Annotated in this window: 49 protein-coding genes, 3 pseudogenes and 1 riboswitch (2 of these 53 running past the window's edge); of the genes and pseudogenes, 29 read left to right on the top strand and 23 right to left on the bottom strand. The window is 46.9% G+C overall.

Annotated features, from left to right (window positions below; genetic code table 11):
* From MHB78_RS23285 to MHB78_RS23275, 3 genes are all read left to right on the top strand, one after another.
* Positions 1-1,259, top strand: partial view of a DUF4179 domain-containing protein gene (locus MHB78_RS23285; RefSeq protein ID WP_046130061.1) — the 3' portion only. 133 nt of this gene lie to the left of the window's left edge; the window shows 1,259 of its 1,392 coding nt (coding positions 134-1,392); its start codon lies off the left edge, out of view; the stop codon is at positions 1,257-1,259.
* A 169-nt stretch (positions 1,260-1,428) separates the two neighbouring features.
* Positions 1,429-2,739, top strand: a complete 1,311-nt coding sequence (locus MHB78_RS23280) for a PTS transporter subunit EIIC (protein ID WP_164918186.1) — start codon at positions 1,429-1,431, stop codon at positions 2,737-2,739.
* Positions 2,740-2,762: 23 nt separating this feature from the next.
* Positions 2,763-4,199, top strand: a complete 1,437-nt coding sequence (locus tag MHB78_RS23275; RefSeq protein WP_046130063.1) for a glycoside hydrolase family 1 protein — start codon at positions 2,763-2,765, stop codon at positions 4,197-4,199.
* A gap of 23 nt (positions 4,200-4,222) precedes the next feature.
* Here the strand turns inward: MHB78_RS23275 and MHB78_RS23270 are convergent, their stop codons facing one another.
* Together MHB78_RS23270 and MHB78_RS23265 are read right to left on the bottom strand one after the other, a co-directional pair.
* Complete coding sequence (locus MHB78_RS23270) at positions 4,223-5,644, bottom strand: HAMP domain-containing sensor histidine kinase (protein WP_046130064.1); 1,422 nt, start codon at positions 5,642-5,644, stop codon at positions 4,223-4,225.
* On the bottom strand, positions 5,641-6,363 hold the full coding sequence (locus tag MHB78_RS23265; protein WP_046130065.1) for a response regulator transcription factor: 723 nt from the start codon (positions 6,361-6,363) through the stop codon (positions 5,641-5,643). The genes MHB78_RS23270 and MHB78_RS23265 overlap by 4 nt, the downstream gene beginning before the upstream one ends.
* Before the next feature lie 283 nt (positions 6,364-6,646).
* On the opposite strand from MHB78_RS23265, the pseudogene MHB78_RS23260 reads away from it, so the two are divergent.
* From MHB78_RS23260 to MHB78_RS23250, 3 genes and pseudogenes are all read left to right on the top strand, one after another.
* Positions 6,647-7,562 (top strand): annotated as a pseudogene (locus tag MHB78_RS23260) (ABC transporter ATP-binding protein).
* Positions 7,559-8,317 carry an ABC transporter permease gene (locus MHB78_RS23255; RefSeq protein WP_046130066.1) on the top strand — a complete coding sequence of 253 codons (759 nt, stop codon included), beginning with the start codon at positions 7,559-7,561 and terminating at the stop codon, positions 8,315-8,317. Before MHB78_RS23260 ends, MHB78_RS23255 begins: the two are co-directional and overlap by 4 nt.
* An 11-nt stretch (positions 8,318-8,328) precedes the next feature.
* Positions 8,329-9,066: an ABC transporter permease gene (locus tag MHB78_RS23250; protein WP_046130067.1), complete on the top strand. Its 738-nt coding sequence runs from the start codon at positions 8,329-8,331 to the stop codon at positions 9,064-9,066.
* Between the two features lie 147 nt (positions 9,067-9,213).
* On the opposite strand, the gene MHB78_RS23245 is transcribed toward MHB78_RS23250, so the two are convergent.
* From MHB78_RS23245 to argR, 6 genes are all read right to left on the bottom strand, one after another.
* Positions 9,214-9,891: a Crp/Fnr family transcriptional regulator gene (locus MHB78_RS23245; RefSeq protein WP_046130068.1), complete on the bottom strand. Its 678-nt coding sequence runs from the start codon at positions 9,889-9,891 to the stop codon at positions 9,214-9,216.
* 116 nt (positions 9,892-10,007) lie between these two features.
* The gene (gene arcC, locus MHB78_RS23240) at positions 10,008-10,958 is read right to left on the bottom strand and encodes a carbamate kinase (protein ID WP_046130069.1); all 951 of its coding nucleotides are present in this window, start codon (positions 10,956-10,958) and stop codon (positions 10,008-10,010) included.
* Between the two features lie 31 nt (positions 10,959-10,989).
* On the bottom strand, positions 10,990-12,396 hold the full coding sequence (gene arcD / locus MHB78_RS23235) for an arginine-ornithine antiporter (protein WP_046130070.1): 1,407 nt from the start codon (positions 12,394-12,396) through the stop codon (positions 10,990-10,992).
* 53 nt (positions 12,397-12,449) lie between these two features.
* Positions 12,450-13,457 carry an ornithine carbamoyltransferase gene (argF, locus tag MHB78_RS23230; protein ID WP_046130071.1) on the bottom strand — a complete coding sequence of 336 codons (1,008 nt, stop codon included), beginning with the start codon at positions 13,455-13,457 and terminating at the stop codon, positions 12,450-12,452.
* 28 nt (positions 13,458-13,485) lie between these two features.
* A complete protein-coding gene (arcA, locus tag MHB78_RS23225; protein WP_046130076.1) occupies positions 13,486-14,724 on the bottom strand; it encodes an arginine deiminase in 1,239 nt (412 codons plus the stop codon).
* A gap of 281 nt (positions 14,725-15,005) precedes the next feature.
* Positions 15,006-15,446, bottom strand: coding sequence for an arginine repressor (gene argR, locus MHB78_RS23220; protein WP_046130072.1), 441 nt, complete (start codon positions 15,444-15,446; stop codon positions 15,006-15,008).
* Positions 15,447-15,623: 177 nt separating this feature from the next.
* Positions 15,624-15,729: riboswitch (guanidine-I (ykkC/yxkD leader) on the top strand.
* A 71-nt stretch (positions 15,730-15,800) separates the two neighbouring features.
* Here argR and MHB78_RS23215 point away from each other — a divergent pair.
* On the top strand, positions 15,801-16,637 hold the full coding sequence (locus MHB78_RS23215) for a YitT family protein (RefSeq protein WP_046130073.1): 837 nt from the start codon (positions 15,801-15,803) through the stop codon (positions 16,635-16,637).
* A gap of 49 nt (positions 16,638-16,686) precedes the next feature.
* On the opposite strand, the gene MHB78_RS23210 is transcribed toward MHB78_RS23215, so the two are convergent.
* Positions 16,687-18,047, bottom strand: a protein-coding gene (locus MHB78_RS23210) for an IS3 family transposase (RefSeq protein ID WP_099047013.1) whose coding sequence is annotated in 2 segments (ribosomal slippage) — positions 16,687-17,576 and positions 17,576-18,047 — 1,362 coding nt in all. Because the reading frame shifts where the segments join, the coding sequence is not laid out codon by codon here.
* Between the two features lie 272 nt (positions 18,048-18,319).
* Here MHB78_RS23210 and MHB78_RS23205 point away from each other — a divergent pair.
* A pseudogene (locus MHB78_RS23205) lies at positions 18,320-18,834 on the top strand (YfjD family protein).
* Positions 18,835-18,883: 49 nt separating this feature from the next.
* Here the strand turns inward: MHB78_RS23205 and MHB78_RS23200 are convergent.
* Positions 18,884-19,471, bottom strand: coding sequence for a DUF4352 domain-containing protein (locus tag MHB78_RS23200; RefSeq protein ID WP_046129345.1), 588 nt, complete (start codon positions 19,469-19,471; stop codon positions 18,884-18,886).
* 333 nt (positions 19,472-19,804) lie between these two features.
* Between MHB78_RS23200 and MHB78_RS23195 the strand changes: the two genes are divergently transcribed.
* The 7 genes from MHB78_RS23195 (at position 19,805) to MHB78_RS23165 (ending at position 27,190) form a co-directional block, all read left to right on the top strand.
* Positions 19,805-21,724 (top strand): LTA synthase family protein, encoded by a 1,920-nt coding sequence (locus tag MHB78_RS23195; RefSeq protein WP_046129346.1) that lies wholly within the window; start codon positions 19,805-19,807, stop codon positions 21,722-21,724.
* 198 nt (positions 21,725-21,922) lie between these two features.
* Entirely contained in the window at positions 21,923-22,351 is a 429-nt protein-coding gene (locus MHB78_RS23190; protein ID WP_046129347.1) for a DUF5082 family protein, read from the top strand.
* Between the two features lie 51 nt (positions 22,352-22,402).
* Complete coding sequence (locus MHB78_RS23185; protein WP_046129348.1) at positions 22,403-24,259, top strand: T7SS effector LXG polymorphic toxin; 1,857 nt, start codon at positions 22,403-22,405, stop codon at positions 24,257-24,259.
* 21 nt (positions 24,260-24,280) lie between these two features.
* Positions 24,281-25,066: a hypothetical protein gene (locus MHB78_RS23180; RefSeq protein WP_046129349.1), complete on the top strand. Its 786-nt coding sequence runs from the start codon at positions 24,281-24,283 to the stop codon at positions 25,064-25,066.
* Positions 25,067-25,163: 97 nt separating this feature from the next.
* Positions 25,164-25,793 (top strand): hypothetical protein, encoded by a 630-nt coding sequence (locus MHB78_RS23175; protein ID WP_046129350.1) that lies wholly within the window; start codon positions 25,164-25,166, stop codon positions 25,791-25,793.
* 149 nt (positions 25,794-25,942) lie between these two features.
* The gene (locus tag MHB78_RS23170; protein WP_046129351.1) at positions 25,943-26,212 is read left to right on the top strand and encodes an excalibur calcium-binding domain-containing protein; all 270 of its coding nucleotides are present in this window, start codon (positions 25,943-25,945) and stop codon (positions 26,210-26,212) included.
* A 129-nt stretch (positions 26,213-26,341) separates the two neighbouring features.
* Positions 26,342-27,190 carry a glycerophosphodiester phosphodiesterase family protein gene (locus MHB78_RS23165; RefSeq protein ID WP_046129352.1) on the top strand — a complete coding sequence of 283 codons (849 nt, stop codon included), beginning with the start codon at positions 26,342-26,344 and terminating at the stop codon, positions 27,188-27,190.
* A 40-nt stretch (positions 27,191-27,230) separates the two neighbouring features.
* Here MHB78_RS23165 and MHB78_RS23160 read toward each other — a convergent pair whose 3' ends face one another.
* Complete coding sequence (locus tag MHB78_RS23160; protein ID WP_046129353.1) at positions 27,231-28,583, bottom strand: 2-hydroxycarboxylate transporter family protein; 1,353 nt, start codon at positions 28,581-28,583, stop codon at positions 27,231-27,233.
* Positions 28,584-29,135: 552 nt separating this feature from the next.
* Between MHB78_RS23160 and MHB78_RS23155 the strand changes: the two are divergent.
* Positions 29,136-30,974 (top strand): annotated as a pseudogene (locus MHB78_RS23155) (glycosyltransferase); the annotation flags it as partial.
* Positions 30,975-31,214: 240 nt separating this feature from the next.
* A complete protein-coding gene (locus MHB78_RS23150) occupies positions 31,215-32,036 on the top strand; it encodes a polysaccharide deacetylase family protein (RefSeq protein WP_082094029.1) in 822 nt (273 codons plus the stop codon).
* Positions 32,037-32,073: 37 nt separating this feature from the next.
* Here the strand turns inward: MHB78_RS23150 and MHB78_RS23145 are convergent, their stop codons facing one another.
* The 7 genes from MHB78_RS23145 to MHB78_RS23115 all read right to left on the bottom strand — a co-directional run bounded on the left by MHB78_RS23145 (position 32,074) and on the right by MHB78_RS23115 (position 37,751).
* Entirely contained in the window at positions 32,074-32,322 is a 249-nt protein-coding gene (locus tag MHB78_RS23145) for a hypothetical protein (protein WP_046129354.1), read from the bottom strand.
* A 298-nt stretch (positions 32,323-32,620) separates the two neighbouring features.
* On the bottom strand, positions 32,621-32,854 hold the full coding sequence (locus MHB78_RS23140; RefSeq protein WP_052948494.1) for a hypothetical protein: 234 nt from the start codon (positions 32,852-32,854) through the stop codon (positions 32,621-32,623).
* A 119-nt stretch (positions 32,855-32,973) separates the two neighbouring features.
* Positions 32,974-33,327: a YxeA family protein gene (locus MHB78_RS23135; protein WP_046129355.1), complete on the bottom strand. Its 354-nt coding sequence runs from the start codon at positions 33,325-33,327 to the stop codon at positions 32,974-32,976.
* Positions 33,328-33,333: 6 nt separating this feature from the next.
* Complete coding sequence (locus tag MHB78_RS23130) at positions 33,334-35,211, bottom strand: ABC transporter permease (RefSeq protein WP_046129356.1); 1,878 nt, start codon at positions 35,209-35,211, stop codon at positions 33,334-33,336.
* Positions 35,186-35,959: an ABC transporter ATP-binding protein gene (locus tag MHB78_RS23125; protein ID WP_046129357.1), complete on the bottom strand. Its 774-nt coding sequence runs from the start codon at positions 35,957-35,959 to the stop codon at positions 35,186-35,188. Before MHB78_RS23125 ends, MHB78_RS23130 begins: the two co-directional genes overlap by 26 nt.
* 125 nt (positions 35,960-36,084) lie before the next feature.
* Positions 36,085-37,065 carry a HAMP domain-containing histidine kinase gene (locus MHB78_RS23120; RefSeq protein ID WP_046129358.1) on the bottom strand — a complete coding sequence of 327 codons (981 nt, stop codon included), beginning with the start codon at positions 37,063-37,065 and terminating at the stop codon, positions 36,085-36,087.
* The gene (locus MHB78_RS23115) at positions 37,062-37,751 is read right to left on the bottom strand and encodes a response regulator transcription factor (RefSeq protein ID WP_046129359.1); all 690 of its coding nucleotides are present in this window, start codon (positions 37,749-37,751) and stop codon (positions 37,062-37,064) included. Before MHB78_RS23115 ends, MHB78_RS23120 begins: the two co-directional genes overlap by 4 nt.
* A 181-nt stretch (positions 37,752-37,932) precedes the next feature.
* Between MHB78_RS23115 and MHB78_RS23110 the strand changes: the two genes are divergently transcribed.
* On the top strand, positions 37,933-38,985 hold the full coding sequence (locus tag MHB78_RS23110) for a lactonase family protein (protein WP_046129360.1): 1,053 nt from the start codon (positions 37,933-37,935) through the stop codon (positions 38,983-38,985).
* A gap of 62 nt (positions 38,986-39,047) precedes the next feature.
* Here the strand turns inward: MHB78_RS23110 and MHB78_RS23105 are convergent, their stop codons facing one another.
* Entirely contained in the window at positions 39,048-39,395 is a 348-nt protein-coding gene (locus MHB78_RS23105; protein WP_046129361.1) for a helix-turn-helix transcriptional regulator, read from the bottom strand.
* A 211-nt stretch (positions 39,396-39,606) separates the two neighbouring features.
* Here MHB78_RS23105 and MHB78_RS23100 point away from each other — a divergent pair, with 211 nt between their 5' ends.
* The 4 genes from MHB78_RS23100 to MHB78_RS23085 all read left to right on the top strand — a co-directional run bounded on the left by MHB78_RS23100 (position 39,607) and on the right by MHB78_RS23085 (position 45,032).
* Positions 39,607-40,596: an asparaginase gene (locus MHB78_RS23100; RefSeq protein ID WP_065894701.1), complete on the top strand. Its 990-nt coding sequence runs from the start codon at positions 39,607-39,609 to the stop codon at positions 40,594-40,596.
* A 20-nt stretch (positions 40,597-40,616) separates the two neighbouring features.
* A complete protein-coding gene (gene aspA / locus MHB78_RS23095; protein ID WP_046129363.1) occupies positions 40,617-42,041 on the top strand; it encodes an aspartate ammonia-lyase in 1,425 nt (474 codons plus the stop codon).
* Positions 42,042-42,281: 240 nt separating this feature from the next.
* Positions 42,282-43,679, top strand: coding sequence for a Na+/H+ antiporter NhaC (gene nhaC, locus MHB78_RS23090; protein ID WP_046129364.1), 1,398 nt, complete (start codon positions 42,282-42,284; stop codon positions 43,677-43,679).
* A 33-nt stretch (positions 43,680-43,712) separates the two neighbouring features.
* The gene (locus MHB78_RS23085) at positions 43,713-45,032 is read left to right on the top strand and encodes a malic enzyme-like NAD(P)-binding protein (protein WP_046129365.1); all 1,320 of its coding nucleotides are present in this window, start codon (positions 43,713-43,715) and stop codon (positions 45,030-45,032) included.
* 17 nt (positions 45,033-45,049) lie between these two features.
* Here MHB78_RS23085 and MHB78_RS23080 read toward each other — a convergent pair whose 3' ends face one another.
* Both MHB78_RS23080 and MHB78_RS23075 read right to left on the bottom strand, forming a co-directional pair.
* A complete protein-coding gene (locus MHB78_RS23080; protein WP_046129366.1) occupies positions 45,050-45,439 on the bottom strand; it encodes a DUF1259 domain-containing protein in 390 nt (129 codons plus the stop codon).
* Positions 45,440-45,527: 88 nt separating this feature from the next.
* Entirely contained in the window at positions 45,528-46,316 is a 789-nt protein-coding gene (locus tag MHB78_RS23075; RefSeq protein ID WP_046129367.1) for a formate/nitrite transporter family protein, read from the bottom strand.
* Positions 46,317-46,513: 197 nt separating this feature from the next.
* On the opposite strand from MHB78_RS23075, the gene MHB78_RS23070 reads away from it, so the two are divergent.
* The 7 genes from MHB78_RS23070 (at position 46,514) to MHB78_RS23040 (ending at position 55,835) form a co-directional block, all read left to right on the top strand.
* Positions 46,514-47,383, top strand: coding sequence for a fructosamine kinase family protein (locus MHB78_RS23070; RefSeq protein WP_046129368.1), 870 nt, complete (start codon positions 46,514-46,516; stop codon positions 47,381-47,383).
* A gap of 358 nt (positions 47,384-47,741) precedes the next feature.
* On the top strand, positions 47,742-49,145 hold the full coding sequence (locus MHB78_RS23065) for a cytochrome ubiquinol oxidase subunit I (RefSeq protein WP_046129369.1): 1,404 nt from the start codon (positions 47,742-47,744) through the stop codon (positions 49,143-49,145).
* On the top strand, positions 49,132-50,148 hold the full coding sequence (gene cydB, locus MHB78_RS23060; protein ID WP_046129370.1) for a cytochrome d ubiquinol oxidase subunit II: 1,017 nt from the start codon (positions 49,132-49,134) through the stop codon (positions 50,146-50,148). The genes MHB78_RS23065 and cydB overlap by 14 nt, the downstream gene beginning before the upstream one ends.
* Positions 50,148-51,872, top strand: a complete 1,725-nt coding sequence (cydD, locus tag MHB78_RS23055; RefSeq protein ID WP_046129371.1) for a thiol reductant ABC exporter subunit CydD — start codon at positions 50,148-50,150, stop codon at positions 51,870-51,872. Before cydB ends, cydD begins: the two co-directional genes overlap by 1 nt.
* The gene (cydC, locus tag MHB78_RS23050) at positions 51,869-53,608 is read left to right on the top strand and encodes a thiol reductant ABC exporter subunit CydC (RefSeq protein ID WP_046129372.1); all 1,740 of its coding nucleotides are present in this window, start codon (positions 51,869-51,871) and stop codon (positions 53,606-53,608) included. Before cydD ends, cydC begins: the two co-directional genes overlap by 4 nt.
* Positions 53,609-53,729: 121 nt before the next feature.
* The gene (locus tag MHB78_RS23045; RefSeq protein ID WP_052948495.1) at positions 53,730-54,947 is read left to right on the top strand and encodes a DUF418 domain-containing protein; all 1,218 of its coding nucleotides are present in this window, start codon (positions 53,730-53,732) and stop codon (positions 54,945-54,947) included.
* A 45-nt stretch (positions 54,948-54,992) separates the two neighbouring features.
* On the top strand, positions 54,993-55,835 hold the full coding sequence (locus tag MHB78_RS23040) for an NAD(P)H-hydrate dehydratase (protein ID WP_046129373.1): 843 nt from the start codon (positions 54,993-54,995) through the stop codon (positions 55,833-55,835).
* A 43-nt stretch (positions 55,836-55,878) separates the two neighbouring features.
* Here the strand turns inward: MHB78_RS23040 and MHB78_RS23035 are convergent, their stop codons facing one another.
* Positions 55,879-56,889: a pectate lyase gene (locus MHB78_RS23035; RefSeq protein ID WP_046129374.1), complete on the bottom strand. Its 1,011-nt coding sequence runs from the start codon at positions 56,887-56,889 to the stop codon at positions 55,879-55,881.
* 437 nt (positions 56,890-57,326) lie between these two features.
* Positions 57,327-57,671, bottom strand: the 3' portion of a protein-coding gene (gene hemH, locus MHB78_RS23030; RefSeq protein WP_099047081.1) for a ferrochelatase. The gene runs 561 nt beyond the window's last position; only the last 345 of its 906 coding nucleotides appear in the window; the start codon falls outside the window, past its right edge — the gene reads right to left on this strand; the stop codon is at positions 57,327-57,329.

The raw sequence follows: 57,671 nt of genomic DNA, 5'->3' as shown, positions 1-57,671 counted from the left end.
GGATTGTTTTTGCTTCAGGGGCGGCCGCCGTGCTCCTTCTCGGAAGCGGCTTCGTTTCCCCGGCGATGCAAAGCGTATTGGCGGACGTCCCGCTGTTTGGGAAAGCGTATCAACAATTCCATGACTTTGTCGGTCAAAACTTGGTGGCGGGCCAGCTTGTCACTGAACTGAATGAGAAAGCGTCCAGCAACAACATAGACGTGACGGCGACAAGCGTTTATTTTGACGGCGGAATCATCGGCATGACGTTTAAGGTGAAAAGCGATACAAGAAAAGATTTAGACGATGGAGCGAAAATAATTGATTTTACCTTATTTAACGGTGAGCGGAAATGGGTTATCGCTTCTCAAGGTGGTTTGAAGAAAACAAATGACGGCTATACCGGCTACATTCAAATTGACTATCCCGACAAACGTATACCCGATGAGCTGACACTCCCGGTTACGATCACAAGCATCAATGGCATCAGAGGAAAATGGAGGTTCGACATTCCGGTTGCAAAGCTGCCGTATAAAACGCTTCACATAACCAAAAACAACGCACAATCGTCTCAAGGTCATAAGCTCGCCGTAAAAACGGTAATTCTCGGAAAAGAATCGACTGTCATCGACTATGAAGTATCCAATTCACAGGAACATCCAAACGATCGTACATCGATTATGAAAGTGACGGATGACAAAGGAAACGAAATCCCTCGTATAAGCGGAGGGCAGTGGACGACAGACAGCAAAAAAACCGGAAGCAGAGTTCATCACGAAGAGAGGCTCATCCTGGAGAAAGTGAATAAAGGAACAAAATACCTTACGATTGAGGCTGGCTACAGCATGGCAGATTCCGAAAAAACGCTCCCTCTCACAAAAGCGCCCGCCGTGTTAAGCGCTGACCGTCATGACTTCCAGATTGCCGTTGATCAGGTGAAGAAAAACGGCAGCAAACTGTCTGTCGACTATCATCTGAAACATGTCGATCTGTCTAAGATCGACATTGACAGCATGCAAAATTTTTTAGAAACGATGTCGCTGGTTGATTCGGATTACGAAGGTTTTGACGAAGCGCCGAGGGGACACAGCGTAAAAGGCAATTTTACAAAAGTGCTTGACCCGGAAAAGCTCCGTTTCCGCTCAGACTTTACGTTAGATGGTGAATTTGGAGCGAAAAACTTCAGTCTTGACAAATATTCCCTGGATGTCGAATTTGCTTATTTAAGCACATTTTATTCTACGCCGTTTAAGCCGATAAAAGTGCAATTGCCGCAGTAAATGGTAAGATCCGCTGTTTTCCTTAAAAACAGCGGATTGTCTGCTGTTGATGGTCCCCCAACCTGAAAAATTTCCTCTCCCAAAGGAAAAAATGTGCATCAAAAAGAAAGCGTTTTCAATGTAAAGTAAAAGCAAACAACCAAAAAAAGGGGGAGGTCATGTGAGCAGGATGGCGAAGGTGACCGAGACGTTTGAACGGGTCGCTTTTAAAATAACAAGCTTCAAATATATCATGGCCATTAAATCGGCGTTTGTCACGCTGATGCCGGTTATCATTGCCGGGGCGTTTGCGGTTTTGATGCAGAATATGGTGATGAGTCCCGAGACGGGGCTGGCGGTTTTCGGGCCTTTTCGCTTTTTGTCTGCGCTTGAGCCGATTATGGCATCGATCAATTATGCGACGCTGAACTTTATCACGATCGGCGCGGTGTTTTTGATCGGGATTGAGCTCGGGAAGCTGAATGGGCATGAATCGTTTTTCCCGGGCTTGATGGCGTTGATGTCTTATATCTCCGTCATTCCATCGACAGTGCTGCTGGAAGTGAACGGTTCAATGCAGGAAGTGATGAACGTGCTGGCTAAGGAATTTACGGACCCGAAGTCGCTGTTTTTAGGCATGTTTATTTCGATTTTGTCCGTTGAAATCTTCAGCAAGCTTGCAAGCATGGACCGGCTCAGGATTAAAATGCCGGACAGCGTGCCGGCCAATGTCTCTGTATCGTTCGGGACTTTATTTCCTTCCATTATTACCGTCACGATCATCGCCAGCTTCGGATTTGCGTTTCATCGGCTGACGGGCGTATACCTTCATGAAGCCGTATACAATATCGTGCAAAAACCGCTTGAAGGCGCTATTCAAGGCCTTCCCGGCATTCTGCTGCTAGTGTTTGTTGCGCAGTTTTTCTGGGTGATCGGCATACACGGAAACCAGATGGTGAAGCCGATCAGGGAGCCTTTGCTGCTCGCTTCGATCACCGTTAATATGAATGCTTATGCAGCGGGTGAATCGATTCCGAATATCATTACGATGCCGTTTTGGGATGTGTACATGAGCATCGGCGGCTCCGGCGTCACAATCGGCCTGTTGATCGCGATTTTTATTGCGGGAAAACGGGAGGATTTGCGCAGCATTACAAAAATTTCGTTCGGTCCCGGCATCTTCAATATCAATGAACCGGTCATCTTCGGGGTTCCCGTTATGCTGAATCCGCTAATGGCGATCCCGTTTATTGTAACGCCGCTTGTGACGGGTACAATCGGCTACATCGCGACAGCGGCGGGTTTTGCCGGAAAAGCCGTCGTCATGGTGCCGTGGACGACGCCTCCGATTATCAACGCGTGGCTGTCGACAGGGGGAAGCCTCGGCGCCGTCGTCACACAAATCGTATGCATCATCGTTTCCGCACTTATTTATCTTCCGTTTGTGATGTTGTTGAATCGAAGCCTTACGGTCAGTTCTGAAAAAAATGTTTCCATGTAAAGGCGATGAAAGGAGCGAACGAAATGGCCAGGCAAACGTGGAAGATTCCCGACGATTTTATTCTGGGCGCTGCAGCATCGGCATGGCAGACAGAGGGCTGGGACGGGAAGCGGCCGACACAGGATTCCTATTTGGATATGTGGTACAAGAATGATCCTGATGTATGGCATGACGGATACGGACCGGCGGTGGCAACCGATTTTTATAACCGCTACAAAGAAGATATTCAATATATGAAAGACATCGGGCTAACCCACTTCCGGACGTCGATCAACTGGTCGCGGTTTCTTTTGGATTATGAAACCGCCGAAGTTGACGAGGTGTATGCAGGCTACATTGATGACGTCATCGATGAGCTGAAGAGATGCGGAGTAGAGCCGATGCTTTGTCTTGAACGCTACGAAATTCCGGCTGTCTTGCTGGAACAGTACGGCGGATGGGGATCGAAACACGTGGCTGGCTTATTTGCGGCATATGCGGAAAAAGCGTTTGAACGGTATGGGGACAGGGTGAAATACTGGTTTACCTTTAATGAACCGATCGTGCCGCAAACTCGGATCTACCTTGACGCGATTCGCTATCCGTACGAGCAGAATACAAAAAAATGGATGCAGTGGAACTATCATAAAGCACTGGCGACGGCAAAGGTCGTGGAGCTTTTTCGGAAAAGGAAGCCAGGTTTCAGAGAAGGCGCAAAAATCGGCGTCATTTTAAATCCTGAGGTCACGTATGCGAGGTCGAGCGCGCCACATGATCAGAAAGCGGCCCAAATTTATGATTTATTTTTTAACAGGGTTTTTTTAGATCCGAGCATTAAAGGCGTCTATCCCGATGAATTGATGGAGCTCTTGGTCAAACACGACATCCTTTTTGAACATGATGAAGAGGAGCTTTCCGTCATCAAGCGGAATACGGTCGATTTTGTCGGCGTGAATCTGTATTATCCGAAGAGAGTTCAAGCGCCTTCAAGGCAATGGAATGAATCGACGCCTTTTCATCCTGCTTATTACTATGAGCCCTTTGAGCTGCCCGGCCGAAAGATGAATCCGTTCAGAGGCTGGGAGATCTGCCCGCGCATTGTGTACGACATGTCAATGAGGCTTAAACATGAGTATGGAAATATCGAATGGCTGATTGCGGAAAACGGCATGGGCGTCGAACATGAGGAGCGTTTTAAAAACGAAGAGGGGGTCATTCAGGACGACTACAGAATCGATTTTATTTCGGCCCATTTGCGAGAGGCAATGAAAGGGATCGCCGACGGCGCAAACTGCAAAGGATATATGCTTTGGGCGTTTACGGACAACGTCTCTCCGATGAACGCCTTTAAAAACCGCTACGGCCTTGTTGAAATCCGATTGGAGGACAACCGCAGCAGGGCGTTGAAAAAATCGGCATACTTTTATCGGAATATCATCAAAAACAGACGGTTTGAAACAGAGGAATTCCGGTATAAATAAAAACGTGGCAGCGACCATCCCGCTCATAAACGGGATGGTCCTTCTTTATGGGGGAAAATAACCTTTATTTGAGTCCCGTGACTAGGTTTGCTGAAGATTTCAATATGACCTTCGTGTTCATGAATAATCTGTCTGGCAATTGCCATGCCCAGTCCGGTGCCTGATGTGTTGGAAGAAGCGTTCGTTCCTCTGTAGTAGCGGTCAAATAAATGCTCCAATGTTTCTTTTTCCATGCCAACTCCATTGTCTTCTATGATAACAGTTAAAGACTGAGACTCACTGTTTTCAATCAAGACCTTAATTTCAGTGCCAGGAGGGTTATGTTTAATACTGTTGGCAATCAGGTTTTCAAAGGCGCGCTGCATGTATTTTTCATCCATATAAAAAGCAATTGTATCTTGGTCCGCCTGAAACTCGAATTGTTTATCCTTCGATTCAGGCAAGCTTTTCAGACCGGTTAAAGTTTCCCTTAACAAGCCCACTATGTCCTTTTCTTCTTTTTGAATCGGAAAGGCATCATTTTTCAAACGGAAGGTGAGATTGAATTCTTCTATTAATTCTTCCATATACTCTACCCTCTCGTTCATAATGTTTGCAAAATCCCTTACCTTTTCCTTGTTCCACTCATGTTTTTCAGATGATAAAAGAATGGTATATCCTTTAATGACTGACAATGGCGTTTTTAAGTCATGTGAAACGCCTGTCATCCATTCTTCCCTCGTTCTATCCAACTTTTCGCTTTCCGCTTTGTTTTTCTGAAGAATCACCGTAAGATTGCTCATTGCATTCATGAGTTCCTGATATAGTTTATATCCGGGTTTTTTCTTTTTCTTTGGTATGAAAGAGTGAGATGCCGGCTCGGCATATGTTCCTTTGGAGAGATTTTCGATCCATGAAACGATGTAAAGCAAAGGAGCCCCCAGCTGCTTTCCGAAATACAGCGCAACAATAACCCCGATCATGATCATGGAAAGAATCCAAAGCTGGTTTGTCCAATATAGAAACGGATTGTCGGATTTAAATGGTTCACCCATAATCCACGTCAATGTCCTCCCGTCTTTCGTGTCAAACCATGTTGAGAGATGAAAGCCTTTTTTAGCGGGGTAAACATAATCAGAGACAAGCTCGCCGGGAATATAGTGGCTTGGAATATTGTCCGGCTTGTTGAAGGAATAAAGCTCATTTCCCTTTTCATCAAGAATCTGGATCCACATATGGTATTCCTTTAAATGGCTGATCGTCTCAGCTTTAACGAATACTCTCCCGTCTTTTACAGCGGTTTGCCGAACTATGCTTGATAACGAAAGGGGTGATTTGTGCGGCTCCCGGTCATTTAGAAAAAAAGTGAAAAAAAGCGTGCTGATGACGAATAGAGCGGTGCAAATCGCAATCAGCAGAATGATTCGGGATATAAAGTGAAACGCAATGCGGTCTCTCAGCTTCATTGCGTTTCACCCGTCTGCTGAACTTCAAAAATATAACCCAGTCCCCTAGCCGTTTTAATCCATTTTGGACGGCCCGGATCTTTTTCGATTTTTTCCCTCAGCCGGCGTACATGGACCATGACCGTACTGTCGCCGTTGTAAAATTCACCCCATACATCCCTGTAGATCTTTTGCTTGCTTAATATTTGATTGGGATGGCTGCAAAAATACAACAACAGCTTAAATTCCTGCGCAGGGCATTCGATTTTTCTTCCATTCACAACAAGCTTCCCTGATGTTTCATCAACTTGAAAGTCCCCGAAATCATAAGACGGCTTGGACGGTGAGGGCGCGGCACCTTTAGATCGTTTTAACTGGGCTTTCACGCGGGCAACGACTTCAAGAGGGTTGAAAGGTTTGGTAATATAATCGTCTCCGCCAAAACTAAAACCTTGCAGTTTATCCAAATCAGACGTTTTCGCTGTAAGGAAAAGAACGGGGATATTCGTAAACCGGCGAAATTGATTGCAAAGAGCAAACCCATCGGTATCCGGAAGCATTACATCAAGCAGTACAATATCAGGCTGCTGCTGTTTTAACAGATAGAGCGCTTCCTCTCCATTTTCGGCATTTAAGACATGAGAGAACCCTTCATTTTCAAACACCACGTTTAATAAATTCAAAATATGCTGGTCATCATCGACGATTAACACTTTGCACTCTCCGAAAGAATGATTCATTTTATGACCTCCACAAATGATACGCTTTCATTTTCACATGAAATAGCTGGCAAAGGAAGTTATGCCGGCTTTAATTTAAGAGATGTTTAACTTTCTTACAATTTTTTATTTCTCACTGCAATCATAAAACGTTAAACAAACCTTTGGAACAGAAGAAAGCTTAGAATATGTAAGCTGCGTGTCCATATATTCGCAGCTGTTTTTGTGTGTTTAGGTAATGTTCAGAAAGAGTTTAAGGCGCATTTATGCAAATGGCTCTATGATAAAGGCGAGGTGAGGAACAGTGATACAAAATGTTGTATTGACAAAAAATTTAACGAAAAAATTCGGAAAGCAAACATCGGTCAGCGGATTAGATATGAGAATCGAAAAAGGGCAAATATATGGTTTCCTGGGCCCGAACGGAGCTGGAAAAACGACAACGATCAGGATGCTGTTAGGCTTGATCAAGCCTACAGAAGGGAATATTCAGCTATTTGGCCAGGATATCCGCAAAAACCGCATGCAAATTCTGCAGAGAATCGGTTCTCTGGTTGAATCGCCATCATATTACGGAAATTTAACAGGAAGGGAAAATCTTGAGGTCATTCGCAGGGTTCGGAATTTGTCTGAAGCACGGATTTGCAGAAGCGCTTGAGATCGTCCGTCTGTCAAAAGCGGCTGATCGGTTAGCAAAAGAGTATTCGCTCGGGATGAAGCAAAGATTAGGAATTGCGGCCGCTTTAATGAGCAAACCTGATCTTCTGGTGCTGGATGAACCGACGAACGGACTCGATCCTGCCGGCATTCACGAAATCCGGGAGTTGATCAAGGAGCTCCCGGATAGATACGGGATGACTGTTTTAGTATCCAGCCATTTGTTGAGCGAGATTGATCAAATGGCGACACAAGTCGGGATTATTATGAACGGTAAGCTCATTTTCCAAGATGACATCGAGGCGTTGAGGAAAAAGCAAAAACCGCTCCTGAAAATTGGCGTGAATAATATTTATGAAGCCCAATCTATCATACAGAACCGGGGATTGCATGCAGAACTTCGGGAAGGAAATTTGTGGATCAGCGAAACATCCCCCGAGTTTGTTTCAGAAGTCAACGGAATGCTGGTGAAATCGGGAGTTTCTGTTTACCGGTTAGAAGAAGTAAAACGTTCTTTAGAAGACATCTTCCTGGAGCTGACAGGTACAGAGGGGAGCTTATGAAACAAGTGCTGTACGGCGATCTCTTGAAACTCAAGCGTTCCTCTTTGTTTATCGCAGTTTTCCTAGTCCCCCTTGTTGTTCTGGCATATGAGCTGTTAAATCTAACTTACCGTGTGGAATATGTCCAAAGGCAAGCTGAAATGTTCAAGGCCTCTTCTATGTGGCAGTATATGCTTTTTGACAACAGCATGCTGTTTGGATTGGGTTTTCCGTTAGCCGTTACGATCATTGCTTCCATTATTGCAAATATAGAGCATCAGACAAATTCATGGAAGCAAACGCTGTCTCTGCCAATATCAAGAGTAAGGATTTACTTAAGCAAATATATTTGGCTTTTCAACAGTCTGCTTTTAACTGCGGCGGCATTTGCAATAGGCATGGTTGTCCTTGGGAAGGCTTTGGGATTTGAAGGGCCGGTACCGTGGGGGCTTCTATTCGGAGACAGCTTTGCCATGCTGCTTACGGCGCTGCCGATCATGTCTTTTCAATTATGGCTGTCCATCACATTTAAAAACCAGGCCTTTTCGATTCTCATCGGTACGATCAGCTCGATTGTCGGTCTATTTTTAGCTGCCGGAATGACAACGCGGTGGTTTCCGCTCGCTTACCCGAGCCAGTCATCGACCGTCATTTTGCAATATGAGGGTCTTGGGGTCAATCCGGACCTATCCGCTTTTGTCGTGATTAATGTTTTTGCCGGAGTGGCGCTTTTGTTCATGGGGGCCTTTCATTTTAAAAAGCGAGATGTGCTGTAGGAGGATGTATGATGTTAAAAAATATATTGGCTGCCGAAAGGTTGAAATTAAAACGCTCGAAAATCTGGGTGTTGTATGTTTTGGCTCCTTTTATCAGCGTCATATTGGCTTATACGAACTTTCACAATAACTATAAACTGTTTGTGCAGCCGGGCGACAACGAATGGATTGAAGCCTGGACTCAGGTTGCCGTTTTCATGGGATCCTTTGTACTGCCAATTCTTGTAGGCATTTATGCTGCATTTGTCTGCAGAGGAGAACATATAGGAGGAGGGTGGAAGCAGCTTTTGGCTCTCCCGGTTTTAAGATCCCGTGTTTTCTTTGCGAAAAGCGTCATGGTTGCGGTGATGGTGGCTGCGACGATGGGCATCTTATTCATCCTCTTTATGATGGTCGGCTTTCTTAACGGGCTAAAAGGAGATCTGCCTTTTTTCGCGATATTGGGATACGTTGCCCAAGGATCGATTGCCTGCCTTCCGCTTATCGTTCTGCAGCTGATCGTTTCCATCAGGTTTAAGACATTCGGGATCCCGCTTGCGGTCAGCATCGGCTTTACTTTGCCGTCCATACTTGCCATAAATACGCTATTGGGGCAAATATACCCTTGGACTCTGCCTATGCTCGGGATGTCTCCTCCTGATGAGTCGCCTATTGATTCATACCTGTTGTTTTATGGTGTACTAATTGTTTTGTTTATCTTATTCACGGTGCCGGGGGTAAGAAATTTCTCACGGAGAGATATGGTTTAAGGTCATGAAAAAGCCGCAGCATCGGGCAAGGAACGCATTGATTGTGGAGGGAGCAGACAGGAAAGAAGCCGGAAAGGATTTCTCTATGATATCATCCCGAGAAACGGAATGATATCATAATTCGATATTGCCTATTACCGCAAACCGCTACGCAAAATACTCCGGCCGGTTGATCATAATTTGCTTGTTCATCTGGCTGATGATGCCTTCACAGCGGAGCTTTTTCAAGACGGCGCTGACGGTTTCGCGGGAGGTGCCGGAGATTTTGGCGATTTCCGCCGCCGTGATCGGGCAGCTGATGACGGTTGAGTCGCGTTCTTTTTCACCGAGGCTTTCGGTCAGGTAATAGATCGCTTGCGTCACCCGGTCGTGCGCATGCGAGAGCGTGATTCGCTTAAGCCTTTCTTCATGAAGGGCGAGAATGTCGGATAATTCATTGAGAACATCAAAAAGGAGCGTTTTATTGTCCCTTACGAGATCTTCAAAGATGTTCATGGGAATATAGTAGAGTTCGATATCTGTCAAGGCTTCGGCGGAATAATGGTAATGCTCGTCGCGAAACAAGCCGCCGAATGGAAAAAGCGTATGGGGGCGTACGTAGTCGGTATAAAACATCGATCCCGTTTCGTTTGATTTTTCGAGTTTAATAAAGCCGTCAAGAAGAAGATACATCCGTTCCCGGGGGTCATCTTCCATAAATAAAATCTGGCCTTTATGATAGGTGCGCCAATAGATGAACTGTTTGATGTTTTCCAGTTCTTTTTTATTCAGGGAAGCGAATAGAGGAAACTTTTTCAGATGATGTATGATGTCTTTGTTTTTCATATGAAACGACCACCCTTATCCGTTATTCTTATGATTGTGGCTTATCATTTTAAATTTTACATGTTTTGGGCGGCAGGCAAAAGGAAGAACCCTTCCCGAGCCCTTCCTCATGCCGCTTAGCCCTGTTCGACAATCGTGCCGGCTCTGCCTTCAAGGGCTTCTTTCGCCATTTGAAGGGAGGTGATCACCGCTTTGTTTCCCTTCGCTGCTTCGGCAAACTGAATGGCAGCTTTGACTTTTGGCAGCATGCTTCCTTCTGCGAATTGTTTTTCTTCTATATAGCCTTTCAGCTCTTCGGTTGTAACGCGTTTGAGCGCCCGTTCCGTCGGTTTTAAATAATTGATTGCGACATAATCGACGGCGGTTAAAATAATCAGTTCGGTTGCCTGAACCAGCTCTGCTAATTTGCAAGCGGCAAAATCCTTGTCGATGACCGCGTCGATGCCGCTGACGGCCCGGTTGTCTTCAATGACTGGAATGCCTCCCCCGCCGGCCGCGATGACAATATGGCCTTTTTCGACTAAATCGTTGATGACATCGTATTCAAGGATGGATACAGGGGCAGGTGACGGTACAACGCGGCGCCAGCCTCTTCCCGCGTCCTCTTTAAAGACGATGTCCCCGTTTCCGCTGTTCATCAGCTCTTTCGCCTCTTGTTCGCTGTAAAACGGTCCGATCGGCTTCGTCGGGTTGCGGAAAGCTTCATCATCGCCGCTGACAGCGACGCGGGTGATGACGGTTGCCGCATGTTTGTCTTTTCCTTTCGCATGGAGAGCTTCATCGATTGCGTTTTGCAGCCAGTAGCCGATCATTCCCTGTGTCATCGATACACACGTTTCAAGAGGCATTGCCGGCGTTTTTGGGGAGTCTGCCGCTTTTTGCTGAATCATCAGGCTTCCGACTTGCGGGCCGTTTCCGTGTGTAATAATGATGTCGGTTCCGCTGTCAAGCATATCAGCCAAATATGCTGCCGTTTCCTTCAATGCCTGCTGCTGTGCTTCCGCGCTTGCGTCCCCGGCTTGAATCGCATTCCCGCCCAGTGCAACCACGATTTTTCTTTTTTTCATAATGAAACCACCTCTCGTTCAGTGATGTTAGTTAAATGGAAATGCCTCCAGATGCCAATTTCACGATGGCAAATACAGCCAGGATCAGAATGGCTGCGGCAATCACAAGTTCAGCCCTGTTGAATGCCGGACCTTGCTTATTTTTGCGTACGGCCCGGTATACCAAAATGCCAGGCGCGTATAAAATCATGGTCAAAAGCAGGTAGTCAAGCCCCGCTGCATAGATCAGCCATATGCCGTATATGCTTGCGATCAGCCCGATGATGACGTTTTTCCAGCGGTCGGGCCCCTTGTGCAGCCAGCTGTATTTGAGCTGATATAATCCGGAAAATAAATACGGAATTAAGATGGCTGAGGAAGCGAGCGAAAATGCGAACCGGTAAGCCGCATCCGAAATGATGAACGTCAGCAGAAACAGCTGGATGATGGCATTTGTCAGCGCCAGCGCGTTTGTCGGCGCGCCGTTTTTATTTTCTTTGCCAAACCATTTCGGGAAGACGCCTTCCCGTGCGGCAATCAGCGGCAGCTCTCCGGCAAAAAGCGTCCAGGCCAGCCATGCGCCCAATACGGAAATCACGAGACCCAGGTTGATCAGCACGGCCCCCCATTTGCCGACGATATGCTCCATCATTGCGGCCATTGACGGGTTGGGAAGTCCGGCAAGGCTTTCTTGATTCATGACGCCGAGGGAGAGCATGGTGATCATCACATAAATGGCGAGCACGCTGATCAGCCCGATGACGGTCGCTTTGCCGACATCGCTCGATTTTTTGGCCCTGCTTGAAAACAGCACCGCGCCTTCAACGCCGGTGAACACCCAAACGGTGACAAGCATCGTGCTCTTGATTTGCGTTCCGATTGAGCCCAGCGACAGCCCTTTTCCCCAGAAATCACCGGTAAATAAGTCAAGATGAAAAACAAAGATGACGGCGACGATAAAAGCAAAAATCGGCACCAGTTTCGAAATGGTCGTAATCAGATTAATCATGGCAGCGGATTGGACGCCCCGCAGGATCAAAAAGTGAACGCCCCAAAGAATCACGCTTGCCCCGATAATGGAAGCGATATTTTGGCCGTCGCCAAACACGGGGATGAAATACCCGACGGCGCTGAAGAGCAGCGTACCGTATGCGACATTGCCGAGAAGGGCTGCGAACCAGTATCCCCAGCCGCTGTTAAATCCCATGAAATGGCCGAATCCTTCCCGAGCGTAAGTGAAAATACCGCCGTCTAAATCAGGCCGTTTCGCCGTGAGATTTTGGAACGATAAGGCCAAGGCGATCATGCCGGCTCCGGTGATGACCCAGCCGATCAAAATTGCCCCTGCCCCGGCGCCAGCCGCCATGTCGCTTGCGATGTTGAAGGCTCCGCCGCCGATCATTGATCCGATGACAAGCGCAATGAGCGCAAACAGACCCAGTTTTTTTTCTTCCGCCATTTTTGTCACCTCATTCGGTTTAAAGATGGAAAAGGGAATGTTCCCTTTTCCGGTCAGTCAAGGTCGCCAAGTGTTGCCGCCATGACAGCTTTGATCGTATGCATGCGGTTTTCCGCTTCATCGAATACTTTGGAATGCTTGCTGCGGAATACTTCGTCTGTCACTTCCATTTCTTTGAGGCCGTGCTGTTCGTAAACGTTTTGTCCGTATGTTGTATGAAGGTCATGGAAGGCCGGCAGACAGTGCAGGAAGATGACATTGTCATTTCCGGTTTTCTTCACGAGTTCCATGTTGACTTGGTAAGGCTTAAGAAGCTTGATCCTTTCGGCAAACTTGTCTTCTTCTCCCATGGACACCCAGACGTCCGTATACAGCACATCAGCTCCGGAAACAGCCTTGTCTGTATCGTCTGTTACGGTCACGCGTCCGCCGGATTCTTTTGCGAACGTTTCCGCCAGCTTCACGATTTCCTTATCAGGGTAGAGCTCTTGAGGCGAGCAGATTCTGACGTCCATGCCGACTTTGGCTCCGCCGATGAGCAGGCTGTTGGCGACATTATTCCGTCCGTCTCCGATATAGGTCAGTGTGACGCCTTTTACACGTCCAAGGTGTTCTTTAACTGTCATAAAGTCGGCAAGCATTTGCGTCGGATGCCATAGATCGGTTAACCCGTTCCAAACCGGCACGCCTGAATGTTCGGCCAGAGACTCGACTTTTTCGTGTTCAAAGCCGCGGAATTCGATGCCGTCAAACATCCGGCCGAGAACTTTTGCGGTGTCTTCAATCGATTCTTTTTTGCCGAGCTGTATATCGTCTTTGCCGAGATATTCCGGATGAGCGCCGAGGTCAATACAGGCGGTTGTAAAGGCGCAGCGCGTTCTTGTTGACGGTTTTTCAAAGAGCAAAGCGATGTTTTTTCCTTCTAAATAGCGGTGTTTGATGCCCTGTGCTTTTTTGTCTTTCAATTCTTGGGCAAGGTCGAGCAAATAAAGGATTTCTTTTTCTGAAAAATCTTTTTCGGCTAAATAGCATCTGCCTTTTAAATCGATTGTTTTCTCCATTTTGATTCTCTCCTTTTGACTGGATTGTTTATTTGACATCCTCGCGGTACAGCGGCATGCTCATGCAGCGCGGGCCCCCGCGGCCTCTTGAAAGCTCCCCGCTCGGAATTTCGATGACTTCGATGCCCTGTTCTCTCAAGCAGGCATTTGAGATGTAGTTCCGGTCATAGGTGACAACGACGCCTGGAGCGATAGCGAGCGTATTTGAGCCGTCATTCCACTGCTCCCGGGCCGAAGCGATTTCGTCTCCGCCTCCGCAGAAGATCAGATTCACATCTGAGAGACCAAGCGTTTTCTTCAGGACTTCCGGCAGATTGTGCTCTTCGGTAATTTGAATGTCGCCGTCTTCCGTTTTTCCGCGTTCAAGGACAAAGATCCGCATGTCTCCTTCAGGCCCCTGAATGGCCGGATGAATTGTAAACTGATCCCGGTCGACCATTGTAAACACGGTATCCAAGTGCATAAAGGCTCTGGTTTTCGGTATTTCTACGGCCAGCACCCGGCGGATTTGGCTTTGGCGTTTAAATAGATTTCTGACCAATTGCTCAATCGCCTGGGCGGATGAACGTTCAGAGACGCCGATTGCCACGGTTTCATGATTCAGCACGAGTTCGTCTCCGCCTTCGATATTGAACTTGATATCGCGGTCAAGCCAGATCGGGATATCCTTGTCCTTAAATCGCGGATGGTGCTGGACGATGTAGCGCATGAACAGCGACTCTCTCCGGCGGGCCGGTTCTTTCATTTTGTTGATGGTCAGCCCGCTGCCGATCGCGGCTGCCGGGTCTCTTGTGAAATAAAGGTTTGGCATCGGGTCGAGATAGAATGGATAATGATCATCCATCATCTCGTGCAATTGGGAACGAATGCCCTTTTCCAATTCGTTTTTTCTGATTCCGCTCATCACACGATCGACCATTGCATCCGTAGCGAACGAAAGCAGATACTCTTTTAATCTGTCGAAAGCGCCGTTTATGTCCGCTTTGCTTTCCGTCAAAAGCTCGCTGACAAACCGTTCGCGGACTGATTCGTCTTCAAGCGCTTCCGCTGCCAGCTTCTCTAAATAGAGAACTTCTACGCCTTGTTCTTTAAGAGTTTCTGCAAATTGGTCATGCTCGTGTTGAACGGCCGGTAAAAAAGGAATATCGTCAAAAAGAAGCCGTCCAAGATACTCGGGTGTAAGGTTTTCCAATTCCCGCCCGGGCCGCTTCAGCATGACCGTTTTCAAAGTGCCGATTTCTGAGTAAACGTGAATCGGTGTCGTCATGATCATCCCGCCTCCTAAGCTCTTTTTGTTACATGTACAGCTTAAAACAGCGGGAAAGATGACGCTGTGAAAGCGATAACAGCAAAAATGTGAACTATTTCACTTATTTTTTGATGGGGCAAAAGCAAAAATGAATAAATATGACAAAATGAATATAAACCTTTGTCAGGCCAACAAAGAAAACGTATAAACGCTGTATATTTTTTGCGGAGATTTTTCGAAAAAAATTTTTTGGGAATAAAAAAAGCCGGCCCCGTTTAGGGCGGCTCTGGAGGACGGCATCAGCACAAATTCTCGCAGAATGCTTGAGCCGTTTCAGGAGATTGAGAGATGACAAGGCATGTATCATTTCCGCAAATACAGCCCAGCATTTCGGGACGTCCGAGCTGATCGAGCAAAACACCGATCGTGTGGGCATTCCCGGGCATCGTTTTAATGATGACCAGATTTCCCGAGCGGGTGACCTGCAGGACGACATCCGAAATTTTCTCCTTCAAAATTTTTGAAGGGTTTAATGATAAAGAAGCGTTTGTGCGGTAGACGAGTTTTCCGTTTTCATCGATCTGTTTGACAAGGCACATCTCTTTCATATCCCTTGAAATGGTCGACTGGGAGGCCGAAATGCCGCGGCTCTTCAAAAGGCCGGTCAGCTGCTCCTGCGTTTCAACGGGATGTTCGAGAATGATCTGTTTAATGATCCATTGCCGTTTCTGTTTATCCATATTGGCGCCTCCTAAAAAAAGCAAGCACGTACATCTATTATTATAGGACGTTTTTTCGGTTATACATGGAAGCTATTTTACAGAAAATCAAATCTTTTATGGATGAGAAAGGGGGTTGATAGGCTGCCGAAATTCACTTATAATGCTTGGAGATGACAAATTGATAGAACGAAAGAAAAGGTGGTTTTCTAGGGTTCCGCAATGCCTAAAGCGTTGGTCTGGTCCGAGAGAAAACACATAACGATACATCGTTATGACACGGTGGGATAAAAGCCCAGGAGTTTTTGCTCGTTTCGAGCTCTCTCCTGGGTTTTTATTTTGATCATTTCATCATGGGAAAAGGAGCTGACAAATATGAAAAAGAAAGTCATTGATATCATCATGATTGTGATAGGCGCATTTTTCTTTGCGTTGGCTGTTAACTTGTTTGCGATACCGAACGATTTCGGAGAAGGGGGCGTTACAGGGGTCACCCTCATCTTGTATTACCTGTTTGAGTGGTCGCCGGGTGTGACCAACTTTATCCTGAACGGAATTCTCCTTATCATCGGCTATAGGTTTTTGGATAAAAAAACGACGATATACACGATCATCGCGGTAGTGGCGAATTCGTTTTTTCTGCACGTTACGGAAGGTTGGGCGATCCCCTCTCATGAACTGATCATCAGCGCGATTTTTGCCGGCGTATTTGCCGGCGTCGGAATCGGCATGATCATCCGCGTCGGGGGAACGACAGCCGGATCGGCGATCCTCGCGAGAATCGCCAATAAATACTTTGACTGGAATATCAGCTATGCTTTATTAATGATCGATTTGGTGGTCGTATTCAGTTCTTACTTCATCATCGGAGCCGAAAAGCTGATGTTTACGATCGTCATGCTTTACATTGCCACCAAGGTGATGGATTTCATCATTGAAGGGCTCAATACGAAAAAAGCGATTACGATTATTTCAGAGCGCAAAAACGACATCGCCGAACAAGTCAATACGCTGATGGACAGAGGCGTCACGGTCTTATCGGGCCGCGGCCATTATACGGGTGATTCGAAAGAGATTTTATATATCGTGATCAATAAGCAGGAGCTGTCCATGCTGAAAAAGATCATCAGAAGCACCGACAAAAAGGCTTTTGTCATCATTCACGATGTAAGGGATGTTTTTGGCGAGGGGTTTGTAGATATATCGAAATAGAAGGCTGCCGGATGTGAAGTGACCCCCAAAAGTTAGACAGCTTATTTTCTCAAGTAACATGACTGGCATGAATCCGGTATTGTACTGGGCTCATGCCTTTTAATTTTGCCTTGATCCGTTTGTGATTATAGTAATCGATATATGTTACGAGCTCTTGTTTAAAATGCTCGATGCTTTGAAATTCGTTGAAATGGATAAACTCTGATTTTAAAATACCAAAGAAACTTTCAATGACCGCGTTATCGTAACAGTTTCCCTTACGAGACATACTTTGAATAATATTTCGTTCCTTTAGGGCGTGGCGATACTGTTTCATTTGATAGTGCCAGCCCTGATCGGAGTGAATCAACAGATTTTCTTTATCTGTCAGCTGTTCAAATGATTTTTCCAACATCTCGGATACCAATGAATACGTTGGCCTGGATCCAATTGTATAAGCAATGATTTCGCCATTAAATAAATCAAGCATTGGCGATAAATAGAGCTTCTCCCCAAATAATTTAAATTCCGTGATATCTGTTACCCATTTCATCTTCGGCTTTTCCGCCTTGAAATTCCGCTCTAGCCTGTTTGGTGCCACCGTGCCGGTTTCTCCTTTATACGAACGGTATTTTTTCATCCGTACGAGACATTTCAACCCCAGTTCCTTCATGAGGCGATATATTTTTTTATGATTCATTTGATATCCCCGGTTTTTAAGCTCGTCGCGTATCCGGCGGTACCCGTAACGGCCTTTATGTTCATGATAAATCGATTGAATCAGTGTTTTTAATTTGGCATCTTTGTCTGGAAGACCGAAGGTTTTGACCCAGTAATAATACGTACTGCGTGGAATTCCAGCCAGTTTAAGCAGGGCTTTTACCGGAAATTCAGTCCTTAGTTCAAATACTACTTGGGCCTTTTCTTGTTTTGTAATTTTTCCTTGTTTTGAACTAAGGTATTCAACTTTTTTAAGTAGGCATTCTCCATTCGCAGACGTTCAATTTCAGCCTGCATGGCTTCCACTGATCCTTCTTGCGGTGTTTGTTTCTTCGTTCTTTTTTGATTTTTCTTTGTCATTGACGGCCGCCCCTTTTTCATCGGTTTTAGGGCATCGATTCCTCCGGTTTCGAACAGTTTCTGCCATTGAGCCACCGTAGAAGGTGCTTGAATATTGAAGATGGCGGCTGTTTCACGGATCGACGTCCCATTTTCGATCATATAGTGAAGTACCTTCAGTTTATCTTCTACAGAATAGGTTGTATAGAGTTTTTGAAACGCACTTTCTCCATGGTAATGGTATTTGCGAATCCATACCTGAAACACACCTGACGAAACACCGATCTCTCTGGCGATTGTTTTATGCCCTTCCCTACCCGCAAGATACCTTTTGACCGCTTGTATTTTTTCCTCAGCTGTAAATTTAGCCATAAAAAACTGCACCTCCGATTGTTAGATGGTGTCTAACAATTGGGGTGCAGTTCAGATGCCACCGGCAGCTTTTTTAGCAAAAGCGTTAAGTCACTTTACAGAATGGCGATTTTGAACAATGATGAAAAGAAGCATCGGAAAAATGGAAGCATCCTGAAATAAAAAGGAATTTTCGGTTTTGCATGCCGAAAAAGAAAAAATACGGTTGCTGATGTTAAGGAGGTCTATGATTGGTACAGGGGAAAAAACGGACAATTGAAGTGAAAAGCAAAATGTTTTTCAGGATTTGGCTTTTTCTTGGTTCATTTGGAATGGGAGCAGCGAGTCTGTGGGTATTCTATATGGGGATCACGTTTCAAACAAAATTTTATCTGTCAGCTATACCTCTAGGGCTAGTATGCAGCTTATTTTTCTTTGTATTATTTTTATCGGCTTTTCCCGCTTTCACGAAAAGAGGGAATGTCATCTTCCGCATCGAAGAAGGAGACTGCGGCCGCTGTTCACGGAGAAAAAATCGGTGGACATCAAAGATATTAATAGTATCAGAATGGACCGGCATCCCTACAGTCTGAAGGGCATTTTCTTCATGGATGTCCTGATCCAGACGCGAGGGAACGGATTGGTGAGGATTCCGACGTACAACATCCTGCCTGAGCCGGAGTTTTACAAAGCGGTCGAGCTTCACGTCCTCTCATATATGACGGAGGAAGCGCGGCGGGATTGGATCGGCCAGTTTACAGAAGCGCAGAGAAAGGCTTATCTGAATCAGTTTCATAAAAATGCGTAAAGAAAGCAGGAATCGGGCAATCCCTGATTTGACATCAGAAAGGCGTCTATTATTTGCTCAAATTAAAGTATAATGGATGCTCTTTGGTGAAAAAATTTGGATAAAAAATCAATGTTAAGTCTTTTTCATTCTTTTTTGTGACAAAAGCAATTTGGCCTGAATTTTTTTTGCCTGCCGCCAAGTCTCCCGGTTCAAATTGAGTTTTTAGCGTAACGGTGCTTGCGACGATCTTATGCACTTTTTCATCGCTGTTTTTTAATTCATAGTTTAGCGGGTTGACGGCTACCTGTTCATTGCTGCCGTTTTCCTGCGTGATATCGACGACGACAAGCTGTTCATCATGTTTTAATGATGAGCCCTTTGTTTGTCCGTCGGTTGCGAAATATTTGCCGCTGTGTACTTTGTTTACTTTTGAAACTGTGACCGTTTGCCCGTCGCTTGTGGCTTTTTCGCCGATTTTATACGTTTTTTGATCGTTTTGATCTTTTTTTGCCTTTTGTTCTTTATTTGCTTTTTGGTCTGTTTTCGTTTCTTCAGCCTTGTTTTTATGGTCAGCTTCTGTGCTGCTTGATTGTCCGCACGCTCCAAGGATCAATCCGAGAGACAGGAGAGCCGATAGCATGAGAAACCTTTTCATATTCGTTTCCTCCAGATTCATAAAAATACTATTCTGTATTATTCTAGTTATATTGTTTCGGTTTTCAAATAGGTCTATATACTTAAAATTGTCACAAAAGCCGTCCAAACATCCCGAAAATCTAAGTGGGATAAAGTAAAATAGATTGTTGTGAAACCTTTCTCGGAAGACATCCGTCATACTAAAGGCAGTGCAATGGCATCGGAAGCAAAATGATGGAAAAAGATTTTCCGTTTTTCCTATTCTGTGTTATTGTTAATCTAGTTTGCTTTGCATTGATGAACCGCATGCCGGATCAAAAACCGACTAAAATGTTAAAAGGTAGAGGTTATCATGAAAAAAATATTCTCACATAAGCTAAGCTTTTTCTTGTTAGCTGTTATTTTTGTATGGGCTAAAACCTATGCATCCTACTTATTGGAGTTTAATTTGGGCGTGAAGGGAAGCACGCAGCAGTTTCTACTGTTTATTAATCCATTAAGCTTTACCATCGTTTTTCTTGGTTTGGCTTTATTTGCAAAGGGGCGGCGCGCGGCAATATGGATGATTATCCTCGATGCCGTGATGACGTTTGTGTTATATGCGAACATTTTGTTCTACCGCTTCTTTGATGACTTTTTAACTTTTGCAAATCTGAAGCAGGCCGGAAACCTTGGCAACATGTCAGACGGCGTGTTTGCCATCATGTCTCCCCATGACTTCATCTATATCATTGACTTGGTCATTTTGATCGCATTATGCGTGAAAAGGCCTGAACTGAAGGCTTCCCAATTGAAGAAAAGATGGGCTGCTGCGATCGTTTTGGCGGGTGTTCTTCTGTTTTATATCAACCTGCAAATCGCTGAAAAAGACCGCCCTGAGCTTCTGACGAGAACATTTGACAGAAACTATATCGTAAAATATTTGGGGCCGTACAACTATACGATTTATGACGGCGTACAGGCTGCTCAGAACGCGACGCAAAAAGCATATGCCAGCAGCGATGATTTGACGAGCGTCATCAATTATACAAGCTCCCACTACGCGAAGCCGAATGACGAATACTTCGGTGTGGCGAAAGGAAAGAACATCATCAAGATCCATTTGGAAAGCTTCCAGTCGTTTTTGATCGACTACAAACTGAATGGAAAAGAAGTCACGCCGTTTTTGAATAAATTGGCGCATGGCGGAGATGACATGACGTACTTCGATAACTTTTTCCATCAGACCGGACAAGGCAAAACGGCCGATGCTGAGCTGATGATGGACAACAGTCTTTTCGGCCTTCCGGAAGGTACGGCTTTTGTGACGAAAGGGCAAAACACGTATCAGTCGCTGCCTGCGATTTTGAACCAGAAAGAAGGATATACGAGCGCCGTCCTGCACGGAGATTATAAGTCTTTCTGGAACAGGGATCAGGTATACAAGCAGATCGGCTATGACAAGTTCTTCGACGCCAGCTCTTATGACATGTCAGAAGACAACCTGGTCAACCTTGGGTTGAAAGATAAGCCGTTCTTTGAAGAATCCATTCCGATGCTGAAATCGCTGAAACAGCCGTTCTATGCGCACTTGCTCACACTGACGAACCACTATCCGTTCATCTTGGATAAAGAGGATGCAACGCTTGAAAGAGGCACGACAGGAGACGATACGGTTGACGGCTACTTCCAGACGGCGCGCTATCTAGACGAAGCGCTCGAACAGTTCTTCAAAGACTTGAAAAAAGAAGGATTATTCGACAATTCCGTAATCGTCATCTACGGCGACCACAACGGAATTTCCGAAAACCACAACCGGGCGATGAAAGAAGTATTAGGCAAAGAGATTACGCCTTATCAAAATGCAATGAACCAGCGCGTGCCGCTCATGATCCGCGTTCCTGGCAAAAAAGGCGGAGTCAACCATACGTATGGCGCTGAAACGGATGTCATGCCGACATTGCTCCACCTGCAAGGAATCGATAATAAGAACTATATCAACTTCGGTACGGATCTCTTTTCAAAAGACCATGACGAAACAGTCGCATTCAGAAACGGCAACTATGTAACGCCTAAATACACGATGATCGACTCGACGGTATACGATACGAAAACCGGCAAAGAATTAAAGCCGAACAAAGAAACCGAAAACCTGAAAAAACAGGTGGCTGAAAAGCTGAATCTGTCTGACCAGGTTCTTTATAAAGACTTGCTGCGATTCCATAAACTCTCGGATTTCACGCCTGTTGATCCGTCAAAATACCATTATGGAAAAGAAAAAACCAGCGAATAAATCAAAAACGCCTGATGCTCTTCAAGCCGTCAGGCGTTTTTATTTTTGCTTTTAAAAAGAGTACATTTTCCTATTCATCTCTGCTACTTTCAGACTTATAATTTAAATTATGGAAAAAGGCCTATGAATGAATTTTTTGGAATTTTCAAAAATGATCTTTTAGTCTCTCATATTGGATAATGAAGAGGTGACGGTTCAATGAGCTATTCAGATATGCTAGACCGCATACATGCGGCGATTTCGAGCCAATCAGCCGACCTGGAAGAAAAAATATCAAGGCTCAAACGGGCAAAAAGCAAAATCGAAACGGAACAGAACACGTCTTTGGAAGAAATTAAACAAATCAAAAAACCTGAACTCGATGCTTCATGGAAGGGAAACCGTTCGGAAAAGTTTAATGAAGCGAGAGATGACGCATACAACGAGATGGAAAACATTATAACGGACGATTATGAAGGTTACAAGGCGAGAATTCAGTCCAAGATCGTTATGCTGGAAATCGAGCAGGGGGCTTTATCCGCGGCGAGGGGACTCGCGCATACGGCGGACCAGCTGCTCTCCAAAGGAGAGGAAGCGCTCGAAGAATTGGGCAGCACCATCAGCGACCTGAAACGGCGCTTGTTCTAAGGCGATGGTGAACGTGAGGCAAGAAAATTTTAAAGAAAGGGCTTATGGCCGATGAAAATCTATGAAGCAAAAACTTTGATCTCCGCAATGAAAGAGCGCTCAACACAATATCAAGATTTAAAAGAGCAAATCGACGATTTAAAGAAGCAATTTCAGGGCGTCGTGAACCTGGGGGAAGATTTTCAGGGAGAAGGCGCTGACGCCATAAAAGATTTTTATCAGGCTCAGATTGATGTTGCGGACGCATGGATCGGCTTGATTGATAAGCAGATTGCCTTTTTCGGCGGTATCTCAGGCGCATCCGAAAATCTCGATCTTGCCGGGGATACCGTCGTCAATGTTGATTTTTTAGAAAATGACCTATCAAATGCCTATACGACATCTAAGTCAATCGTCTCTGAACAAAAAAAGGAGCTGCAAAAAATCTTCAATGAGATCGATGACATCATGACCCTTGAAACATTTTCCGCGGACGCTTTCGAAGAGCATCTTGATAAAGCGAAAAAAGAGCGCGAGGAAACGGTCAAAAAAGTCAATCAGTTTGACGAAGATTTAAAATCGGAGTACGCCTTATCGGAAACGGAAGAAAGCCTTGTTACCGGATTGTACGGTGCGCTTTTTACTGCCACACAGAAGGGAAAGGAAGCATCACCTCTCTACTTTGACGCCAAAGCTTATCACAATAGCGACGTCTATAAGCTAAAAGACGATGTAGAAAAAGGCACAGCCGAATATTTGAAGATTAAAAAAGAGCAGGAAGAAGCGCGGAGAATCGCGAAAGAACAGGAGAAGAAGGCAAACAGACCGTGGTATGCAAAAACGTGGGATACGGTATGCACCTTTACCGGTGAAGTCACGGGCTATTATGATTATAAGAGGGCGAAAGACGGCATCGATCCGGTAACGGGCGAGAAGCTCTCAGCGGCAGAGCGGGTCACCGCCGGCGCCATGGCAGCCGCCGGATTCATTCCCGTCGTCGGCTGGGCGGGCCGGGCATTTAAAGGCGGCAAAGCGATATATAAAACGGCGAAAGGCTTAAATGCCGCAGAACACGCTCTTGACGCCTATAAGTCGGCGAAATCGCTCGATTACCTGAAGAAAGCCGAATTCGGAATTTACGGGTTAACGGCAGCAAACGGTTTTGGAGAAGCGATCACGGGCCGAGACATGTTCGGAAACAAATTGACGGATGAACAGCGCAAGCAGAGCCTGTTCAATGCGTTCGCGATAACCGGCGTCGGAGCGGCTGCCCGTTATGCGGACAAACTGCCGGTCAAAAAAATTCCTTACAACGCCCACAGCAGCAAATGGATCAACGATAAGCTGAGCAGGGCAAGAAACGCTGTCGGCAAAGTGAAAAACAGCATCGGCCGCTTTGAAGTGCCTGTCGGCATCCGCGTCGAACAGCTTGCTACACATGCCGGGCCGGTGATGAACAGAATAGCCGTCGAGAAAAAGCCGCTCAGCGACTTGATGGCGTTTTCCGTGAAAGATGGCGGCAGACGGTCAAAACCTCACTGGGATCCGAAGCCTGACGGCATGTCGCAAAAAGATTACGTCGCTCACAACGGCAACAACTACAGCAAGGAAAAAAGAAGAGAATTATACGAGAAGCTGAATAAGAGCAACAGAAGCTACGTAAAAGAAAAAAGGGTGCCGCAGGACCATGAAACATTCCTCAGCGGAGACGACTTTAAACGAACGAAAATCAGGGTGAAGGGCGCCACGGTCTACGAAAAAGACGGTTTATATTATTACCGTGACACGCTTCACGTTGGGGAAGCCGCCCACGTTGAGGTATTTGACCACACAGGGAGAAAACATTTGGGAGAAGCCGATCCGATCAGCGGAGTTCTTGATGAAAGCAAAGCAGATGCAACCAAATCGATTTCCAAATTAATAAAATAGCCGTATTGAAAGGAAAAAACGATGAAATTACTTGAAATCACTCAATGCAATCTTGATAAAGATGTCTACTTTATGGAAGTGTTTCCGGGGAAAATCGTCATTAATGACGATTATGAAGGAATCATGGTGCTTGATGACCGTTTGAACGTCATCGAAAAGATCGGGTTGGAGGACATCGTCGTTGATGCGTCCTTTAAAAACGCGCTGACCGAGGAATTGGCCGTTTTCTTTCATGATGACAAGAGGCTGTTTTATTTCGATTTAAAGAGCATGGCACATAAGGTGTGCGATATAGAAGGAGACCTTCCCGTTCTGTCAAAATATCATGTTTGGGGCAGCGATGAGATTGTGTTCGTCACCTATGACGGAGAGTTTTACAGATACGGCACTAGAGACAATGCGTTCCATCGCATTGAACAGGCGTATGTAAAAGAGAAGTATGATTCATTCTATGCGTTTTGGGAGGAAACGAAGGATTTGCCGGTTGTCCGCTATGATGCAGAGAAATCGGAAATCATCGTCAATACAAGAAATAACCGATACTATGTTTACCAGTCTGGCCGGGATAAAATCTTTTTGACATCCGCTTATAAGCCGCATGATGTCGATTTTTCAGGCAATGCGGCGCTGTTCATACAAGAAAATATCATCGAACTGGCGGATCAAACAGAACGGATAACGATTGCGCCGGGAGGCCGGATGGCGTTTTTAAGAGGAGGATTTCTCGGCCGGGGAAAAATAGCCGTGCTATGCAGCCACAATGACGACCTTATCAGCCAAATTACGGTCTATCAGCTGACAGATTAACTTGGAGAGACCTCTCCAAGTTTTTTGTGCTTGTTCTAAACATTGCGCCGCCGCATAAGCTTGTATGTGAGAGCCCGATGGAGAGGAGCTGGGGCGGTTGACGACATTGCATTACTTTTTCAAACTGCATCCTTTGAAAATCCGGGAAGGATGGAAGGTGAAAGAAAACCATTTATATCAAAAGCCGATTCGGGAGGGCCGTCAAACATTATTTGTATTGGAAAATGAAGAGAATCATAAAATGATACAAGTCGAGAGTGCGGGAGATCTCCAGTATGCCGTCAAGATGTTTACTACCGATGAGAAGCCGGTCGCCGATATGCTTCAAATACCGTATGAACAGCTTGTTGAGAGATTGGAAGAGATGATATGGAAGGAAGGGGGCGAATCAGGCGGTCCCCGCAATCTTCTGCGGCTTCGGATTCCGGGCGGCTGGAAGGTTTCGCATCATGCCTTAACAGATACGAATCCCGGCGATTTAGATCCCGGGAGCGACGTGTGGCTGTCTGATTTCAAGCGGGATTTGCTTCAGCTTGAGCATGAGGAGGAGCAACTGCTCCTTGATGTGGAATGGTATCCGGAAAACGATCCTGCAGGCCATTATGCCGTTAAACTGATCAAAGACGGCGACTGGAAGCATCCTCTCGAAGAGATGCTGTGCATTCATCCGAAAGAGTTGGCTTATGAACTCGACTCTGTTTTAAAAAAAGCGGGGAAACGCAGTTGATCCTCGCTTTTATTTATGTTTGACAGGGTCAAAAGGCCGTTCTTAATTCAGGACTATTTATTCAATAAAATGTCATTTTCTTCTTGATAAGGGGTTCTAAATCACTTATGATAGATTCAGATATACATAAACGAAAGGGGTAATGGAAGGTGAAAAAGCTATTTGCTGCACTTTTGTCTTTAGGCCTCATCATCGGCTTTTCTTTTAGCGCCGGCGATGCGGCTGAAGCCAAAACAAAGGTAAAAACATATAAAAACTGCAAGGCGTTAAACAAGGTGTACAAAGGCGGCGTGGCCCGCTCAAAATCGGTCAAGAACAAAGGCGGAAAAACGAAGTACAAGCCGTATGTGTCAAAAGCGCTGTATGACGCCAATAAAAGGCTCGACCGCGATAAAGACAAAATTGCCTGTGAACGATAAGGGCATAAGATCTCCCGAACGGGAGATCTTTTTTTGAAAAAAATGAAAATTAAAACTGCTGCAACATAATCTTTACAGTATGAAGCTATACTGTGTTCCGAATCGCAAAGATAAAGGGGAGTGGAGATTGTGTCAGCAAGTTTAAAAAAAGTCGTGTTGTTTTTATTGATTGGTTTTACTCTCGGTTCATTGCTGCTCACGCCAAACGCACAGGCGGCGAAGCCTCACAAAGTGGATGTGATCGCACACAGGGGCGCTTCCGGATATGCGCCTGAAAACACGGTCGCGGCTTTTGACAAAGCGCGCAAAATGAAGGCCGACTATATCGAACTTGATGTTCAGATGTCCAAGGACGGGAAGCTCGTCGTCATCCATGACACAACGGTAAACCGCACGACAGACATCGATTCAGAGGCGCCGGTAAAAGTAAAGGATCTAACGCTTAAAGAGCTGCGCAAGCTTGATGCCGGCAGCTATTTCGGACCTCAGTTCACCGGTGAACGGATTCCGACGTTTGAGAAAGTGCTTGACCGCTATAAAGGAAAAATCGGGCTGCTGATTGAGCTGAAAGAGCCTGCCATTTATCCGGGGATCGAAGAAAAGGTGGCGGCCGCCCTGAAAAAACGGAAAATGGATAAACCGAAAAACGGCAAAGTGATTGTCCAATCGTTTGACTTTCAATCCGTCCGCCGCATCCACGAATTGCTCCCATCTGTGCTGACAGGGGTTTTAACGTCCCGTCCTTCCGATCTGACGGATGCCAAATTGAACGAGTTTGCCGGATATGCGAACTATGTCAACGCATATTTAGGGAATGTGGCTGCTGATCCGACGCTCGTAGGCCGCATTCACGCACTCGGCATGAAAATTACGCCGTGGACCGTGCGTTCCCGTGATGAGGTTCCTCCGCTTTTGCAAGCGGGAGTTGATGGCATAGTCACAGACTACCCGGATTATGTTCCGAAAAAAATACGTTAAACATAAGAAGCCTGCAGATCAGTCTGCAGGCTTATCTTTATCAATAAATCTGGGCCAGGATCAGCAGTGTGAGCGTAACGGTGATGGCGCCGCCGATCCTTGTCGACACCTGGGCAAACGGCATGAGCTCAAGCCGTTCCGCTGCGCTGAGGATGGCGATGTCGCCCGTACCGCCCTGGCCGGAATGGCAGGCATTGATGATCGCGATTTCGATCGGGTACATGTTCAGCCACTTTCCGGTGAAAAAGCCGACGGTCATCATCGTAACGACGACAGAGACAATCGTGATAATGTTGGCCACGTTAAATGCTGCGATCAGCTTGTCCCACGGTGTCATCGAAACCCCGATGGCAAATAGGAGCGGGTACGTAACCGCGGTTGAGAAAAAGCGCGACACGCTGAAGGCTCCGCTTTCAATATGGGCGGGCGCCAGGCGGAACAGCTTGATGGCGACGGCCAATAAGAGCATCATGACAGGTGCCGGAAAACCGAATAAGTCATGGGACAGCATGCCGACCAAATACAGCGTGACTGCCAATATGCCGCCTGCCGCGAAATTCGTAAGGTTAAAAACGCTTTCTTTTTCCTTATCGTGAGACTCAAGCGAAGAAACGTCCCCGTTTTCTGAACGGTCGACTTTTCCATTGCCCGTCCATTCCGGTTTTTTCTTCCCTATGACATTGAGCACGCCTGATAAAATGACAGCGGTTAAACTTCCGAACATAATTGATGGAAGTACCAGCGCAAAAGCATCTCCCTGTGGCATGTGCATAATTTCTGAATAGCCGATCGACAGAGGAATCGCGCCTTCACCGACTCCCCCGGCCATGATCGGAAGGACAATATAGAGCAGCGTATGCTGAAAACCGAGACCGAGCATTGTGCCGACCGCTAAGCCGACTGCTGCAGCGGCGATAGATCCGGCGATCAGCGGAATGAAAATTTTAAGAAATGCTCTGACAAGTGTTTCCCTTTTCATTCCTAAAATGCTTCCAACCACAATTGCAGAAATAAAAAGATAAAGAAAGTTTGAGTTTTCTGTAAACTCTGTAGTCGATTTTACAATATCGTCTGGAATCAAGTGGTAGTACACGATAGCCGAAGGAATAAACGTAGCGATGATCGCGGCTCCCCCGATGGATCGAACGACCGGAATCGATTTACCGATTTGCGCAAAGGTAAAGCCGAAAAAGCCCATGACGGCGATTGATGTCAAGATATCGCTTTTCAAATCGTGCATATATACAAACGTTACAATCAAAGCAAGAAGCAGCAGGTATACAGGAAGCGGAATAATGCCGATCGTGATGTTCATTGCTCTGGCGATAAAGTTATCATCTTTTTCCTTTATCGTTTGAAAAGGCAGGCTTTGCACCTCTGATCTTTGTTCCATATGATTTCCCCCGTTCTGTTAATAGTCCCCTTTGTTGATGTGTTATTTAACTAAATTAAGTATACTAAAAAAATCAAAATTCAGACAAGTGCGAAAGAAGACCTATCCCTATGTTCAGCAACTCTGGAGGCCGCCGGAGTTTTCGTCCGCGATCGTTCATTTTTCGAAAAGCCGCACCAAATATCGTTTTTGCTGAAAAATAATAGAATGCCGCCAAGCCGATTTTTCCCGAATTTCCGGTTATTTCAAAAAAAACGACACAAAAAGGCTCTTAATCCGTCATAAAGATATCAATTATTTAGGCTTTCAGTCTTTTTTTCTGGAAAAAAACCGTTTATTAGGCCGTCATTCAGCCTCAGCAAGGAAGGAACGTTTAAGTCAAATGGTCCGAGAAACAATCAGGGGACATCGCTGATGAACTTTTCTATAAGGTATATAGATTTATAGAAAAGTTATTTATTGATGAAATATAGGTCTTAAGATGTTAATATATTTGAGTGCTAAAGAAATAGAGTGAAACATGTACATAACAATCAAATAGGAGAAAAAAAGATGGAATATGTTTTTTATGGCTATCCGGCGGCAATGATTGCAATCATTTTAACCGCTTTTTTTGGATGTAAAGCGAGCTCGCGCTTTAAAAAGCCGCTCATCATCATGTGCCTTGCAGCAAACGGCGTTTATATCATCTGGCGGTTCGGATTTACGCTGCCGAGCACCGGCCCTCTCGATACGGCAATGGGGGTGATCCTGCTTGCAACCGAATGCATCGGCTTTTTTCAGCTCGTCATCTTTTATACGCTCGTATGGAAGGAAAAGAAGCGAAGCCCTGTCCCATTACAAGACAAAGATCACCGGCCGACGGTCGATATTTTAATCGCCACGTATAATGAGGAGCGGCACGTGCTGAAAAAAACGGTGTCAGGATGCCTTAATCTCGATTATCCGAAAGAACTGGTGAACGTCTATTTGTGCGATGACGGAAGACGCGCCGATATTCAAAAGCTGGCTGAAGAATTTGGCGTTCACTATTTGACAAGGGAAAGCAACGAGCACGCAAAGGCTGGAAACTTAAATCACGCCATGAGCCGCTCGGAGGGAGAGCTGATCGTCACGATGGACGCCGATATGGTCCCGCTGCCTTCCTTCCTGCAAAAGACGGTCGGCTATTTTCAGGACGAAAAGGTCGCTTTCGTACAAACACCGCAGGCGTTTTATAATGAAGACCCTTACCAGTACAACTTATTTTCCGGAACCAATATCCCGAATGAGCAGGACTTTTTCATGCGAAGGCTGCAAGCGGGAAAAGACAGGTTTAACGCGGTGATGTACGTTGGTTCCAATACCGTTTTCAGAAGAACGGCATTGGAAGAGATCGGCGGTTTTGCAACCGGGGTGATCACGGAGGATATGGCGACGGGAATGCTTTTAGAAACGAAATTTGAAGCCGTTTTTGTCAGTGAAGTGCTGGCGGTCGGTTTGGCGCCTGAAACGTGGACGGATTTGCTGAAACAGCGCGACCGCTGGTGCAGGGGGAACATCCAGTGCGGAAAAAAGTGGAATCCGCTTACGTTAAAAGGGCTTTCTCCTATGCAGCGGGTCCTTTATTTTGACGGCATTCTCTTTTGGTTTTTCGGCGTTTTTAAAATGGTGTACATACTGACTCCGATTTTGTTTTTATTGTGCGGCATCCACAGTCTGGATGCAGACGTCTGGTCGATTACCGCCTTTTGGCTCCCGGCCTTTTTAAGCTCATACCTTTCGTTTAAAGCCGTTTCAGATAGACAGCGCAGCATGAGCTGGAGCCATATCTACGATACGTCAATGGCTCCGCACCTGGCGTTGTCTGCTTTGTCTGAGTTTATCTTTAAAAAGCGTTTTGACTTTAAAGTCACGCCGAAAGGAGTCAGCACAAACCGGCGCACATTCAGATACACGACGGCATATCCGTGTGCGGTTTTGCTTGGATTGACGATTGCGGCTCTCGGCAAAACGCTTTATGATTATCTGTTTCATCAAACGTTTGACATCGATGTGGCATCATATAACTTATTTTGGATGCTGTACAATATGGCGGGCCTTTTTCTGGCGATGCTCGTTGCCTTTGACAGACCGCGATTCAGAAGCTCTGAACGTTTTGCGATCAACAAATCAGCGTCTTTTCGGACGGGCGGTGCAGACCGGGAGCACCCGTGCGAACTGGTGGATGTGAGCGATACCGGCGCTCGAATCAGGCTGCCGTACACGGCTGAAGCAAACATTTATTATGAGGCCGACGCCCTTGAGATCGAGACGGTCGGAAAGATTCCGGTTCAGGTAATCTGGACGACGAAAGACGGGGACGATATCGAAATCGGCCTGCGGTTTCATGGATTGGATAGCGATCTGTATGTGAAGCTGATCGGCTTTTTTCACACGTTTTCCTGCTTTCTTTTCTTTAGGTTACGTTCTTCATATCGGATTGCGGGCGGGAATTTTTTAACATACACGCCACGCTTTGTGAAGCCTCTTGATCCCCTCTTCGATTTCTTTTTCCGAAAGTCCGCCGAATCCGATCATCACCGCCTTCTGCGGGCTGCCGTCACGATTCATCCAAAAATCTGCTACAGGGTAAACCTTTACACCGTGCTGATGAGAATGCTGCTTCTGCTGCTTTTGGCCGTGTCGCTGTATGGATGCTCAAGCCATGAAGCAAGCGGAGAGGAGAAGGAAATGCCGCCGAAAGCAGAGCAAAAAGAGGCTGTGCCGTCAAAAAAGGAAACGGGGCACACACCGGCCTGGATAAAAGTGAAGGGCCCCGCCCGGATTCCGATTTTGATGTACCACAGCATCTCGTCGGGAAACAGCCTGAGGGTGCCCGAAGCCGAGTTCCGCGGACATATGAAATGGCTGAAAGACAACGGCTATTATACGCTGACGCCGGAAGAAGCCTATACCGTTTTGACCGAGGATAAAATGCCGCGTAAAAAATGCGTGCTGATTACGTTTGATGACGGCTATACGGACAATTACACGAAGGCATATCCGATTTTGAAGCAATACGGCATGAAGGCGACGATTTTCATGATCGGAAAATCGATTGACCGCAAGAATCATCTGACGGAAGAACAAATGAAAGAGATGAGCCGAAACGGCATCTCAATTGAAAGCCATACGATCAGCCATCTCGAGCTGAACGGGCTGACGCCGGAGCGGCAATTGAGTGAGATGAGCCGTTCCAAAACATTGTTTGACTCTATGTTCGGCCAACAAACCGTGATGCTGAGCTATCCGGTCGGCCGCTATAATGCGGAGACGCTGAAAATGGCCGGGAAAGCAGGCTACAGGATGGCCGTGACGACAGAGCCCGGGGCGGCGTCGCGCGAACAGGGGCTGTATGCGCTGCATCGCGTCCGCATCTCACCCGGGATGTCTCCGGAAGCATTCGGAAGAACGATTGAACACAACAGGTAATAAGGAAAAGCGGCATTCTCCGCGTATGCCGCCTTCCTTATTTTTTTTCGTTTTGCTCCCCCGGGTTCATGATCAGCCGCAGGTCGGGGCGTATACGATCAGACGGCCGACGGCTTGCCGCCTGGCCAGGTGCGGTTTCGATCACTCTTAAAAATGCGGGCGGTGCAGAAGCCTGACGGACCAGTGTTTTCGTTTCAGCTGTTTTTTTAGGCGATCTTCCGTTTCTGTTATCAAAAAAGAACGAATATAAAATGAACAGAGCGAATAAAACGAGTAAAAATATCATATGGAAAAAACCCCTCCTTGTCATAAATGTCTTCTTTTAATATCGAACAAGTGGGTGGAAAGTTTTATATGTTTTGTATCAAAATTGTTTTTTTGTGACTTTTGTATCGATTGAAGAGTGGGGATCGTTGTCTTAACATCATTCCCAGTCGGAAGTCCGGTTAAACAACTGAATATTGGAGTGAATGGTGAAAGAATGTGAAGGGAATTCCGGAACATGCCCGGCTGACTGCAGCAAATACTGCATCCAGCCAAAGACCCGAGCAGGAGAAGAAGATGGAGAAAGCAGCCGGCATGTCTTAAAAGCCTCCACCGCCGCCATCGCCTCCACCACCGCTGCAATCACCGCCGCTGCAATCACCGCCGCCGCCGTCTCCGAATGAATCGCAGCCGCCTGAGTGATGGCCGTGGGATGAATCAGGACCGCCGGAGAAAAACATCGAAGAACCGCTGTTTCTGTTTTTTTCGTCCGGCGATGTTATGGCGTTGTAGAGGACGAAAAGCGCCAGTATAAAACAAATAGTTCCAATCATGATATGAGAACCCCCTTATCAATATGACTTCTGTTTTTATACGAACAGGCGGTCAAAAAGTTTCGGAGATTTGTAAATTTATAGTTTATAATAGAAAAAACGGCTTATATGCCGTTTTTTCACTGTTTTATCAATTTGCCCCTGACTGCATTCGGCATGTCGCCGGGCTGTACTTCTTCCCATGTCTCTACATATTTTCCCTTCGCATATACCTTTAGGTAGGCGTTTTTTCGAAGGGAGCCGCTGGCGAGGAATGTTACTTCTTTTTCCTTGCCGGCGTCATTATATCCCTCCAGTGTGTACTCATAGCCGCCCGGACTTAGGTGCTTACCTTCTTTGTTGATCTGGACATACACGTTTTCTTTCGGGATGAGCGGATTGAACCGGTCTGTCACATCATTATGAATGAACAGAAAAGAGCCGATGCATACAACAGCCAAACCGGCTGCGATTAAAGAGATTATTTTTTTCATATCTTATCACCTTAAAAATCCTTTTAATTTTTTTAGATAGCTTTTTCGAATGATCATAAAGAATAATAGTTGGAAGATCAGAAACCCGCCTATCGTCATGAAGAGCGGAGCTGTGAAATGACCGAAACTTTGCGACTCGAGCGTCTTCATCGCGAAATAGGTATGAACTGATGCAATCGCGAATGGAAAGAAGAACAGGATGGCCAATTGAATCGTCACGCTCTGCGACATTTCCTCTTCGCTCAGGCCGATTTTTGCAAGCGACCGGTAGCGCTCTTGATCTTCCTCAAGATCGGTAAACAGGCGGAAGTAGAGAAAGCTTCCGGATGCCGTAAAAAAGAGAAGTGCAATAAAGAGTCCGATAAACAGGCTCAGGCTTGGAAGCTGAACAGTATCGAAATAAGAAATGGCCTTTGCGTCAAACTGAAATTGGATATGGCCATAGTTTCCGTATATGCTGTTTTTCAGCGATTGGCTGATATCAAGGCTGTCTTTCCAGCGGCCGTATTTATACCCGTACAATGTGACGGCTTCGCCTTGTTTCTTGAGCTTTTCAAAGGTTTTGCCGTTTACGACAACGATGCTGTCTAACGAAATGAGCGGTTTTTTAAAACCTTTCACTTTCAGCCGTTCATTTGCCGGCTTCAGATCTTTGTTCAGCATGTTCAAGGTCCCGGGAACTTCCGTCTTGTCTTTCGCCTCAAAGGTGCTTGGATAATACAGCGCCTCGCCGTCTTTCAGTTCACCCGAATTTGACTTGAAGTGCTTTCGGAATTCGCTTTCAGAGATCAGGAGCACCGGAGGAACGAGATCTCCCTGGCTATAGCTGATATGGATACCTTTTGTCTCTTCCTTTGTATACGAAAAATGTCCTTCCTTCAGCTTTTGTTCAATCAGCTTAACGTGTGCTTGTTCTTTGGTGTTCCCGCTGTTCGATAAGTACTCCATCCCGTATTGAGAATCCATTTTTCCGAGGGAGGTCTTGTAGATCGCCAATGTGCCTGTGGCGGTAAAGGCGACCGCTGAAATGATACAGACGAGAAAGAACAGGCGGGCATTATCTTTCAGCCGGTAGACAAGATCGGATACCCACAGGACGTTTTTTCCGCGCAAATAAAATGATTTCCGCTTTTTTAACATCCTGAGCAGCCAAATGCTGCTTTGGCTAAAGAAGAAATAAGTCCCGATGATCGTCAGAATTAAGATCGTGACGGCTTGGGGAAAATGGATTTCGTCGGACAATGCAAGCCAGTAGCCGGAGCCGAGGCAGCCGATGCCGATGACCGAAAAGATAAGGGACGGTTTTGGCTCAGGTTTGATTTTCCCGGTGCCCTTGATCAGCTTGACAACGGTTTTTGATTTAATAAACAAGACCGTAAATTGCGACAGCAGAATAAACAGCACGATGAAGCATGCGGCTGTGAGAGCCAGCGCTTTCCAAGGCAGATACAGAGGCAAAGCGTCCATTTCCAGAATATAAGCGCCGACCGTAAAGAAGGTTTTTGCGAAAATCAGACCGCCGATGATCCCTGTAACGATCGAAAGCACGCCGATGATGATATTTTCAGCTGTAATCAGCCTCCTCAATTGACCCGGAGCGATTCCTTGAATGGTGAGTATCCCGAATTCTTTGCTTCTCGACTTGAGAAAGGCGTTTACGGAATAGAGCACAAACAGGATGGAAAAAGCGAAAATCATCCATTCGGCCACCGTCAATCCCCGTTTTGCAATGTTGTTTAAATAGCCTTTTTCCAAAGCGGGGTGGAACAAAAGCATCGCAAAGGTGAAAAAAATCATCACCGAAAACGCGCTGCTTAAAAAGAAGGCGAGATAGGCCCTTTTATTCCGAATGACGTTTTTATAAGCGAACTGTAGAAAGGTCATTGGCGTTTCCTCCCAGCATGGACAGCACATTCAAAATCTCTTCATAAAATACTTGGCGGTTGGCGCCGCGATGAATTTCGTTGAATAATGTTCCGTCTTTAATAAAAATGACGCGGCGGCAGTAGCTTGCGGCTACAGGGTCATGCGTGACCATCAATATCGTGGCATTGTCGTTTTCGTTAAGATGCTGCATCGTTTCCATCACGTCTTTTGACGCCTTGGAATCGAGGTTTCCCGTCGGTTCATCAGCGAGGATGAGGGCAGGTTGATGAATGACAGCTCTTGCGATGGCTGCGCGCTGTTTTTGTCCGCCGGATATTTCAAACGTCCGTTTATTGAGAAGGGCCTCGATGCCGAGCTTTTCAGCAATCGCCTGAAGCTTTTCTTCCATGACGGAAGGCGGTTTATTTTCAAGCGTTAACGGCAGCATGATGTTTTCGCCGAGCGTCAGCGTATCCAGCAAATTAAAATCCTGGAATACGAATCCGAGCTGCTTGCGGCGAAAGCGGGCGAGTTTCGCCCTTTTTAGATGATGCGGGTCTTCTCCGCGGATCAAAATGTCGCCGGAATCGGGGCGGTCAATGGTTGATATCATATTGAGCAGCGTCGTTTTTCCAGACCCGGAAGGTCCCATAATAGCCGTGAATTCGCCGTCCTCGACATTGAATGAAATATTTTTTAACGCCTGATGAGAGACTTGTCCTTTATATGTTTTATTGATGTTTTTAACGACCAGCATATCAGTCATCATAATCCTCCTTCTTTGCTCTGTGTCGGTGGGGATAAAAAAATCCTCCTTGAAAAAGAATGTTTCTGCAAACACATCTTATCAAGGAGGATGAGGAAGAGCTATGCGGTTTTATTAAAGAAGACTTACATTTTTGTAAGGAACGAAAATTGAAAGGCTGTCCCTTTTCCGTCTTCAGAAGCAATGCTTACATCATGATCGAGCTTTTCGGCAATCTCTTTTACAAGATAGAGGCCCATGCCCGTCGATTCCTGAAAACGCCGCCCGTTTTCCCCGGTGTAATATGGTTCGAATACCCGCTTTACATCCTGGGAAGGAATTCCGACCCCGTAGTCTTTTATTTCCAAGACGATCCGTTCATCTTGACGGAATATCGTCATATCGATGCGGTCGCTTTTCCCCGCCGAATACTTTACGGCATTTGTGATGACCTGTCCGATTGCGAACCTGAGCCATTTCCGGTCCGTATAAATGACGGCGTCTTCAGCGGGCAGGTGTGTTTTCGGATATACGCGGTGCTGAATAAAGTAGCGTTTATAATGCTGAATTAACGATTGCAGCAGATTTTCAAGAGACACAGCTTCAATTTTAAAATCCCTTTCAAACAGGTCAAGCCTTGAAGAGTAGAGGAGCGTTTCCAGTCCGTATTCAATCTGCTGGACTTCTTTTTTGATTTGTTTAAAAATGGGCTCATCCTCTTCCTGAATGATCAGATTGATGACGGAAAGCGGGGTTTTCACCTGATGCACCCATTGATTCATGTAGGTCACCCTGTCTTCCAGCCTGGATTCCATTTCATGAATTTTGCGGTGCTGAAACCGGCTTAGCTCCATATGTTTTTCATACAGCTCTGAGCAAAATTCAGACGTCCCCAAAAAAGGAATTTCCGTATCTTGTTGTTCAGAGCCGAGCCATTGATAGACTCTGTGTTCTTGATACCATTTGTACGACAGATAAAGCGCCAGCGCCAGAAGCTGAACGCCGAGGACGTAAAAAAGGTGTGTAAAAGACTGCATGCCGGCAAACCAATAGTAAAAAAACACGAATCCGCCCTGAAGAAGGAATAGAAGGATAAGAACGGCATGGTTTTTTAGAAAAAGCTTCATGACCTCGCCCTCAGCTGATACCCTTCGCCCCGCACTGATTCAATCGAAAAGGGCACGTCCATGCCCCGCAATTTTTTGCGAAGTCTCGCAATATAGACATTTAACGTGTTTTCATCCACAAATGTATCGGTTTCCCATGTCTTTTCCATTAACCGGTCTCTGCTTGTCACCTTTTCTCCTCTTTCAAGCAGCACTTCCAGGAGTCTGCTTTCCTTTTTTGAAAGCTCGTGCTTCTTATCCCGGAAGCGCAGTTCAAATCGTTCGACAAACAACTGAACGCCTTCGAATTCAACCACTTTTTCCCCTTGTTTTACCGCATATTCGCCAAAGGCCCTGCGAATCTGGCTTTTAATTTTCGCAAGCACCACCTCATAGGAAAAAGGCTTCTCTATATAATCATCGCCGCCGTTTTCAATCGCCATGACCTGATCCATTTCCCCGCTTCTGGCAGAAATGAAAATGATCGGACAAGTCGAATGCTGGCGGATTTGACGGCACCAATAGTACCCGTCGTATGCCGGCAAATTGATATCAAGCAACACCAAATCAGGTTTCTCTTCCAAAAAAGTATCGAGGATAGTTGTGAAATCATGCGTTGTAACGGTGTTATATCCGTACTTTTCTAAATAATTTTGCAATAGCTGCCGAATGTCTTCGCTGTCTTCGACAATCATGATTTTCGTCATACGAAACACTCCCATAAACAAACGTTCCGTTCCCGGACGATTGATCTTTCATGCTTAAGAATATCATAAAAAGATATTTTTCATGTGAGCGTTTTATTTTTTGCACACCAAATCATGCTTATTCTGTTTCTGTAGGTTAAAATAGGAATAGACGACCGTAATGTAAAAAGGAGAGGATCAAATGGCAACATATAGAGGTTATATCGGAACATATACAAAAGCAGACAGCAAAGGAATCTATACGTTTGAACTTGATACCGACAAAAAAGCGCTGAGCACGCCAAAGCTTGCGGCAAAGCTGGGCAGTCCGACATATCTCAATATCGCCAAAGACAATAGCATGCTCTATGCGGTGATCAATGACGGTGAACAAGGCGGTGTTGCCGCCTACCGGATTGACGGGAATACAGGTGATCTGCATTTCGTCAACAAGCAAACCGCAGACGGCCCGTCGCCGTGCCATGTCAGCGTCGACAGCGCCAATCAGTATGTGCTTTCCGCCAATTATCACAGCGGAACGATTGCATCCTATACTTTAGATGGAGACGGCAGCTTGGATGCTCCCGCTTCAGAGGTGCAGCATAAAGGATCCGGCCCGCATGAAAGACAGGAGAAGGCGCATGCGCACTATTCTGGTTTTACCCCTGACGAAAACTATGCGGTAGCCGTTGATCTAGGAATTGACCGGGTGATCACCTATCAACTGAAGGAAGGAAAGCTGGAGGAAGTGAAGTCGCTCGCTGTCGCGCCTGGTTCCGGTCCCCGGCATATCGAGTTTCATCCGAAAGAAAAGTACGCGTATGTGCTGACAGAGCTGAGCAATGAAGTTATCGTTCTCGAATATAACCCCGGCCTTGGAGAATTTCGCGAAGTGCAAGTCATTTCCGCCTTGCCTGATGGCTTTGACGGAAAAAGCCAGGGCGGCGCGATTCACGTCACGCGCGACGGCAAATTTGTCTACGCTTCAAACCGCGGACACGACAGCATCGCCGTGTTTGCCGTAAATGAATACTCAGACGAGCTTTCCTTGATCGAGCATGTCTCTACAGAAGGTGAATGGCCGCGCGACTTTGCATTTGATCCTACGGAAGGTTTTTTGATCGCCTCCAACCAGGAAACAGGAACGCTGACATTATATGAAAGAAACGAATCGACGGGCACGCTGACGCTGCTGCAGTCCAACATCCCCGCTCCTGAAGCGGTCTGCGTAAAGTTCTTGCATCGCTTAAATTAAAAAAACTTGATTGGCGATTTTCGGCCAATCAAGTTTTTTTGTATAAAAAGGACAGCCCCCGCTCATTCAGCATCAAGCTGTTTTTTGACTTTGATGAACGCGACCATCTGCCTGATGTCTTCTTCAGAAAGAAGCGCCCCGTCAACCGCCAGTTTGTGCTTGCCCCAATTCGTCAATTCAATTGGTTCGTTTTTGCTCTTCCCATCCCGTGGGTCGTCGATTCTGCCGAGCAAGTAGTCGGTTGAGGTTCCGAATAAATCAGCGATTTCGATAAGCGCCTCCAATGAAGGGCGGCGATAGCCGGATTCATACCCCGCATAGGTGCTTTTCGCAATACCGAGGCGGTCGGCTGTATATTGCAATGACCATTTCTTATTTTTTCTCAGTGTTGTTAATCGATCTAAATTCATATCTTCCGCTCCTTTTGATACACAGTGATTATAGCACATTATGAGCAAAAGTGTACGCGAAATGAATAATCTTTCTTGATTATTTCACATTTGAGGACTATAATTGCAATGAAGGTACGCATAAAGCGTATACAATGCTTATCTGTCGGCCTTTTTGCTCTATATGATCATGCTTTAAAACGTTAAAATACTTCTTAGAGAGGTGTAGCATATGAAAAAGTTACTGCTGCTAACCACCGGCGGGACGATCGCTTCAGTAGAAGGAGAAAACGGGCTCGCTCCGGGGGTTAAAGCGGAAGAGCTTCTCAGCTATTTATCTGATGACCATAAAAATTATACGATAGATTGCCAATCTTTAATGGACATAGACAGTACAAACATGCAGCCTGAACATTGGGTGAAAATGGCTGAAGCGGTATATGAGAACTACGGCCGCTACGACGGGTTTGTCATCACCCATGGTACCGATACGATGGCCTATACGTCAGCTGCGCTTTCCTATATGCTGCAAAACGTCGATAAGCCGATCGTTATCACGGGTTCACAGGTGCCGATTACATTTAAGAAGACAGATGCAAAGAAAAATATTAAAGATGCTGTCCGCTTTGCCTCAGACGGCATCGGCGGGGTGTACGTCGTCTTTGACGGCCGTGTCATTTTAGGAACGAGAGCGATCAAATTAAGAACGAAAAGCTATGATGCTTTTGAAAGCATCAACTATCCTTATATCGCGTTCATCCACGATCAGGAGATCGAGTACAACAAACGGGTTCCTGAAGCAAAGCAAGAGCCGATTGCGTTCGATACTTCTTTAAATACCGACGTTTGTCTGATCAAGCTGCATCCCGGCTTGAAGCCGGAGTTCCTCGATTGTCTGAAAGGCTCTTATAAAGGCGTCGTCATTGAGAGCTACGGCAGCGGCGGCATTCCGTTTGAGAAACGGAATATTTTGGACAAGGTCAATGAACTGATCGATTCCGGAATCGTCGTCGTCATCACGACGCAATGCCTTGAAGAAGGAGAGGATATGAGCATTTATGAAGTCGGCCGCAGAGTCAACCAGGATGCCGTTATCCGATCAAGAAACATGAACACCGAAGCGATCGTGCCTAAGCTGATGTGGGCTTTAGGGAAAAATGGAGACCCGCATGAGGTCAAAAAAATCATGGAAACGCCAATTGCAGACGATATCATTATTTAAACAGAAAGCAGGGTTAACAAATGAATCAGACCGCATATCGGACAGAGAAGGATTTTCTCGGAGAGAAGAACATCCCGGCGGATGTCTACTATGGTATTCAAACATTACGGGCAGCAGAAAATTTTCCGATTACCGGATATAAAATTCATGAGGAAATGATCAAGGCGCTGGCCGTGGTCAAAAAAGCGGCCGCACTTGCCAACATGGAGACGAAGCGTCTCTATAAAGGACTCGGGGATGCGATTGTCCAGGCAGCTGACGAGATCATCGAAGGCAAGCTGCACGATCAATTTATCGTCGATCCGATTCAGGGCGGCGCCGGCACGTCCATGAACATGAATGCGAATGAAGTCATCGGAAACCGCGCGCTTGAACTGCTCGGCCATCAAAAAGGAGAATATATTCACTTAAGTCCGAACACGCACGTCAACATGTCACAGTCGACAAATGACGTGTTTCCGACGGCCATTCACATTTCAACGCTGAAATTGCTTGAAAAGCTGCTCGATACGATGGAGTACATGCTGGGCGCCTTCAAGAAAAAAGCGAGTGAATTCGATCATGTCATCAAAATGGGGCGCACCCATCTCCAGGATGCTGTTCCGATTCGCCTCGGTCAGGAGTTTGAAGCATACAGCCGCGTGATCGAACGCGACATCAAGCGGATTAAACAGTCGCGTCAGCATTTATATGAAGTCAATATGGGCGCAACTGCAGTAGGAACGGGATTAAACGCAGATCCGCGCTACATTGAAAATGTCGTCAAGCATCTGGCAGATATCAGCGGCCTCCCGCTCGTCGGCGCCGACCACCTCGTCGATGCGACGCAGAATACGGACGCTTATACAGAAGTATCGGCAGCATTGAAAGTCTGCATGATGAACATGTCCAAAATCGCAAACGATTTAAGGCTGATGGCATCCGGCCCGCGCGCAGGACTGGCGGAGATTTCCCTGCCGGCGAGACAGCCGGGGTCATCGATCATGCCGGGGAAAGTCAATCCGGTCATGGCCGAGCTGATCAACCAGATTGCCTTCCAGGTGATCGGGAACGACCACACGATTTGCCTGGCTTCTGAAGCCGGACAGCTCGAACTGAATGTTATGGAGCCTGTGCTCGTGTTTAACCTTCTTCAATCGATCAGCATCATGAACAACGGATTCCGTTCATTTACAGATCACTGTGTGACAGGTATTGAAGCAAACGAAAAACGCCTGAAAGCATATGTCGAAAAAAGCGCCGGCGTCATTACTGCCGTAAACCCTCACCTCGGCTATGAAGCGGCCGCAAGAATCGCGAGGGAAGCGATTTTAACGGGCCAATCAGTACGCGATCTGTGTCTGCAAAATGACGTTTTGACAGAAGAAGAGCTAGATCTGATTTTGAACCCTTATGAAATGACGAAACCGGGTATTGCCGGGGCTGAACTTTTAAATCGGGATTAATAAAAAAGGCAGGCGGAAACACGCTGAAAGCATTTTACCGGGATAGAAAAACAGGGTGTTTCCGCTTGCAACTAAAAATTTTGGGGGAGTAAGGATACCATGGGGAAAATAGGATATCATCTTGTCTTTTTTCATGGTATACTTGCTCTGTTAGTTAAATTTTTAGGAAAAAATTGAGTAGAATTTACTATTTTGAAGTAGCTTTTTTGTAAGCGTTTCAAAAACAAGGGGGACTCCAGGTTGAAAGAAGCACGGTTACCATCAATGGTAGAAATCATCATTGTATTAGGTGCATTTTTAGCAATCGTTTGTTCGTTTACAGTAAAATTTAATTTGCCGATACAGTTGGCACTATTCATATCATGGTTTTTGGTGATTTTGCTCGGGCTGCGCCTGGGACACCGTTATGAAGATTTGCAGAAGTCGATTACAACAGGGATTACCAACGGTCTTGAAGCGATATTAATCCTCATTGCAGTCGGCGCTCTGATCGGCACGTGGATAGCCGGCGGAGTTGTTCCGACTTTAATCTATTACGGGCTCGAATTTATTCATCCGAGCATATTCCTGCTTGCCACGCTCATTATTTGTTCGATTACGTCTGTTGCGACAGGTACGTCATGGGGAACCGTCGGTACGGCCGGAATTGCGATGATGGCGATCGGGGAAGGTCTGGGACTGCCCCTTCCGCTCGTAGCCGGCGCCGTTTTATCAGGTGCCTATTTTGGCGATAAATTATCACCGCTTTCAGACAGTACGGTGCTTGCTTCATCTTTATCAAAAGTCGAAGTCATCTCTCACGTAAGGGCGATGCTGTATTTATCGATTCCCGCATATATCATCACAGCGGTGCTCTTTACCGTTACGGGATTTATCTACGGAGGCAAGAACGTTGATTTGGAGAAAGTCGAGTTTTTGAAAAAGTTGCTGCAGAACACGTTTGACATTCATATTTGGATGCTTGTTCCGGCAATCGTCGTCATCGTTCTTCTGGCGATGAGAAAGCCTTCCGTACCGACGATTGCAATCGGTGCTCTCTTGGGAGCCATCTGGGCGGCTGTATTCCAGGGAATGAATTTTTCCGATGCGCTCGGAACAGCGTACAGCGGTTTTTCAATTGATACCGGCATTAAATTTATGGACCAGCTTCTGAACCGCGGAGGAATCGAGGGAATGCTCAGCTCTGTTGTCGTCATTATCCTCGGCCTTGGATTTGGAGGACTTTTGGAACATTTAGGCGTTTTGAAAGTAATTGTGTCCAAGTTCCAGAAAAAGCTGACATCTGCTGGAAACGTAACGCTTTCGACGCTCATTGTCGCCTTTTTAGGGAACGTGTTTGGCTGCGCTATGTACGTTTCGCTGATTTTAACGCCGAAGATCATGGAGAAAAGCTATGACAAGCTCCGCATCGATCGGAGGGTGCTGTCAAGAAACGCCGAGGTCGGAGGGACCATGACGTCGGGGATGGTGCCTTGGTCAGACAACGGGATTTATATGGCCGGAATTTTAGGCATCTCCACCTTCAGTTACTTGCCGTTCATGTGGATGAGCTTCGTTTCAGTCGGACTCGCGATTTTGTACGGATATACCGGGAAATTCATCTGGTATACGGATCAAAAGGATTCATCGGTGCAGTAGCAGCTGATAACAAATCATTGGAGGTATTCTGTGATGAATGGCAAAAATATTATTCGCAATTTAATGATCGAAATTCCTTCAGCACCCGGAAACCTTGGAAAAGTGACCACGGCGATCGGCCTGGCGGGCGGTGATATCGGAGAGATCGAGACGATCAAGGTCGGGCCGCATTATACGATGAGGAGCATCACGGTTCAAGTCGAGCATGAAGAACAGCTGACCGAAATTCTTGATGTGATCCGCAATTTAAAGGACGGCATTCATCTTCATACCGTTTCTGACGACGTCCTTTCCGCTCACGAAGGCGGAAAGATTCACATGAAGAGCAAAATGCCGATCAGGTCGCTCGCAGACTTGAGACGGGTGTATACGCCAGGGGTCGCCAATGTGTGCGAAATTATTAAAGAAGAACCGCAAAAAGCAAAGATTTACACTGGAATCGGCAATTCGGTGGCCATCGTGACGGACGGAACCGCCATTCTCGGCCTAGGGGACATCGGCCCTGTCGCCGGAATGCCGGTCATGGAAGGAAAAGCCGCTCTTTTTGACCAGCTCGCCGGAATCAGCGGCATCCCGATATTGCTTGATACGAAAAATCCTGATGAGATCGTCCAGACGGTGAAAAACATCGCGCCGGGATTCAACGGGATCTTGCTCGAAGATATCGGTTCTCCGCATTGTTTTGAAGTCGAGGAGCGCCTGAAGCAGGAACTGGACATCCCTGTGATGCATGATGATCAGCACGGTACTGCCGTTGTTACGCTTGCGGCGGCGATTTCGGCAGCTAAAAGCGCGGGAGTCGACCTGAAGCAGGCGCACGTCGGCCAAATCGGCCTCGGCGCCGCGGGCGTTGCCATCTGCCGGATGTTTATGGCATACGGAGTGAAACGGGTCGTCGGAACAGATAAATCGATGGAAGCAATGGCCCGCTTGGAGAATTACGGAGGACACGCAGCTGAAAGCATTGAAGAGCTGATGGAAAGCTGCGACATCGTTATCGCGACGACGGGCGTTCCGGGGCTGATCGATAAAAAATGGGTTCGCGAAGGCCAGGTGATTCTGGCTCTGTCCAATCCGAAGCCTGAGATTGAGCCGGAAGAAGCGCTCAAGGCGGGAGCGGCTTACGCTGCAGACGGGCGGTCTGTCAATAATGTTCTCGGATTCCCGGGCATTTTCAGAGGCGCGTTGAATGCAAGAGCAGAATCGATCACACATCCGATGCTCGTGGCCGCAGCCGAGGCCATTGCCTCCTGTACAAAACAAGGCGATTTAGTACCCGATCCGCTGAACCCCGACGTTCATGAGATTGTCGCCGAAGCCGTGGAAAGAGCAACGCTTTCGAGCGGGAGATAATACGGACGGCAGCTGCTTTATCGTAAGACAGATAAGGCGGCTGCCGTTTTTCTTGCAAAAATTAAGGGCGGTTCGACGGATTGGAAATGAATGTACAAGAGATTCGGCTTCGTAAAGATCCAATGGTTATGCAAAGCGCTGATGATGAGTCCCTGATCGGCAAGCCTTTTTGTAAAAAGAGGGATTTCTTCAGGCAAAATGGCGATTTCCGCCATATTCAAGGCGATTCCGTGTTGATCCAGCGACTCGAACATCACTTCTTTCATCGCAATTCCCCGGCTCAGCCTTCCCTGAACAGAGACGTTCATATTCCGTTTTATACTGACAGAACAAACACCGTGCTCCACCCTTGCCTCTCCATTCAATATTTGCCCAAATTGCCGGCAAAGCGTATGAAAACTTTGCATGGTCGAACCCTCCATTTTAAAAAGTAGTAAGATTTTATGAGTCTCCCCATCTTTTCATACCGCTTTTTGCAAATGGAAACTGCCGCTCCTACTTGATCATGTCTTCTGTTTGCGGCCTGTTCGCGAAGTGGTACATGAAGCCCATCATAAAAGCTCCGCCGACGATGTTCCCCAATGTAACGGGGATTAAATTGCGAACCGCCCCATATAACGAAATGGTGTCCGGATGGTCAGTCACCAAAGCGACGGCGAAGGTGGCCATGTTGGCAATGCTGTGCTCATATCCGGAAATAAAGAAACAAAACACAAACAGCATCATGGAGAACATTTTTGCACCGTCTCCTTTTTGGGACATCGGAATAAAAAAGGCAAGACAGACAAGCCAGTTGCAAAGAATCGCCCTGAAAAACAGTTCTGTCATCGGCGAATTCATCTTATGTTCGGCCGCGCTCAGCAAAAAGCTGTTGACGGACGAATCCTTGAACAATCCCGTTGAGAAAATGAGGCCTGCGAATAAGATGGCGCCCATGAAATTTCCCGCATAACTGAACAGCCACATCCCGATGGCATCAAACCAGCGCATTTTTTTGCGAAGCGCCGCAAATGTATAATAAAACGTGTTTCCCGTAAATAAATCTCCCCCGCCGTAGACAATCAGAATAATGGCTCCCCCAAACGTAACCGCGGCAATTGGATATGTGAACGGAGACTGTTCAAGATAAAAGAAATTCCCCGTTTTAAATGCGACGATCACGCCAAACCCGATGAACATGCTTGCCAGCATGGATCGCAAAAAATAGCGAAGCGGGCTCTCTTTAAAGATGCTGCATTTTTTCAATGCGAGCTCTTCCACTAACATGAGCGATTTAGTTTCCATGTTGTACCACCACCATGAAGTAAGGATCTTAGATTACGAACATAAGTATAGCAGGATATTGTGAAACATTTCACAATATCTGTGGATTTTATGTGAACAAATAATCGGGTAAAATCGTCCATAAGTATGAGAAAGTAAAGACAGCCGATCGAACGCTTCCATTTATTCTTTTGTATAAAGTGGCGGGGGTGAAGGAAATGGATGTAAAGAAAATCATTGATAAAGCGGTCCGGGCATCCGCCCGTGATCATGCTGTTCAGAGGATAACAGAAGCAGGCGGGGGCGATATCAACCGGTCTTTTCTCGTGGAGACGGACAAAACCAGGCTTTTCGTCAAAATAAACGATGGAGTGCCGGCCGACTTTTTCGAAAAGGAAGCCATGGGACTTGCAGAACTGAAAAAAACCGGCGCCGTAAACGTTCCTGACGTGATTGGATATAACGGCATAAGCGATCCGGAGCGATTCCTCGTTCTTTCTTATATTAGAGATACCCGGTCTCCAGGGGCGGAGGAAAAGCTTGGCGAACAGCTCGCCGCCATGCACCGGACGGAGAAGCCGTTTTACGGATTGGGGCATGACAATTACATCGGCACCTTTCAGCAGGAGAACGGCGAATATGACAGCTGGCCGGCCTATTACCGGGAAAAAAGGCTGCTTCCGCAAATCGGGCTCGCGCTTGAGAAAGGATTTTTGAATGAAAGGCAGGCGGAGAAGCATGTCAGGCTTGCGGAAACGCTTCCCCGCTGGCTCCCCGGAAAGCCCTGCGCATCCGTGCTTCACGGAGATCTATGGGGAGGCAACTGGATGACGGGGGAGGACGGCTCTCCATATCTCATTGATCCGGCCGTTTTATACGGGGACTTCCGGATGGATTTGGCGATGACCGCTCTGTTCGGGGGTTTCACCGAGAGGTTTTACAGCGCCTATGAAGCGGCGTCGAAAGAACCGCTTGACCGCGACATTTGGCCTTTATACCAGCTGTTTTATGTATACATGCATTTGAATTCTTTCGGAGAAAGCTACTTGCCTCATGCTGAAAGAATTGTAAAACGGTATATGGGCTAAAAAATACCGATATTGTGACAGATTCGGGACACCCTTTCAGGGGTGTTTTTTTATTGATCGGCTGGGCCTTTTAAAGTTTTATGGTAAATAAAACCTATTTGTCGTCAAAAAATGTTTGATTTTTAGTCAAGATTTGGTCACAAATCGACCCATTTTTTAGGTAATTAGATCTTTTTTTCTATAAACAAACGGTGTAAATTACTTATATAAGTAATCTCGAGATTGATTTATAAGTCTATTGTATTAATTTGAAAAGAAACGCCTTTTTGGTAAACCGTTTGCGTCACCTTTCACAGCAATATTGTGAAGTTTTGAACAATCTGATGGAGCATATCAATGGAAATGGAGGAAGCAGGGAATGAACGAATTAATCTTAGCCCGGTTTCAATTCGCTTCAACGACGATCTTTCACTTTATTTTTGTTCCGATGTCGATCGGACTCGTCTTTATGGTTGCCTTGATGGAAACCCTTTACGTTGTAAAGAAAAAAGACATTTACCGGACGATGGCGAAGTTTTGGGGGCACTTATTCTTAATTAACTTTGCAGTCGGTGTCGTCACGGGAATTTTGCAGGAGTTTCAGTTTGGCATGAACTGGTCGGAGTATTCCCGATTTGTCGGCGACGTTTTCGGCGCCCCGCTTGCTGTTGAGGCGCTTTTGGCCTTCTTTATGGAGTCAACCTTCATCGGCTTATGGATATTCGGCTGGGACCGTCTTCCGAAAAAGGTTCATTTGCTTTCCATCTGGCTGGTGTCGATCGGCACGATGCTGTCCGCTTTTTGGATTTTGGCTGCCAACTCATTTATGCAGGAACCGGTCGGTTTTGCGATTAAAAACGGACGGGCCGAGATGACCGATTTTCTTGCGATCATTAAAAACCCGCAGCTATGGGTTGAATTTCCGCACGTCATTTTCGGAGCGCTTGCTACGGGATCGTTCTTCATCGCCGGCGTGAGCGCATTCAAAATGCTGAAAAAGCAGGAAATGAACTTTTTCAAGAAATCGTTTCAGATCGCGATGGTCATTGCGCTTGTTTCAGGTATCGGCGTTGCCTTCAGCGGGCATGAGCAGGCCCAGCACCTGATGAAGAGCCAGCCGATGAAAATGGCCGCGAGCGAAGCGCTGTGGGATGACAGCGGAGACCCTGCCGCATGGACCATGCTTGCCGACATCGACACGGACAAGCAGGTGAACAAGTCTGAAATCAGCATTCCGTATGCGCTCAGCTATCTGGCTTACAAAAAATTCAGCGGCGATGTGCCGGGTATGAAAACACTTCAAAAGGAATACGAAAAAAAATATGGAGAAGGAAACTATATTCCGCCGGTAAAAACGACGTTTTGGAGTTTCAGGATTATGGCCGGCGCGGGAATTCTCATGATTATCGCCGCATTGACAGGGCTTTTCTTAAGCTTCCGCAAAAAGCTTGAAACGAGCAAATGGTTTTTGCGGGTGATGGTCGGGCTGATCGCATTTCCGTTCATCGCCAACACGGCGGGCTGGATCATGACGGAGATCGGACGGCAGCCGTGGACGGTGTTTGGCATATTGACGACAGCACAGTCCGTTTCACCGAATGTATCGGCTGGAATGCTTCTGTTCTCGGTGATTGCGTTCACAGCGATTTATCTCGTATTGGCGATTATCCTTGTCTACTTGTTTGTCCGCGAAATCAAAAAAGGGGCGCAGCACCATGATCATCATGAGGCTGCCGTTTCGACAGACCCGTTTGATCAGGAGGTTTACCATGGTATCTCTTAATGAGCTTTGGTTCATATTAGTCGCTGTGTTGTTTGTGGGGTTTTTCTTTCTGGAAGGTTTCGATTTCGGGGTCGGCATGGCGACCCGGTTTCTCGGGCGGAATGAGCTCGAACGCCGGGTGATGATCAATACGATCGGCCCCTTCTGGGATGCGAACGAAGTCTGGCTGCTGACAGGCGGCGGGGCGATTTTCGCCGCTTTTCCGAATTGGTACGCGACGATGTTCAGCGGATATTACATCCCGTTCGTCTTTGTACTGCTTGCTTTGATCGGGCGCGGCGTCGCTTTTGAGTTCAGGGGAAAAGTGGAAACGGCCAAATGGACGAAGGCGTGGGACTGGGTCGTGTTTTTCGGAAGTCTTTTGCCCCCGTTTTTGTTTGGCGTGCTGTTTACCAGCATTCTGCGCGGCATGCCGATCGATGCCGAGATGAACCTGCATGCCGGCTTTGCAGATTATGTGAATGTCTATTCGGTCACCGGCGGCGTCACCGTTACGCTTCTGTGCCTGCTGCACGGCCTGATCTTTATTACCCTCAGGACGGAGGATGACTTGCGGGACCGTGCAAGACGGCTTGCCGGAAAGGTCGTGTTCGCCGTTTTGGCTGCACTTGCTGCATTTGTTGCGCTGTCCGTCTTTGAAACCGATCTGTTCACAGGCCGGGGCTATGTGACGATTCCGCTTGCTGCTTTGATCGTCGTCTGCTATGTGCTGTCCATCGTATTTATGAAGCGAAAACGCGACGGCTGGACGTTTGCCATGACTGGAGCGGGAATCGCACTGACGGTCGGCACGATATTTACGGCGCTGTTTCCGCGCGTCATGATCAGTTCGGTCAAAAGCGCGTACGATTTGACGATCTACAATGCTTCATCAGGCGCTTATTCTTTAAAGGTCATGACGATCGTCGCGCTCACGCTGCTTCCATTTGTTCTCGGCTATCAAATCTGGAGCTACTACGTTTTCCGGAAACGCGTCAGCAGTAAGGAGCCTATGATTTATTAATGGGAAAAGACCTCTTTCAATATAAAGGAATCAAACGAATTCTTGCGGTCCTGACCGCTTTGACCTTGTTGCAGGGCGCCGCCATCATCCTGCAGGCAGAATGGCTTGCAGAGGCGGTGACCCGCCTTTTTAACGGTGAACGAATCAGCGCGCTGTATTCGGTGATGATCCTCTTTCTTGCGGCGTTTCTTTTTCGCCATGCCGTCACGCTCGTGAAGCAGCGGGCGGTTTATCAGTACGCAGCAAAGACCGGCGCCCATATGCGAAAGAGCTTTCTTGAAAAGCTATTTCAATCAGGGCCGCGTCTGGCGAGACAGGAAGGCACAGGACACGTTGTCACGCTTGCGATGGAAGGCATCGCCCAGTTTCGCCGCTACCTGGAGCTGTTTTTGCCGAAAATGGTCAGCATGGCCGTTATCCCGGCGGCGATCGTCTGTTACGTCTTTTTCAAAGACAAATCGTCTGCGGTCATTTTAATGGTGACTATGCCGATTTTGATTGCGTTTATGATCCTGCTCGGATATGCCGTGAAAAGAAAAGCGGACAGGCAGTGGAAAAGCTATGAGATGCTTTCCAACCATTTTACGGATTCGCTCCGCGGTTTGGAAACATTGAAGTTTTTAGGCTTAAGCCGGTCCCATGAGAAAAATATTTTCAAGGTGAGCGAAAGATACCGAAAGGCAACGATGAGCACGCTTAGAATTGCTTTTTTGTCATCGTTCGCCCTTGATTTTTTTACGATGCTGTCTGTTGCCACCGTAGCCGTTTTTCTCGGGCTCGGACTTGTAGACGGTCATATTACGCTCGGCCCTGCCCTTACGGTATTAATCCTTGCGCCCGAATTTTTTCTGCCCGTTCGCGAGGTCGGCAATGACTACCATGCGACATTGAACGGACAGGAAGCAGGAAAGGCGATAAAGAGTATTTTGGATGCCCCCGGTTTTCAAAAAGAAGAGCTTCTTCTGCTCAGTTCTTGGTCAGATGAAGACCAGATTGCATTAAAAAACGTTTCCGTACGTCATGAACATGGGGAACAAGCTTCTTTAAGCGATATCTCGCTATCCTTTAAAGGAAAGAAAAAAATCGGGATCATCGGGGAAAGCGGTGCAGGGAAATCGACGCTTATCGATGTGCTCGGCGGTTTTCTTGATACGTCCGGCGGAGCGATCGAAATCGGGGGAACGCAAAGAACGCATCTCCAGGCGGAAAGCTGGCAGCGGCAGCTTGTCTATATTCCGCAGCATCCGTACATTTTTCCAGATACGCTCAGCGCCAATATCCGTTTTTACCATCCCGAAGCTTCAATTGAAGAAGTCGAACGGGCGGCAAAGGCTGCCGGCCTGATTGAGCTGATTGACGAGCTACCGTCGGGTCTTGAAGAACGGATCGGCGAAGGCGGCAGGACGCTGAGCGGCGGACAGGCGCAGCGGACGGCGGTCGCCCGGGCTTTTCTCGGAAACCGTCCGATCCTTCTGTTGGATGAACCGACCGCACACCTCGATATTGAAACGGAATACGAAATGAAAGAAACGATGCTGAAGCTGTTTGAGGACAAGCTTGTCTTTATCGCAACCCACCGTTTGCACTGGATGCTGGACATGGATGAAATTATCGTGCTGAAGGATGGGAAAGTGGCGGAAACCGGAACCCATCAGGAACTGATCGAAAAACGCGGCGTTTACTATGATCTGGTGAAAGCGCAGGCGTTTGGAGGTGCATCATGAAGAAGGAACAGTGGATCCTGCCGTATGTGAAGAAAAATAAAAAGCTGTTTTTCATTGTGATTTTGCTTGGCGGAGTGACGGTATGTTCCGCCGCTTTTCTTATGTATACATCCGGCTACTTGATTTCAAAGGCGGCGACGCGCCCGGAAAACGTGTTGATGATTTACGTGCCGATCGTAGCTGTCCGCACCTTTGGCATTTTGCGTGCTGTGGCCCGGTATGTTGAACGGCTGACAGGCCACCACATCATTTTGAAAATCCTGTCCGATATGCGCGTCAGATTGTATAGGATGCTCGAACCGCAGGCTCTGAGGCTGCGTTCGCGCTTTCGTACCGGCGATATGCTCGGCATTTTGGCCGATGATATCGAACACCTGCAGGATATGTATTTAAAAACGGTGTTTCCCGGAGTATCGGCATTGCTTTTGTATACCGTATTCATTGCTGTTCTCGGCAGTTTTTCGTGGCCGTTCGCCGGACTGATCGCGATCTATGCCGCGGTTCTCGTTTTTCTCGTTCCTCTTGTGTCCATGCTTGTGACAAGGGCGGGAAACATCACGTTAAAAAGGGGGCGCAGCCGCCTTTACCGCCGGCTGACCGATGCTGTTATGGGGGCGAGCGACTGGATTTTCAGCGGCCGGCAAAACGACTTTATCCGCGCTTACAAAGAAGCCGAAGAGCAAATGCTCCGCATCGAAAACAAACGCCAGCGTTTCACCCGTTGGAGGGATTTCTTCGTGCAGTGTCTTGCGGCGGGACTTGTGCTGTTGATGCTGGGCTGGACCGGCGGACAAAGCGCGGAAGGCGCATTGCCCCATACGTTTATTGCCGCATTTGTCCTTGTTGTGTTTCCGCTGACTGAAGCGTTCTTTCCGCTTTCCGACGCTGCGGGGGCGATTCCTGAATACGAGGATTCGCTGAATCGCATGGACGGTCTCCAGCCGGAACAGGAGAAAGGAAATGACATTCCCCGGGAAAGTGCCGAAGCGGTCGGGTTGCATGACGTCACCCTTCGCTTTGAGAATGTTTCGTTTTCATATGAACACGGGCAGCCGGTATTAAAAGGCGTCTCTTTTACCTTAAAGCAGGGAGAAAAAATTGCGCTTCTCGGGCGAAGCGGTGCCGGCAAATCGACGATCATGGCCATGATCGAGGGGGCGCTTGCCCCAACGGCGGGCCGGGTCATGTTTAACGGAATCGCTGCAGAGGCGCTTGAACATGATATTTCCCGGGTTGTCGGCGTTTTGAATCAAAAGCCGCACCTGTTTGATACGACGATCTTAAATAATATTCGGCTCGGAAATCCCGAGGCGAGCGATGAAGAAGTGTATTGGGCGGCCCGGCAGGTAAAGCTTCATGATTTGATTGAATCGCTCCCTGACGGATATCATACGTCTGTACAGGAAACGGGGAGCCGCTTTTCGGGAGGAGAACGCCAGCGAATCGCATTGGCACGCATTCTTTTGCAGGGCGCACCCGTCATCGTTTTGGATGAGCCGACCGTCGGGCTTGACCCCATCACGGAAAGGGAGCTGCTTTTGACGATGTTTGATGCGCTTAAGGGGAAGACCGTTCTTTGGATCACCCACCATTTGGCGGGAGCTGAAGCCGCTGACCGGATTCTTTTCCTTGAAAATGGAACGATTGAAATGGAAGGAAGCCATAAAGAATTATTGCAAGAAAACCCCCGTTATCGGCGGTTATATCAATTGGATGCACCGGCATTCAGAATGTAATAGAGGCAGCTTCATTTGTGAAGCTGTCTTTTCTTTTTAGCAATATTTAAGATGCGGGTTAACTGGGATTAAGCTGGGGTTGCTACAATAAATTGACATTAAAGGCGAGGAGAGAGAACAATTGAATATTCAGCCCCTGCAAAGTAACAGAATCATTTGGTTGGATCAAGCGAGGGGAATTGCGCTGTTTGGCATTCTGCTTGCAAATATGCTTTTGTTTCAATACGGAATGTGGGACGATTTATCGTTTAAACCGATGGCTTCATATGATCATTGGGCATATGAGTGGACCAGGATTTTTGCCGTCAGCAGCTTCATGCCGCTGTTTGCCTTTTTATTTGGATACGGCATGGTGTTAATGAAGGACAGGTTTGATGAGAAAGGGATCGTAAAATACCGCCGTGTATTCTTCCGGCGCTTTCTCGTGCTGGCTGTTTTCGGCTTTTTGCACGGCTGCTTGATTTGGGAGGGGGACATTTTGTTAAGCTACGGAATGATCGGAATGGGACTGCTGTTTCTGTTTATCAACCGGAAACCGAAAACGATTCTGATTTGGGCGGTCAGTTTATTTGCGGTTTATATATTGATCTGTTTTGGAAGCGGGGGAGTGGAGCCAAGTCACGAACTGACGGAATTCAACGAGCGAACGGCTGAGGTGATGCAAAGCGGCAGCTATTGGGACATCGTTTCCCATCGGGCAAATGCGGAGGTTCCGTTATTTGACGTTGACGATTCGGTGCCGGAGGGGCTATCCGTGATGCTCATCGTTTTGATCGCACCTGTTTTTACCCTTTCACCCTTTCTTTTCGGCTTATATGCGGCGAAGAAGAAGTGGCTTCATCAGCCGCGTCTCTATGAAAAGAGAATCCGGAAGGTATTCTTTGTGACGCTCGCAATCGGCCTTCCTTTTAAAGCGCTGCCGATTGTTTGGAAAAATCCGTTCGTATATATGCTAAGCGAAGGCATAGGACCGCTGGCGCTGACATTTTGTTATTTGACGGGGATCATCCTATTGGCGCAGACGAAACAGGGGCAGCGCCTGCTAAAACCTTTCGGGGCCGTCGGCAGGCTGTCTTTTACGAATTATCTCATGCAAAGCATCATCATGACGTTCATTTTTTACGGCTATGGACTCGGGTTGTACGGCAGGCTCGGCGTATTGGCCGGAATCGGAATTGCCGTCTTGTTTTTTCTATGTCAGATGGCAGCCAGCATGTGGTGGATCAAGCGTTTCCGCATGGGGCCGTTTGAGTGGCTGTGGCGGCTGGGAACATATTTAAAAGCGCCTGATTTTTTCAAGAAGAACATGACAGAGGGTGGCCGTTCCGTGGCAAAATAGGGATATAGCTTAAATAAACGTTTGTTTAAAAAGGATGTGAATCAGATGTCTCAAGAAGAGCTGCCGACTTGGACTAAAGAGCATGTCAAAGCTTCGCTGCCGCAGAGGGATGATGACAGCCATAAAGGAACATACGGCACAGGGTTATTGCTTGCCGGAACCGGTGATATGCCGGGTGCTGCACTGCTTGCCGGATACGGAGCCATGCGGAGCGGCATCGGAAAGCTTGTGATCGGTACACCCGGAAGTGCCGTGCCATTAATCGTTCCCGTTCTGCCTGAAGCAACCTATTGGCGGGATGGCCTGGAAAAGGCGGCCCGCGGCGAAATCGAAGCACATTATCGGGCGATTGCAATCGGACCGGGACTTCTACCTTCGCAAACGACAGAATTGGCAGTACAGAAGGTCCTGGAGGAAAAATGCCCGGTTGTGCTTGATGCCGGCGCTTTATACATTCGGGTTTATCCGGATCGTCAAGCAGCGACGATTTTGACGCCCCATCCAGGCGAATTTTCAAGAATCACCGGATTGTCAATTCAAGACGTGCAAAAACGGCGCGCTTCTCTGGCTAAAGAATGGGCGGAAAAGCTCGGCGCGACGATCGTTTTGAAAGGAAATGAAACGGTGATCGCTTTTCCCGACGGTGAGTGCTGGAAAAATCCTACCGGCAACAGTTCTTTGGCAAAGGGGGGAACGGGTGATACATTAACCGGAATGCTCCTCGGCATGCTGTGCTGTCATGAAAACGAGAAAGAAGCGGTGCTGAACGCTGTCCACCTGCACGGCGCCTGTGCTGACAGATGGATAAAGACCCGTTCGCCGCATACGCTGCTTGCCCATGAGCTGTCGCGCCTGCTGCCTGATGTGTGGAAGGAGTATGAGGCATAAAAGTAGGAAACGTCCGGGAGCTCCCGGACGTTTCCTCTTGAAATTAAGGATTGACTTTGCCGACGCCGGCATTTTGCGTGACGATCGATTTGACATTGTCTACCCCGTCGAGCGAATAGCTGTAAGGCGGCTTATAGGATGTTGTTGAAGTAGTCGGCATGCTGCCTGTGGAATTAACAAATTTATTATTGGACACGTCCCAATAGCCGGGCTTGTCGCTGTACCAGGAGACGATTGGATCTTTGGCGTTTTCAAACAGGTTGCTTTCAATTTTGAGGAGGGCGCCCATTCTTGAGTTGATGCCGCTTTCGATGATGTTGCTGTAATAGTTGTTGTAAATGTGTCCTTCTCCGAACCGGAAGGCAGGGACGCGGGAATTCAGGTTGTTAAACCAATTGTGGTGGAATGTAATCGTCCGGTTGCTATTATCGCTGTCAGAGTTCCCCATGAGCATCGATTTCCATGCATCATGGACATAGTTCCACGAAAAGGTGATGTATTGGGCGTCTTTTTTGACATCGAATAATCCGTCATAGTAATCTTTATCAACATTCAGGCTGTGGTACAGCTCATTGTGGTCGACCCAAACATTTTTGGACGGACCTTCAATGCTGATTGCATCTTTGTCTCCTTTAGCGACTTCATGAATTTTTAAGTTGCGGATAATGACGTTGTTTGCCCGCCACACTTTAATGCCGATCCCCTTTAATTCCCCCTTTGTTCCGGAGCCGACGATCGACACATCTGATACATCTTTTATGTCAATTTTTGATGCGGATGTATTTGAGGTTGTAATTGTGCCATTGACATAAATTTTTAATGGCGTATTTGGGCTTTTATTTTTTAATGCTGCGAGCAGCTGGTCCCCCGTTGTCACAGTAACCGTCTGGCCGCCTTCTCCCCCGGTTGTTCCTCCGTTTAAAGAAGCGAAGCCCTTTAAGCTGAAATCCGCCAGCGGACTGACCTTTGATGCGGTTGCTGACGCCGCTTCCGCAGATAAAGCCCCCGTAATTCCAAGGATAAAAATGAACATGACGCTTATGATTTTTTTCATTGTTCTCCTCCTCTTTTTATTGATGTCACAAGTATTGGTAAGCGTTTTCATAAAGCTAAGTCGGATGATGATGAAAAACCATGGCGACCCCTCCCTTTTACTGGAATTGGAAAGATCATAGCACAATAGACTGAATAATCTGAATAATCATCATATGAGTTGGGTGCAAGTATAAGCTGATGATTATGATAAATGGCACAGATATGATGCAATGCGCATATCGCGATCGGCTTTTCGGGGGAGGGGATGTTGCATTTTTTTGCAGACAAACGAATTTTCGGGGCATTTCGTCCAAAAAAATAAGGGAAGGCTTTTTAGCCTGTCCCTTCAAAACATAGCCCGCTTATTCATTTTTAACTTCATCCCGCACTTGCACATGATACTGTGCTTTAAATATTTAATCTTTGACCGGCATTTTGGACATAAATGATGAGTCATTATTTATCCTGCAGTTTGCGGAGGACGACGCCTGCAAGTACGTCGATGAACCGCGGATCAGCGTTCGGCATGGGCGGGCGGTAATAATCGGCGCCAAGCTCGTCGGTTACCGTTTTGCATTCAAAGTCATTGTCATAAAGAACTTCCAAGTGGTCAGACACAAATCCGACCGGTGCATAAATGAATGATCGGAAGCCTTCCTGATAAAGTTCCCTTGTTAAGTCTTGGACGTCCGGACCAAGCCAAGGATCCGGCGTATTGCCTTCACTTTGCCAGCCGACAGCGATCTGATCGAATGACAGGCGCTCTGCGATCAATGCCGCCGTTTCTGCGAGCTGCTCGGG

Source organism: Bacillus sp. FSL K6-0138 (assembly GCF_037982765.1).
Lineage (GTDB): Bacteria > Bacillota > Bacilli > Bacillales > Bacillaceae > Bacillus > Bacillus glycinifermentans.
This window is presented reverse-complemented; position numbering and strand designations above follow the sequence as displayed.

Bases quoted from the DNA above. Each gene is read 5' to 3' on its own strand.
- MHB78_RS23190 (WP_046129347.1), top strand. From the start codon at position 21,923: ATGAGCTATTCAGATATGCTAGACCGCATACATGCGGCGATTTCGAGC.
- MHB78_RS23125 (WP_046129357.1), bottom strand. From the start codon at position 35,959: ATGACTGATATGCTGGTCGTTAAAAACATCAATAAAACATATAAAGGA.
- MHB78_RS23255 (WP_046130066.1), top strand. From the start codon at position 7,559: ATGAAACAAGTGCTGTACGGCGATCTCTTGAAACTCAAGCGTTCCTCT.
- MHB78_RS23065 (WP_046129369.1), top strand. From the start codon at position 47,742: ATGAACGAATTAATCTTAGCCCGGTTTCAATTCGCTTCAACGACGATC.
- MHB78_RS23245 (WP_046130068.1), bottom strand. From the start codon at position 9,891: ATGAAAAACAAAGACATCATACATCATCTGAAAAAGTTTCCTCTATTC.
- MHB78_RS23100 (WP_065894701.1), top strand. From the start codon at position 39,607: ATGAAAAAGTTACTGCTGCTAACCACCGGCGGGACGATCGCTTCAGTA.
- MHB78_RS23130 (WP_046129356.1), bottom strand. From the start codon at position 35,211: ATGACCTTTCTACAGTTCGCTTATAAAAACGTCATTCGGAATAAAAGG.
- MHB78_RS23180 (WP_046129349.1), top strand. From the start codon at position 24,281: ATGAAATTACTTGAAATCACTCAATGCAATCTTGATAAAGATGTCTAC.
- arcA (WP_046130076.1), bottom strand. From the start codon at position 14,724: ATGACGACACCGATTCACGTTTACTCAGAAATCGGCACTTTGAAAACG.
- arcD (WP_046130070.1), bottom strand. From the start codon at position 12,396: ATGGCGGAAGAAAAAAAACTGGGTCTGTTTGCGCTCATTGCGCTTGTC.
- argR (WP_046130072.1), bottom strand. From the start codon at position 15,446: ATGGATAAACAGAAACGGCAATGGATCATTAAACAGATCATTCTCGAA.
- argF (WP_046130071.1), bottom strand. From the start codon at position 13,457: ATGGAGAAAACAATCGATTTAAAAGGCAGATGCTATTTAGCCGAAAAA.
- MHB78_RS23135 (WP_046129355.1), bottom strand. From the start codon at position 33,327: ATGAAAAAAATAATCTCTTTAATCGCAGCCGGTTTGGCTGTTGTATGC.
- MHB78_RS23275 (WP_046130063.1), top strand. From the start codon at position 2,763: ATGGCCAGGCAAACGTGGAAGATTCCCGACGATTTTATTCTGGGCGCT.
- aspA (WP_046129363.1), top strand. From the start codon at position 40,617: ATGAATCAGACCGCATATCGGACAGAGAAGGATTTTCTCGGAGAGAAG.
- MHB78_RS23110 (WP_046129360.1), top strand. From the start codon at position 37,933: ATGGCAACATATAGAGGTTATATCGGAACATATACAAAAGCAGACAGC.
- MHB78_RS23215 (WP_046130073.1), top strand. From the start codon at position 15,801: ATGAAAAAGAAAGTCATTGATATCATCATGATTGTGATAGGCGCATTT.
- MHB78_RS23265 (WP_046130065.1), bottom strand. From the start codon at position 6,363: ATGAATCATTCTTTCGGAGAGTGCAAAGTGTTAATCGTCGATGATGAC.
- MHB78_RS23040 (WP_046129373.1), top strand. From the start codon at position 54,993: ATGTCTCAAGAAGAGCTGCCGACTTGGACTAAAGAGCATGTCAAAGCT.
- MHB78_RS23150 (WP_082094029.1), top strand. From the start codon at position 31,215: ATGAGAATGCTGCTTCTGCTGCTTTTGGCCGTGTCGCTGTATGGATGC.
- MHB78_RS23250 (WP_046130067.1), top strand. From the start codon at position 8,329: ATGTTAAAAAATATATTGGCTGCCGAAAGGTTGAAATTAAAACGCTCG.
- MHB78_RS23085 (WP_046129365.1), top strand. From the start codon at position 43,713: ATGAATGGCAAAAATATTATTCGCAATTTAATGATCGAAATTCCTTCA.
- MHB78_RS23270 (WP_046130064.1), bottom strand. From the start codon at position 5,644: ATGAAGCTGAGAGACCGCATTGCGTTTCACTTTATATCCCGAATCATT.
- MHB78_RS23075 (WP_046129367.1), bottom strand. From the start codon at position 46,316: ATGGAAACTAAATCGCTCATGTTAGTGGAAGAGCTCGCATTGAAAAAA.
- MHB78_RS23115 (WP_046129359.1), bottom strand. From the start codon at position 37,751: ATGACGAAAATCATGATTGTCGAAGACAGCGAAGACATTCGGCAGCTA.
- MHB78_RS23035 (WP_046129374.1), bottom strand. From the start codon at position 56,889: ATGAAAAAAATCATAAGCGTCATGTTCATTTTTATCCTTGGAATTACG.
- MHB78_RS23105 (WP_046129361.1), bottom strand. From the start codon at position 39,395: ATGAATTTAGATCGATTAACAACACTGAGAAAAAATAAGAAATGGTCA.
- MHB78_RS23200 (WP_046129345.1), bottom strand. From the start codon at position 19,471: ATGAAAAGGTTTCTCATGCTATCGGCTCTCCTGTCTCTCGGATTGATC.
- MHB78_RS23145 (WP_046129354.1), bottom strand. From the start codon at position 32,322: ATGATATTTTTACTCGTTTTATTCGCTCTGTTCATTTTATATTCGTTC.
- MHB78_RS23195 (WP_046129346.1), top strand. From the start codon at position 19,805: ATGAAAAAAATATTCTCACATAAGCTAAGCTTTTTCTTGTTAGCTGTT.
- cydC (WP_046129372.1), top strand. From the start codon at position 51,869: ATGAAGAAGGAACAGTGGATCCTGCCGTATGTGAAGAAAAATAAAAAG.
- MHB78_RS23070 (WP_046129368.1), top strand. From the start codon at position 46,514: ATGGATGTAAAGAAAATCATTGATAAAGCGGTCCGGGCATCCGCCCGT.
- MHB78_RS23080 (WP_046129366.1), bottom strand. From the start codon at position 45,439: ATGCAAAGTTTTCATACGCTTTGCCGGCAATTTGGGCAAATATTGAAT.
- MHB78_RS23140 (WP_052948494.1), bottom strand. From the start codon at position 32,854: ATGATTGGAACTATTTGTTTTATACTGGCGCTTTTCGTCCTCTACAAC.
- MHB78_RS23120 (WP_046129358.1), bottom strand. From the start codon at position 37,065: ATGAAGCTTTTTCTAAAAAACCATGCCGTTCTTATCCTTCTATTCCTT.
- cydD (WP_046129371.1), top strand. From the start codon at position 50,148: ATGGGAAAAGACCTCTTTCAATATAAAGGAATCAAACGAATTCTTGCG.
- MHB78_RS23280 (WP_164918186.1), top strand. From the start codon at position 1,429: ATGGCGAAGGTGACCGAGACGTTTGAACGGGTCGCTTTTAAAATAACA.
- cydB (WP_046129370.1), top strand. From the start codon at position 49,132: ATGGTATCTCTTAATGAGCTTTGGTTCATATTAGTCGCTGTGTTGTTT.
- arcC (WP_046130069.1), bottom strand. From the start codon at position 10,958: ATGAAAAAAAGAAAAATCGTGGTTGCACTGGGCGGGAATGCGATTCAA.
- MHB78_RS23185 (WP_046129348.1), top strand. From the start codon at position 22,403: ATGAAAATCTATGAAGCAAAAACTTTGATCTCCGCAATGAAAGAGCGC.
- MHB78_RS23160 (WP_046129353.1), bottom strand. From the start codon at position 28,583: ATGGAACAAAGATCAGAGGTGCAAAGCCTGCCTTTTCAAACGATAAAG.